This is a genomic window from Actinomadura sp. NBRC 104425, assembly GCF_030269545.1.
GTDB classification, from domain to species: Bacteria; Actinomycetota; Actinomycetes; order Streptosporangiales; family Streptosporangiaceae; genus Spirillospora; species Spirillospora keratinilytica.
On sequence record NZ_BSTN01000001.1, the window covers coordinates 540,927 to 598,597 of the forward strand.

The window sequence follows — 57,671 nt, forward strand, 5'->3', positions numbered from 1 at the left end:
CGCGCCCACCCGACCGCTCGTCTTGTGCGCCCCCGGTCCGCACGCCGGGGGCGTTCTGCTTGTCAGGGGTCATCGGGCGGCCCCCTTGCCGTCGTCGACCTGTTCCCGAAGCTCCTGGTCGAATCTCTCGACCTCGGCCACGTCGTAGAGCACCTTCCCGCGCACCTTGATGCCGCGCGGCCCGTACCCGATGTGCCGCCAGTAGCGGATCGTGCTCTCGGGGCGCCTGTAGTGGTCTGCTACCTCGGCTGTGGTCATGTACTTCCGGAGCATGTGGGACCTCCGTTGATGGGGGTGTCGGTCCGTTGGCCCGAGTAGTACCACCGTTGACGGGGGTAGCGCAAGCGGGCTACCGTCGCCACCGTGGATGAGCGTTGGACAGTGACGAGCGACGTTGACCAGGGCGCCGGGTACATCTCGTTCGGCCCTCTGGGAGACAAGCTCCCCTCGGCCTTCACAGCGACCGTCGACTACGCGGAACGACCGGTCACCATGACCGTGCACGTCACCTTTGATGGGAGACGGGCGCGCGTCGACAAGCTGATCATCGAAAGCAAGAACGGTCGCGAGGTCACGCCACGCGATGTCGCGGGCCTCCAGCTCGGCGAAGTGGTCCGGGACGCTACCCGGGCACGGATCACGCCCGGCGCGGGGCTGGCCGTCGACCGGCGGCCCGACCGCCGGCCAACGCCTGACGAGCTGCAGCTCGTGGCAGGCGTCTATTGGGCTCACTACGTGATGTGGGGCGATCCGCGCCGCGCTGTGATGGCCATTTGGGACATTCCGCGCGCGACCGCGAACCGCTGGCTACGGCGGTGCCGTGAGCTGTACGACATGCCCGAGGTGGACTGATGGGGCGCCCTCCTCTGCCCGTGGGCACGGCTGGAAAGATCCGCTTTCAGAAGCTGGGGCCGCGTCGCATTCGAGCTCGAGTGAACTACCGAGATCACGACGGCGAGGTGCGGGAGATCACCCGATACGGCCCCACTCGAGCGGCGGCCGAACGCAGGTTGAAGGAGGCGATCCGCGACCGGAGCGGGCCGCCGACCGGCGGCGAGATCACGGCGGACACGAGATTGCGCGACGCGGCGCGACTGTGGTTGGCCGAGGTGGAGGAGTCGGACACCCTGACTCCCCAGACTCGGGAGATCTACGAGCGTGCGCTCGCGCGCATCTTGAAGGCGCTCGGTGGCCTGCTGCTGCGGGAGATCGGCGTACCGGAGGTGGACCGGTTCATCAAGGCCGTGCGCAAGAACCACGGCCCGTCTGCGGCGAAGACGGTTAAGAGCGTGCTGTCGCTGCTGCTTGGGATGGCGGTCCGGCACGGCGCCATGCCGACAAACCCGGTGCGTGACGCGGCGAAGATTTCGACGGGACGTCGCTCCCGGCCGCAGGCGCTGACGCGCGCGGATGAGGCCGCGATGCTGGCGAAGGTCGCGGCGGATGAGCGCGCGCAAGAGCTGGACGTCGCGGACCTGGTGGCCTTCCTGGACGGAACGGGCATGCGGATCGGTGAGGCGCTCGCCGTGCGCGCCGAGGTGGTCGACCTAGATGCCGGGGTCGTGGAGGTGTGCGCGACGGTCGCGCGCTTGAAGGGGAAGGGCACGGTGCTGCAGCTCCATCCCAAGACGGCGGCCGGGTGGCGGGTGATCGCCTTGCCCGATCATGTCGTCGAGCTGTGCCGCCGCCGGATGGCGATGTCGTGGCCGCACGGCGACCGGGAGATCACCGTCATCACGGCGGGCGGTGAGGAGGTCCGGCGCCCGGCCGGGGACGTCGGCCTGTTGTTCCCTGGTCTGTTCGGTGGTGTGCGGAACCCGAGCAACGCGAACCGGGACATCAAGGCGGTGCTGACGGGCATCGACGGCGAGCGGTTCGGGTGGGTCACGTCGCACACGTTCCGGCGGACGGTCGCAACCCGGCTCGACGAGGCCGGCCTGAGCGCCCGGGCGATCGCCGATCACCTCGGCCACGCCAAGCCGAGCATGACTCAGGACGTGTACATGGGGCGCAACGTGGCGGCCGCGCAGGCGGCCGAGATCCTCGGCAACCGGGAGGCGTAATGTGGGCTTAAAGTGGGCGCACAGCAAAGAAGCCGCCGATCAGAACGCGTCTGACCAGCGGCTTCCATGGCAGTGGAGGTGGCGGGAATCGAACCCGCGTCCTTCGGTGATGAGGCAGGGCTTCTCCGGGCGCAGCCTGCTAGGCGCTTTTCTCAGCCCCGGCGCTCTCGCAGGCGAGTCGCCGACGGGCTCAGTCGCTGTTGGGTGTCCCTACACACCCCGCGACCGGGTGCGCAGGTTGAGTCTCCTCATGATGCCGGATCCCGGGTCGGAGACGCTCCCGGGCCGACAGAGTTCGGCCTCGCTCAGGCGGCGAGGGCGAACTCGGACTGCTTCTGGTTGGCAGTTATTGGTTTGCGGTCACTGGGATTTACGAGGTCACGACCGCAACCCTCGGCCCGCTTCCCCTGCTTCGACCGACCGAAGTCGAAACCGGTCACCCCCATGTTCAGTTGTCAACCGGGACGGCGGACGCCCCGTCGACTGACGGTACAAGGATAACGCGCCTCGTGCCAAGGGAATTCCCCGCAGACAGGGTGATGCCCCGGTGGGCGACGTATCGCGCCCACCGGGGCTGACCGGCAGGGTCGGGCCGGTCCGGACGGCAGAGCCTCCCCCGAGACGAGGCTCTGGTCTCATCACGGCGACTGAGTCCGCAACCCCCCAAGCGGTGTCTCAGTCACCTGTTAAGACGACCAGAAGCCCGCGGATGGTTGCGACTCCCGGGTAAAGAGCTAACAAAGCCGCAACGGGCGTCCAAGAGGCCGTAACGGCGGCGGTCAGCGGGCCGCCCCGGTGGACGACGTCGCCGGGATGCCGCCCCGGAAGAACGTCGAGGCCAGCTGGGCCGCGTTGTAGCGGCCCTCCACCGCGATGGCCACGGCCGTGTCGGCGCGGGAGCCCACGAACCACGACACGACCTTCTCCTTGCCGTTCTCGGTGTAGGTGGCCGTCGCGTACACGCCCGACACCTTGCCGCCGCTGGACACGTCGGCGTCCCGCGCGGTGCCCTGGTACACCGACCGGCGGACCAGGTCCTTCAGGTCGGACGTGGCCACCGACGGCAGCGCCTGGGCCGGGTACCGCGACGAGGGGTCCTGCGGGGAACGCAGCAGGTACGGGGGCCGCCAACTGCCCGTCTCCACGGCGCCCGCGACCAAGGCCATGGCCAGGGGGCTGACGCGCACCCCGCCCTGCCCGATCGCGACGGCGGCCTTCTCGGCGTCGTTGCGGGGCGTCGGCACCGTCCCGGTGAACGCGAGCACGGTCAGGCCCCAGTCCTTGCCCAGACCGAACCGCTTGGCCTCGGCCATCAGCGTCGCGGTGTCCAGCCGGGTGCTGAGCTGGGCGATGGTGGTGGCGCAGGAGTAGGCGAAGTTGAGCTGCAGGCTCCGCTTGCCGCCGGCCCGGCCGCCGGGGTTGCTGAACGTCTGGCCGCCCACGGTGGCGGTCGCCGGGCACTCGGTCTGGGTGTTCTTGGTCAGGCCGCGCTGCAGCAGCGCCTCCGCCGAGACGATCCCGAACGTCAGCCCGGGCGGGTACTGGCCCTCCATGGCCAGGTTGCGGCCGCCGGCCAGCTTGTTGTTGGCCACCGCCAGCACCTCGCCCGTGCTGGGGCGCAGGGCCACCATGGACGCCGCCGCGGGCACCCTGGCCAGCGTCTGGTCCGCGCTCCTCTGATACCTGGAGTCCAAGGTGGTGCGGACGGGCTGCGGCTCCTGCCCGACCCACGAACGCAGCTCCTGGACGTTGCGGCCGGACGGATCCTGCGCGACCACCCGGACCGTCGGGGTGCCGGCCAGCCACCGCTGCAGCAGCAGCTGTATGCCGCTCACGCCGATCGTGTCGCCCGGCTGGTAAGGGGCGCCCACCTGCTGCAGCCGGTCGGCGGTGGCGGGGCCGAGCTCGCCGACCAGCTCGGGCGCGGCGCTGGACTGGATCGGCGCCCAGATGGTCTGGACGCTCAGCCCGGAGTTCTGCGGCATCCGCTGGGCGATCGCCACCCCCAGCGGGTGCCGCAGCGTCAGCAGCGGCAGGAACCGCTCCGGCGGCGCCGAGTTGACCCGGCCGACCAGCCGCTCGGTGTCCAGCTTCCGGCCGCCGTCGATCTTGGTGACCTTGGTGAGCTGCTCCAGCGTCTTCTCCGGGTCGCGCAGCTGCCCGGGGTAGACGCCGACGATGTCGGTCCTGACGTTGCGCAGCATGCGCTTGTCGTCGGAGTCGTAGATCGGCGCGCGCGGCGACACCTCGGTCAGCACGGCCAGCCGCATGCCCTCCCGCAGCCGCGGATGGATGATGGACGGGTCCCAGATGACCTTCCAGTCGCCGTCCACCCGGCGCAGCCGCATCCGGCTCTCGTAGGTCCACGGCTGGCCGTTCTCGCCCAGGTCGATCTTCACGGCGAACCGGGCGACCGCGTTGTCGCCGTTCTTGGTGATGGCCTTGGCGGGCGTGCCGCCCGACTGCGTGGGCAGGCCGAGCCCGAGCCGCAGGGACGCCGCGTCCAGCTGGCGGCGCAGCTGGCCGAGCTGGGTGGCCACCGCATTCTTGTCGGCGCCGGTGGTCAGGCGCGCCGCGGCCTTGTAGTTGCCGACCTCCCAGGCGATCAAAAAGTCCCGCACGGTCGGCATCGCGGACGGCTCGGCGAAGCAGCCCGACGTCACGGACGCGACCAGCAGGCCGCATCCCGCCACCGACACCACCCGGCGCGGCGTGGACGAGCCGGGACGCCGCCGCCGGCCCCAGCCTCCGCCACCGTGCCGTTCGAACCCGTCTGACGCGCTACTGCTCCGACCCGGGCTGCTCATCGACACCCTTCACCGTCTCCTGAACCGTGCCGCGACCGCCCGCCGCATCTCCCGGTCGGCTTCGCGCTTGGCGATGGCCTGCCGCTTGTCGTAGGTCTTCTTACCACGGGCCAGGCCGATCTCGACCTTGGCCCTGCCGTCCTTGAAGTACAGCGACAGCGGGATCAGCGTCCAGCCCGCCTCCTCCGCCTTGCCGGCGATCTTGTCGATCTCGCGCCGGTGCAGCAGCAGCTTGCGCGGGCGGCGGGGGGCGTGGTTGGTCCAGGTGCCCTGCAGGTACTCGGGGATGTGCACGTTCTCCAGCCACACCTCCCCGTTCTTGACGTGGGCGTAGCCGTCGGCGAGCGAGGCACGGCCGGCGCGCAGCGCCTTAACCTCCGTGCCCATCAGCACCAGGCCCGCCTCCCACGTGTCGTCGATGTGGTAGTCGTAGCGGGCGCGCTTGTTCTGCGCGATGAGCTTGCGCCCTGTCTCGCGTGACACGTGATCAGCCTCGGTCCTTGTCCAGCACGTCGCCCGAGCGCGGCTCGGGCATTGCGGCGAGCAGCCCGCGCAGCACCTCCTGGGCGCGCCGCTCCGCCTCCTTGGGGGGACGGTCCGCGGAGACCGCCACGTCCGGGTCGATCCCCACGCCGTCGAGGTTACGGCCGCTGGGCGTCCGGTAGCGACCGACCGTAAGTTCGATCGCAGATCCGTCGGCCAGCCGAATGGGTTCCTGCACCGACCCTTTCCCGTAAGTACGGGATCCTACGATCACCGCGCGGTCGCGGTCGCGCAGCGACCCCGCGACCACCTCGGCGGCGCTGGCGGTGCCGGCGTCGACCAGCACGACCAGCGGAATCTCGGCGTCGCCGGGGCGGGTGACGTCGCGCCGCTCGGTGATCATGCCGCGCTCGCCGCGCCGCTCGTAGGTGACCACCGGCCCGCCGGGCAGGAACGCCGAGGCCGTCTCCACCGCCTCGTCCAGCAGCCCGCCGGGGTTGCCGCGCAGGTCCAGCAGCACGCCGCCGCGGGGCCGGCCGGACGCGCCGGTCAGCGCGCCGCGCACCGCGCGGCCCACGCCGCGGGTGAACGCGCCGATGCGGATCATCCGGGCCCGGTCGGCCAGGTCGGCGACGGTGACGTCGCTTCCGGCGACGGGGCTGCGCACCAGGTGGAACCGCCGCTGCTCGCCGTCGCGGTCGACGCTCAGCTCGACGCCGGTGCCCTGCCGGCCGCGCAGCGCCGCGGCGACGCGGCCCGCGTCCCAGCCGGCGACGTCGGCGTCGCCCACCTTGGTGATCACGTCGCCGACCCGTACGCCCGCCCGCTCGGCCGCCGACCCGGGCTGGACGCTGGCCACCCGGACGCGCCGGTCGCCGGACCCGTCCGGCGCGGACGTGCTGCGCACGCCCCCGCCGCCTGTGCCCAGCCAGAGTCCGACACCGCTGTAACGGCCGTTCATGCGTCCCTGGAAGTCGTCGAACTCGCTGGCCGAGTAGTAGCGGGCCCACTTGTCGCCGAGGGTGCGCAGCATGCCGTCGATGGCCGCGCGGTCCAGCGCGCCGCGGTCGACCGGCTGCGCCGCCGCCCGGCCGATCCGCGTCGCCGCCTCCTCCAGCAGCGACGTCCCGGCCGATCCGCGCGCCCGCCGCTCGGCGGGGGGCCCGCCGCCGGTGATCATTCCGGCGGCATACGCGCACACCACCGCGACCACGACGGCCGACACGCGCAGCCCGCGACCGGTCAACCGGAACATGCGGTCAGTTTATGCATCGCGCCTCCGGCGGAAGGCTCCGACGGTCGGTGGGGCGGCGTGGCGGACGGCGGGACCGGCCGGGGCGCGGCCCCCGCCTGCACCGTCAGATCTTCAGGTAGCGGCGCAGAGTGAGGAACGAGGCGATCGCGCACAGCAGCACGCCGAAGCAGATCGACACGATGGTGACGGCCACCACCGTCCCCCAGCCGAGGTTGCTGGCGAACTGCATCTGGCTCGCCACCCGGTCGACCAGCATGAACTTGCTGAGCACCAGCAGCCCCGCGGCGAACAGCCCGCCGATCAGACCGGCGATCGCGCCCTCCAGGATGAACGGCATCTGGATGTAGGTGTTGGACGCGCCGACCAGCCGCATGATGCCGGTCTCCCGCCTGCGGTTGAACGCCGACAGCCGCACCGTGTTGCCCACCAGCAGCACCGCCGCGATCACCTGGATCAGCGCGATCACCAGCGCGGCCCACTGCAGGCCGCCGAGGATGCGGAAGAAGCGGTCCAGGATCTGCTTCTCGTTGATCACCTGGTCGACGCCGGGGCGGGCGAGCATGGCCTGCGCCACCGTCTGGTGCTTCTCCGGGTCCTTCAGCCGGACTCGGAACGAGTCGGGAATGTCACCCTCGCGGGTGCTCTGCACGAACCCCGGGGTGGTGGAGAAGCGCTCCTTGAACCGCTGCCAGGCCTGCGCCTTGCTCTCGTACTCGACCTTGGCGACCTCCGGCAGCTTCTCCAGGTCCGCCTTGATCTGCTGCTTCTGCTGCTCGGTGGCGTCCTGCTTGTTGCACTGCGGGTTGGAGCTGGTCTTGGCGCACAGGAAGATCGACACCTCGATCTTGTCGTACCAGTAGCTCTTGGACGACTCGACCTGCGCCCGCACCAAAAGGCCGGTACCGAAGAGCGCCATGGCGATGGCGACGGTGATGACCAGGGAGACCGTCATCGTGAGGTTCCGGCGGAGACCGATCCAGATCTCCTGGAGAACGAACTGTACGCGCATGCCTCGCTGTCCTTGATCGCCTGTGCCCCGCCGGGAGCGTGCGTCCGGTCAGGCTCTGTCAGTCTCTTCGGTCGGTCCGGGTGGGTCGGTGTCGTCGGTCGGAAGCGGGCCGCTTCCACGCGACGGAAGGTACGCCCGGGGCCCGCGCCAGGTTCACCCCGCGCCGACCCGTCAGTACGCCTGGCCGTACACGCCCCGCGACTGGTCGCGGACGACCCGGCCGTCCTCCAGCTCCACGACGCGCTTGCGGAAGGCGTCCACGATGGCGGCGTCATGGGTGGCCATGACGACGGTGGTGCCGGTGCGGTTGATACGGTCCAGCACCTTCATGATGCCGATCGAGGTGGCCGGGTCGATGTTCCCGGTCGGCTCGTCGGCCAGCAGGATCATCGGCCGGTTCACGAACGCCCGGGCGATGGCCACCCGCTGCTGCTCGCCGCCCGACAGCTCGTGCGGCATCCGGTGCGCCTTGCCCTCCAGGCCGACCAGGTCGACGACCTCGGGCACCACCTTCTGGATGAAGCGCCGCGGCTTGCCGATGACCTCCAGCGCGAACGCCACGTTCTCGAAGACGTTCTTGTTGGGCAGCAGCCGGAAGTCCTGGAACACGCAGCCGATGCGGCGGCGCAGGTGCGGCACCTTCCAGTTGCTGAGCCGGTTGAGGTCCTTGCCGGCCACGTGCACGTGCCCCTGGGTGGGACGCTCCTCCTTGAGGATGAGGCGCAGGAAGGTCGACTTGCCGGAACCCGAGGGACCCACCAGGAAGAGGAACTCCCCCTTCTCGATGGCGACGTTCACATGCTGCAGTGCGGGCCTGTTCTGGCTCTTGTAGACCTTGGTGACGTTATCGAAGTGGATCACGGCGGTTCAGCACCATTCCTGCGAGGGACCCGCGCGGTCACGAACGGGAGGAATCGCGTCTTCCATCTTGTCGCCGCACGAAGCGGACTGTAGTTTGTCGGTAGCGGTTCGTGAGCGGAGGCATCCGGCCCCCGCGGCCCACCGACCCGGCGGGGCCATGGAGCCGCAGCGTGCACTCCGCGCCCTCGGGTCACCGGCCGATGCCGGTCGAGCGTGCCGCCCTCCGGCCCGTTCGTCAACCCGCCTGGGGCGAGATGATACTCCGCTTGGGGCGAGCCATGGTCGCATGCCGGAGGCATGCTCCCCGGCGCGCTTCGTCTTTCTCCCAGGGGGGCGACCCCCTGGAACCCCCGTTGGACCTTCAGTAGCGAGCAGCAGCGGCCCATCCGCCACAGCGTTCGGAGACAGGCCGACAGAAGCACGAACCGTCGGGTCCGTCACACCCCGGCCACCAGCCCGCAGCCCAACCGCCACCGCACGTGGAGACAGCCACGGACGCACGCCGGAAGCATGCTCCACGGCCCTCTCCACCACACTCCCAGAGGGACGACCCCCCAGGACCCCCGTCACTGCACTCGGGGCCAGCCACGGTCGCACGCTGGAAGCGCGCTCCCCGACTCGCTCCGCCTCTCCCCCAGGGAGACAACCCCCGGGAACCCCCATCACGCCCCCACCGACGACCCCCGACAGCCGTTCGGAGGAGCGCAACGGACGCATGCCATCGCCACGCTCTCTCTTTTCGAAAGAGCACCCTGTCGGGACGTCCGTCCCGGCAGCGCCGGCCTGCAACGGCCGAACGGCCGTGCTGCTAGGCGAGAGTGACGATTGCATGCCGTCGGTGTGGTTCCCGGCACACTCTCCCTTTTCTCCGGCAGAGCGCCCCCTCGGGGCTTCCGTCACACCTCCGCGGACGGACGGCAGCGGCCCAACGGCCACGACGCTGGATGGCGGCCATGGACGCGTGCTGGAGGCATGCTCCGTCGCTTCCCCGAAAGCTTCCCGGGCGCGGGTCACAGCAGCGGCGCTGGACTGCGGCGGCTGAACGGTCGCTGCGCTCGGGGAAGGCCACGGCCGCATGCCGTCAGCGCGCTCTCCCGCTTCTCCGGGGAAGCGACCGGTTGGGGACTTCGTCACACCTTCGGCGTCGGACGGCAGAAGATCGGCTGCCGTGGTGGTCGGGGGGTGTGACGGCTGGAGCCCGGGGCGCTTTTCTCTTACGGAGCGAGTGGGTGGGAGGTCTGCCGCGCCTTGGGCGGTGCCATGCGGCGTCGGTGCGGGGGCTCTGAGCGAGGCCGTCGAGGTGTAGTCGTAGGCCATCGGCACACTCCCACCTCGTTCCGGCAGTTCCTCTGTCATGGGGACCGCAGGCCCCTTGGAGCCCCTGGAGGGCGGAGCCGGCCGGTGTCCGGGGGTCGGGGTTTCCGGGCGGCCCGGCTCCTTCGGTGAAGGGGCTTCCCGGTCCGACCGTCCGGACCGATCGGCCCCCGTGCAGTGTAGGGGCGGAGATCGATCGCCTCGACCGGTCCACGCCCCGGCACGCTAAGGGACTTTACAGTCGGGATAGGCTGAATGCTGGCGAACGAGTGCTTTGGTTCTCAAGCGACAGGTACGCATTCCAGCGAGAGAGGCAGCCGAATGAGCTGCGAACATCTGATTTGCGCCCGCTGCTCGGGTCCGGTGGTCGAAGGCCGCTGCCCGACCTGCCGGAACGCCCGCGCCGAGATGCACCGCCACGGCGGCCCCTTCTCCCCCACGGTGATCCTGGCGGTCCTGGTCCTTCTGTTCTTCCTGGCGCTGGCTCTGCAGCGGATGTACTGAGCCCCCCGCTGCCCGCCGGGCCGTGCGAAACTTTCACAGCCCATGTGACCGGGCGGCGGGGCGTGGCGATCGCCACAGGCAGCGGTCAGGAGGTGCGCGACGGCCGGGTGCCGGCCTTGGTGATGGTGCCCGCCTGAGCGATGATGTCGGCCTTGGCCTTGCCCTTCTTGCTGCGGGGCGGGTCGGTGACGGCGAACTGGAAGACCTCGGACGTGGTGATGTCGCTGCCCTCGTCCGTGCCGTCGAGCAGGTGGGCGGCCTCGGGCGGCACCGGCGGCTTGGCGCCCTTCTCTGCGTCGTCGGCGGTCAGCTGGCCGTTGCGGGCCAGGGAGTAGAGGACGAGCCCGCCGTCGTCCGCGGTGCGCAGGGGGAAGATCGGGAACGACGTGGCCACCGTCACGAGCTGGAGGGTCAGGTCCTTTTCCTTGGCCTTGCGCACGGCCTTGCGCACCTGCGTGTAGTAGCCGGTGGTGTACCTGCCCGTCCGCATGACCTTGCGGGCCACGCTGTCGGAGCCCTCGGAGGCGAGGGTCGCCTGGATGCCCGGAACCTCGCGCGGGCGGATCAGTATCGTGTCGTCGGTGGTGCTCAGCGCGGTGGCGTAGCCGTCGTCGTCCACCGCGATCTTGGGCAGCTTGGTCTTGGGCAGCAGCTCGGTGGTCAGGCTGAGGCGCCAACGGTCGCCGGGGCTGCGGCGGATGAACGCCATGAGCGCGGTGCGGGTGCTCTTCGGCTTGCCCTGGACGGTGCGCGGCACGGCCGCCACGAACCAGTGCGGGTAGATGTCGGTCTTGAGCTTGGGGACGATCAGTTGCGGCTCGCCGTACTGGTAGCGGTTCACCGGGTCGCCGTCGTAGGCGGCCTTGCGGAACTCGGCGGCGGTCAGCTGGGACTGCCCGTCGGACGTCCAGGTGAGGGCCAGCCGTTCGTCGCCGGCGGCGCGAGCGACGTCGTCGTTGGTGACGAAGGCGCGGAACTCGCGTTCGGCGACCTGGTGGGTCAGCGGCTCCGGCTCGGACGTGGTGGCGGTGACCAGCACGGTGGGCCGGGCCTCGGGCTCGCTGCCCGCGCAGCCAGCCGCCGCCAGCGTCACGGCCGCGGCGACCGAGGCGGCGCGAAACGACCGCCACATCGCTTTCGCCGCCACGCCTGCCCCCGGCTGTTCCGAGCGGTCCGTTCCGCTGATCCGATCCGCCATGCTGATCCGTGATTCTGCCATCCACAGCCTATTGATCGAACGCGTTGATCGAATCCCCTGCTCGGACGGGCGCAGCCGCCCGGGGCACTGCCGCGACGGCGATAAGCTCTCAGTGTGGCAGCCATCGACCCGCAAGAGCGGCTCAAGGAGCTCGACTCGACGCTGACCGGCATCGAGCAGGTCCTCGACCTGGACGGTATGCGGCGCGACATCGCCGAGCTGCGCGAGCAGTCCGCCGACCCCGAGCTGTGGAACGACCAGGAGCGCGCGCAGAAGGTGACGCGGCGGCTGTCGTACCTGGAGAGCGAGCTCGGCCGGGTCGAGGGGCTGCGGCAGCGGCTGGACGACGTGGCCACGCTGTACGAGCTGGCCGCCGAGATGGACGACGCCGACACCCGCCGCGAGGCCGACGACGAGGTGGCCGCGCTCGGCAAGGAGATCCAGCAGCTCGAAGTGCGCACCCTGATGTCGGGCGAGTACGACGAGCGCGAGGCGCTGATCACCATCAACGCCCAGGCGGGCGGGGTGGACGCGGCCGACTGGGCGCAGCAGCTGCAGCGCATGTACCTGCGCTGGGCCGAGCGGCACGGCTACCCGACGGAGATCTACGAGACCTCCTACGCCGAAGAGGCCGGGATCAAGTCGACGACGTTCACGGTCAAGGCCCCCTACGCCTACGGCACGCTGCGCGGCGAGCACGGCACGCACCGGCTGGTGCGCATCTCCCCGTTCGACAACCAGGGGCGGCGGCAGACCTCGTTCGCGGGGCTGGACGTGGTGCCGGTGGTGGAGCAGAGCGACCACATCGAGATCGACGAGAACGACCTGCGCATCGACGTGTACCGGTCGTCCGGGCCCGGCGGCCAGGGCGTCAACACCACCGACTCGGCGGTGCGGATCACCCACCTCCCCACCGGCATCGTGGTGTCCTGCCAGAACGAGCGCAGCCAGCTGCAGAACAAGGCCACCGCGATGAGCGTGCTGCAGGCCAAGCTGCTGGAGCGCAAGCGGCAGGAGGAGGCGGAGAAGATCTCCTCGCTGCGCGGCGAGACCACCACCAGCTGGGGCACGCAGATCCGCAACTACGTGCTGCACCCGTACCAGATCGTCAAGGATCTGCGCACCGGCGTGGAGGCGGGCAACCCGGCCGCGGTGCTGGACGGCGAGATCGACGAGTTCATCGAGGCCGAGATCCGCTGGCTGCGGCAGCGCGAGGCGGAGGCCCAGGGCGCCGCCGAGTAGCCACCGGCGTTCAGACGGTTTTCCAATCCGCTGCGTGACCTTGCGGTCACTCTGCGATGATGGCGGGCGGTTCTGCACTCGTCCTCTTGGGGGCCCGCCATGCGCGTCCGCGCAGCCGTCGTTCTGCCCGTCCCGGTCCTGCTGCTCGCCGCCGCGTGCGGCGGGGGCGGCGGGTCGAAACCCGCTCCGGCGCTGAGCAAGGCCGAGGCGCAGCGCGTGCTGGCACGGTACGCCGACGCCGCCAACAAGGCGGGGCAGCGGCTGGACGGCGACGCGCTCGCCGCCGTCGAGACCGATCCGCAGCTCGCCATGGACCGCGCCGCGTTCCGGCTGAGCCGCGCCGCCCGCCGTCCGTTCACGCCGGTGCGGTTCGTCAAGTCCGTGTTCTACATCCCGCGGCTGAACGGGTATCCGCGGTGGTTCGCCGCCGACACGGTGACCTCCGCGACGCCGCCCGGCGCCGCACAGCCCCGCACCACCCGGCACGCGCTGGTGTTCACGCAGGCCGCGGCGGGGGCGCCGTGGCTGCTGGCCGCGTCCCCGCACCCGGGCGGCGACGAGATGTCCCGGGTGCGGCTCGACGGCGACGGATACGCCCAGGCGGTGGCGCCGGGCGCGTCCGGGCTGGCGGTCAGCCCGTCCCGGATCGGCGCGGCGCATGCGGCGCTGCTGAGCGGCGGGCCGCAGGCGCCGGGCGCGGGGGTGCTGGCGCCGGGCCCGCAGACCACGCAGTCCTACAACGCGCTGCGGCAGGCCCAGCTGGGGCTGCGCAGGAACGGGGTGCGGCTGCACACCCGGTTCGCCCCCGACTCCTCGCCCGTGTACGCGCTGCGCACCAAGGACGGGGGCGCGCTGGTGTGGTACGTGCTGCGCCAGCAGGAGCGCTACCGGGCGGCGCGGCTCGGCAAGCTCGCCGTCACCGGCGACCTGACCGGCCTGGCCCCCGCCAAGGCGGCCCGCACCCGGCTGGACGCCACCGTCCTGGTGCAGTACCTGGCCACCGTGCCGGCCTCCGGGCACGCCGCCGTCGGCGGCATGTACCGCAAGGCCGTCGCGGCGAAGGCCTCCTGATCACCGCCGGGTGCCGGTGCGGGTCCCCTCGTACCGACCGCTGCCGTGGAGACGCACCGGCGCCCGACGGTCACTTCGCCCGTGTTCCGGCGCTCACGCCTCCGTCGACGGCAGCGCGCTGGCCGTGACCAGCGTGCGGATGGCGCCCAGCGCGACCGACAGGGTGGCCAGGTCGAAGCTGTCGCTCTCCCAGATCTCCGAGAGGGTCTGCTGGGCGCGGCGCACCGCGACGCTGTTCTTCTCCGACCAGTGCGCCAGGCGCTGCTCGGGCGGGGTGCCCGACTCGCTGGTGATCAGCACGTCGCGGGTCAGCGCGGCGTGCGCGGCGTACAGGTCGTCGCGCAGCGCGGAGCGGGCCATCGACCGCCACCGGTCGTCGCGCGGCAGCGCGATGATGCGTTCACGCAGCCGGGACAGCTGCAGCCGGTCGGCGACGTCGAAGTAGACCTCGGCGACCTCCTCCACGGGACGCCCGGTGTCGTGTGCGATCTCGACCAGGTCGAAGGTGGAGAAGGCGGGCACCATCATGGCGGTCGCCTCGGCCACCTCGTCGGGCACGCCGCGTTCGGCGAAGCCGTCGCGGCGCTGCTCGAACGCCACCAGGTCCAGGCCGACCAGCACCTTGGGCAGCAGCGCGCCCAGGGTGCGGGCGCCGTCGGCGAAGAAGTCGATGGTCTCGCGGATGTCGAACGGCGGCCGCCGGTTGTGCAGCAGCCAGCGGGCGCCGCGCTCGGTGAGCTTGCGCGCCTCCAGCCGCATCCTGATCTGCGTGGACTCGTCGACCTGGTGGGTCAGCCCCTCCACGGTCCGCCAGAACCGCGGCATGTCGAACACCTCGCGCGACACCAGGTAGGCGCGGGCGATGTCGGACGGGGAGGCCCCGGTCTCCTCGTTCACCCGGAACATGAACGTGGTGCCGGAGTTGTTGACCAGGTCGTTCACCACCGCGGTGGTGATGATCTCGCGGCGCAGCGGGTGCCGGTCCATGTAGGGGCGGAACCGCTCGCGCAGCGGGGTCGGGAAGTAGTCGACCAGCCAGGACTCCAGGTACGGGTCGTCGGGCAGGTCGGAGGAGTTCAGCTCGGCGTCCAGCGACAGCTTGGCGTAGGCCAGCAGGACGGCGAACTCCGGGCCGGTCAGGCCGTGCCCGGCCTGGCGGCGTTCGGCCAGCGCCTTGTCGTCGGGCAGGAACTCCAGGCGCCGCTTGAGCCGGCCGTCACGCTCCAGCTTGCGCATGTACCGGGTGTGGACGTGCAGCATGGACCGGGCCTGCGCCCGGGCCGCGGCCAGCACCACGTTCTGCGCGTAGTTGTCGCGCAGCACCAGCTCGGCGACCTCGTCGGTCATCTCGTACAGCAGCTGGTCGCGCTGCTTGCCGGTCAGCTCGCCGTCGCGCACCGCCTGGTCGAGCAGGATCTTGATGTTGACCTCGTGGTCGGAGGTGTCCACCCCGGCGGAGTTGTCGATGAAGTCGGTGTTGACCAGGCCGCCGCGGCGGGCGAACTCGATCCGGCCGAGCTGGGTGACGCCCAGGTTGCCGCCCTCGCCGATCACCTTGCAGCGCAGCTCTGAGGCGTCGGCCCGCACCGGGTCGTTGGCCTTGTCGCCGACGTCGGCGTTGTTCTCGGTGGACGCCTTGACGTAGGTGCCGATGCCGCCGTTCCACAGCAGGTCCACCGGCGCGCACAGCACGGCGTGGATCAGCTCGTAGGGGGTCAGCGCGGTGACGCCCGGGTCGAGGCCGAGCGCCTCGCGCACCTCCGGGGTGATCTTGATGGACTTGGCGGTGCGCGGGTACACGCCGCCGCCGCGGGAGATCACCGAGGTGTCGTAGTCCGCCCACGAGCTGCGCGGCAGCTTGAACAGCCGCTCGCGTTCGGCGTAGGAGCGCTCGGGGTCGGGGTCCGGGTCGAGGAAGATGTGCCGGTGGTCGAACGCGGCGACCAGCTTGATGTGCCGGCTGAGCAGCATGCCGTTGCCGAACACGTCGCCGGACATGTCGCCGATGCCCACGACGGTGAAGGGCTCGTTCTGCACGTCCTTGCCGAGCGAGCGGAAGTGGTACTTCACCGACTCCCAGGCGCCGCGGGCGGTGATGCCCATCGCCTTGTGGTCGTAGCCGACCGAGCCGCCGGAGGCGAACGCGTCGCCGAGCCAGAAGCCGTAGGAGGCGGCGACCTCGTTGGCGATGTCGGAGAACGTGGCGGTGCCCTTGTCGGCGGCCACGACCAGGTACGGGTCGTCGCCGTCGTGCCGCACCACGTCGGGCGGCGGGACGACCTTGCCGTCGACGAGGTTGTCGGTGATGTCCAGCAGCCCGGAGATGAAGTCGCGGTAGCAGGCGATGCCCGCGTTCATGAACGCCTCGCGGTCGGAGGCGGGCGGCAGCTGCTTGCCGACGAAGCCGCCCTTGGCCCCGGCCGGGACGATCACGGTGTTCTTCACCGCCTGCGCCTTGACCAGCCCGAGGATCTCGGTGCGGAAGTCCTCGCGGCGGTCCGACCAGCGCAGCCCGCCGCGCGCCACCGACCCGAACCGCAGGTGCACGCCCTCCACCGTGGGCGAGTACACGAAGATCTCGTAGGTGGGGCGGGGCTGCGGCAGGTCCGGGATGCGCGAGGGGTCGAACTTGATCGACAGGTACGGCTTGCGCTGGAAGTGGTTGGTGCGCAAGGTGGCCTCGAACATCGCCAGGTAGGCGCGCAGGATGCGGTCCTCGTCGAGGCTGGCGACCTCGTCCAGCAGGCCGCACAGCTCCTCGTGGATCGCCTCGCTGCGCTCGTCCTCCCCGCCGGCCAGCGCCGGGTCCAGGCGGCTCTCCCAGTACCGCACCAGCAGCCGGGTGATCTGCGCGTTGCGCAGCAGCACCTGCTCGATGTAGCGCTTGGAGAACGTGGTGCCGATCTGCCGCAGGTACAGGGCGTAGGCGCGCATCACCATCGCCTGCCGCCAGTTCAGGCCGACGTGCAGGACCAGCGCGTTGAACCCGTCGTTTTCGATGTCACCGCGCCACAGGGCGGCGAAGGCGTCCTGGAACAGGTCCTTGATGTCCTCCTCGGGCACCCCCTCCGGCGGGTCGTAGCGCAGCCCGAGGTCGTAGATCCAGGCGCGGGGCCGGTCGGCCGGGCGGATCTCGTACGGCCGCTCGTCGATCACCTCGACGCCCATGTTGTGCAGCAGCGGCAGCACCCGCGACAGCGAGATCGGCGGGCCCTGCCGGTAGAGCTTCAGGCGCCGCTCACCGGGCTCGGCGCCGTACGGCTCGTACAGGTTGATGGAGGTCTGGCCGTCCTCGGTGAGCTCCTCCAGGCGGCGCAGGTCGGCCACGGCGGTGCGGGCCGGGAAGTCGGCCTTGTAGCCCTCGGGGAAGGCGTCGCCGTAGCGGCGGGCCAGCACGCCGGAGCGCTCCTCGCCGCACTGCTCGACGATGGCGTCGGCCAGGTCGTCGGCCCACGAGCGGGTGGCGGCGGCCAGCCGGGCCTCCAGCTCCTCGACGTCCACGTCGGGCAGCGGGCGGCCGCGCTCGCCCCGCACCACCACGTGCAACCGGGCCAGGACGGACTCGGTGACGTTGGCGCTGTAGTCGACCGAGACGCCGTCGAAGGCGTTCTTGAGGATCTCCTGGATGCGCAGCCGCACCCGGGTGGTGTACCGGTCGCGCGGCAGGTACACCATGCAGGACATGTAGCGGCCGTAGGCGTCCTTGCGCAGGAACAGCTTCAGGTGGCGGCGTTCGCGCAGCCGCAGCACGCCGAGCGCGATCGACAGCAGGTCGTCGACGGAGATCTGGAACAGCTCGTCGCGCGGGTAGGTCTCCAGGATCTCGATCAGGTCCTGGCCGTCGTAGCTGTCGGGGGTGAACTCGGCGCGTTCCAAAACCTCGGCGAGCTTGCGCTTCAGGACGGGCACATGCGCGATCGAGGCGCTGTAGGCCACATGCGTGAACAGGCCGAGGAAGCGGCGCTCGCCGATCACCTCGCCGTCCGGCCCGAACTTCTTGACGCCGATGTAGTCCAGGTACAGGGGCCGGTGGACGGTGGACCGCGAGTTGGCCTTGGTCAGCACCAGCAGTTGCTTCTCGGTGGCGCGTTCGCGCACCTCGGGCGGCAGCGCGGCGAAGCTGTCGGACTCCTGCTTGTCGGCGCGCAGGATGCCGAGGCCGGTGCCGGGCTCCGGGCGCAGCGCCGTGCCGTCGCCGGTGAGCGTGTAGTCGCGGTAGCCGAGGAAGGTGAAGTGGCCGTCGGCCAGCCAGTCGAGCAGTTCGACGCCCTCGTCCAGCTCCTTGTCGGGCAGCGGCGGCGGGTCGTAGCGCAGGCTGGTGGCGATCTCGCCGGCCCGGGCGCGCATCTTCGGCTCGTCCTCGAAGGCGACCCGCACGTCGTTCAGCACGCGCAGCAGGTCTTTTTCCAGCTGCTCCAGGACGGCGCGGTCGCTGGTGCGGTCCACCTCGATGTGGATCCACGACTCGTCCAGGTCGGTGGCGTTGCCGAGCTTGGGGCGGAACGCCTTGAGGTGCCCGGCCACGTCGCGGTCGACGCCCAGCAGCGGGTGGACGATCAGGTGGGTGGTCAGCTGGTGCCGGTTGAGCTCCATCGTGACCGAGTCGACCAGGAACGGCATGTCGTCGGTGACCACCTGCACGACGGTGTGGCCGGGGTCCCAGCCGTACTCCTCCACGGTGGGGGTGAACACCCGCACCTTGGCCCGCCCCTGCGGCCGCTCCTCGCCGAGCAGCCGGTGCGCCATGGCGGGGCCGAAGATATCGACCAGATCGCGGTCCAACAGGTCCTCGGGTGCCACATGGCGGTAGTAGAGGCGCAGGTATTCGACCGCGTCGTCGAGGTCGATCCCCTTGCTCCCCGGGCCCTGCGCCCAGGTCTGCGCCGCGCGCCGCAGCACATCGTCCTTCGCTTGATCGAGCTTGCCGCCCATCGACTCTCCCCATCGAGACTCTTCCCCCGGGCGGGGGGCGTGGGAGGGCGTCCCCCCACGAGCAATGTCGCCACCTCGTTGTGGCGCTGCTCACTGCGTCAGCGTAACCAGGAAAAGCCGCAAAGCCGACCCGAGCGCCCGGGACACGGCCGTGGCCTTCCCCACGTCTTCCCGCTGTCTTCGATGTCCTGTGGCCGCGTCTTCACCGCGCTTTCGCGTGCCGGTCCGGCCGCCCGCGGGCGGCCGGACGATCAGCTGTCGCCGCCGGAGCTGCTGCCGTCGCCGCCGCCCGAACCGCCCGAGCCGCCCGAGCCGGGGCCGGACGGGTTGCTCGGGGTGCCCGATCCGGGCTCGCCGGTGCCCGGCTCACCGGTTCCGGGCTCGTCGGTGCCCGGGTCGCCGGTTCCGGGCTCGTCGGTCGACGGGCTGGAGGGCTCGTCGTCGTCCGGGGCGTCGGTGGTCGGGGTGGTGGAGGGCGTGCCGGACGGCCAGTCGGACATGTCGCCGGTCGGCGTCCCGGAGCCGGTGGGCGAGGACGACGGCTCCTCCTCCGACGTGGTCTCCTCCGACGTGGGCGTGCTCGTCGGGCGGTCGGTGTCGTCCACGGCGGAGGGCATGACGCCGGCGGGCGTGGGGCCCTGGTTGCGGTCGCCGACGGTCTTGCCGGTCTTGTCGCTGCCGCTGAACGCCAGCACCGCCGAGGTGATCACGATGGCGATGATCGCGGCGGCGGCCCCGGCCAGCGCGGCCAGCCTGCGGCGGTCGTGCAGCACGGCCGACAGGGCCGGCAGGGCGGGCCGGTTGGACGCGCGGTCGGGCGGCAGCGTGTTCTGCGCGGCCCACTCGGCGGGGGTCGGCAGCCGCTCGGGCTCCTTGGCGCGGTCGCCGGCCCGCTCGGCGGCGGCCGCGCCGACCGCCTGGGTCTGCTCGGATGCCGGGTCGCGGTCGCCCGCGCGGTCGGCGGCGTCGTCGGCGGCGCCGTCCAAGGAGCCGTCCGCGCGGTCGCCTCCGGGAGCGGTGCCCGCATCGCCGGTGTCGCCGGTGTCGCCGTCGCCGAGTTCGGCGGCCAGCACGCTGCCCGCCGCGAGGATGGCGGTCTCCTCATCGTGCCGGTCGGGCACGGAGGGGTCGTCCACCTCGGTCGCCTCGGCCGGGCGGGGCAGGACGGCCGTACCCGCGCCGCCGTCCTGGTGCCCCAGCAGCCGCATCAGCACCTGGCGGGCGTTGGGCCGGTTGGCCGGGTCCTTGTCCAGGCACTCGGCGACCAGGTCGCGCAGCGGCCCGGTCAGCTCCCCGAGGTCCGGCTCCTCGTGCAGGATCCGGTTGATCACCGCCGGGATGGTGTCCTGGCCGAACGGCGGCTCGCCGGTGGCCGCGAACGTCAGCGTGGCGCCCCAGCAGAACACGTCGGCGGGCGTGCCGACCTCCTCGCCCTTGAGCATCTCGGGCGCCATGTACGAGGGGGTGCCGATGACCTTGCTGGTCAGCGTGGTGGAGCCGCTGATCGCGCGGGCCACCCCGAAGTCGATCACGCGCGGGCCGTCCGGGCCGATCAGCACGTTGTGCGGCTTGAAGTCGCGGTGCACCACCTCGGCCTGGTGGATGGCGGCCAGGGCGGTGGCGGTGCTGACCGCCAGCCGGTCCAGCGCCGCGCCCGACAGCGGGCCCTTCTCGTTGACGTGCTGGTTGAGCGACGGGCCGCGCACGTACTCGCTGACGATGTACGGCCGGTCGCCGTCGGCGTCGGCGTCGATCACCTGGGCGGTGCAGAACGGGGCCACCCGCTTGGCCACCTCGACCTCGCGCAGGAAGCGGGCCCGGGCCTTGTCGTCGGAGGTCAGCTCGGCGTGCAGCAGCTTGATCGCCACCTGCCGGCCGTCCGGCGACTCGCCCAGGAAAACACTGCCCTGGCCGCCCTCGCCCACCCGGCCGATCAGGTCGTAGGACCCCAGCCGCACCGGGTCGCCGGACCGCAGGGCACCAACCTCCATGCGCGGAACCGCCCTCTCTGTGTGTCGCGCTGTCCGCCCGTCGCGTACGTCGCGGGGAAGCCGGCGGGCGCCGGTGATCGCGCCGGCCGCGGACGGGCCTCGGGTGAATCGTAGGGAATGAATAAGTCGGCCTTCGACCAGTGGGACGCTCCGAACCGTCGGGGAGTTCACTCGGACCCGGCACTTCGCCGCGATCCGACCACCTGCTCACCGCGTTCGGGGGCGGCCCCCTACCCTAGCCCGCTCGGCGCCGCCGCATAAGGCACACAACCGAAAACACTGGCATTTCTCCAGGTCGGAGGCCGCTTTCTCAGTGAATTCAGGAGTGTGAAGTCGGCGTGCCGGGTAGACAGCGGCTTGACGATCTTCGCAAGGAGGTACACCGGCATGTCACTTCCGTTAAGAACCGCGTGCTGCGCCACGACGATCGCCCTGGCCCTCACCCCGGGCGCCGCCGTCGCGCAGCCGGTGGAGCAGCGGGAACGTCCCGAGAAGATCCAAAGCGACGGGAGCCAGGCGCTGTGGCGCAGGCCCTCCGCGCACAACCGCCGGGCCAGGCCCTTCGGCAGGGCGGGCAGCATGCACAGCCGCGGGGAGCGGGCCGGGATGCTGGCCGCGCTGCAGCGCTCGGTGCGGCTGCGCCGGGCGCAGATGCTGGCCAGGTGGCAGCGCCGCGCCGACCGCGCGGTGAGCTACGCGCTGCGCCAGCAGGGGCGCCCCTACGTGTGGGGCGGCACCGGCCGCCGGGGCTTCGACTGCTCCGGGCTGGTGCAGCGGGCGTGGCGGCGCGCGGGGGTGCGCATCCCGCGGGTGGCCGCGTCGCAGTACCACAACATCAATCCGAAGATCCGGCGCCGCGACCTGCTCCCCGGCGACCTGGTCTTCTTCAACCGGCTGAACCACGTCGGCATGTACGTGGGCAACGGCCGGTTCGTTCACTCGCCGCGCCCCGGCCGCCGCGTGACGGTCGAGCGGCTGCGCGGCCACTACCGCTCCCGCTACGTCGGCGCCGTGCGCCCGGCGTGGCGGCGGCTGCCGCCGGTGCCCACGCGGCTCTACTGAGCCGTCCGCACCCGGCTCGGCGCACGCCGCCGGGCCCGCCGCCGATCGGCGGACGGGCCACCGCCGGACGGGGACGCGGGGGCCGTTCCCGTCGCGATCACCTCACCCGGATCGCGTCCCAGCCACGGACGCGGTCCGGGACTGACGAACTAGCGGCCGCGGGCGGGCGGTTCAGGACGCCTTCTCCGGGGTGAAGTGCCGCAGGACGTCGGGGTTGGCCAGGGAGTCGGGGTTGGCGGCCTTCTCCACCGGCGTCCCCAGCAGGATCTTGCGGACGGGGACCTCCAGCTTCTTGCCCGACAGCGTGCGCGGGATGCCGGGGACCTGGTGGATCTCGTCCGGGACGTGCCGCGGCGACAGCGCCGAGCGCAGCGCGGTGCGCAGCCGGGCCACCAGGTCGTCGTCGAGAACGGCGCCGGGCGCGGTCTGCACGTACAGGATCAGCCGGCCCTCCTGCCCGAGCCGGCCGGTGTCGATGACCAGGCTGTCGGCGATCTCGTCGAACGACTCGACCACGCGGTAGAAGTCGGCGGTGCCCATGCGCACCCCGCCCCGGTTGAGCGTCGAGTCGGACCGGCCGTAGATCACGCAGCCGCCGTCCGGGAGGATCTTGATCCAGTCGCCGTGCCGCCACACGCCCGGGTACATGCCGAAGTACGACTCGCGGTAGCGCTCGCCGCCCTCGTCGTTCCAGAAGAACACCGGCATGGACGGCATCGGCTCGGTGATGACCAGCTCGCCGACCTCGTCCACCACCGGCCGGCCGTCGTCGGCGTACGCCTCGACCTTGGCGCCCAGGCCGCGGCACTGGATCACCCCGGCGCGCAGCGGCAGCACGGGCGACGGCCCGACGAAGCCGGTGCACAGGTCGGTGCCGCCGGAGAACGAGCCGAGCAGCAGGTCCTTGCCGACCGCGTCGTACACCCAGGTGAAGCCCTCGGGCGGCAGCGGCGACCCGGTGGAGCCGATGCCGCGGATGCGCGACAGGTCCAGCTCCTCGCCGGGGCGGCGGCCCTCCTTCGCCGAGGCCATGATGTACGGGGCGCCGACGCCGAAGTAGGTGACGCCGCTGTCGGCCGCCATCCGCCACAGGTCGGCGGGCGCGCCGTCGTACATCACGATCGTGGCGCCGACCAGCAGGCCGCCGACGAGGTAGTTCCACATCATCCAGCCCGTGGTGGTGTACCAGAAGAACACGTCGCCCGGGCCGAGGTCCTGGTGGAACGACAGCGCCTTGAGGTGCTCCAGGACGATGCCGCCGTGCCCGTGCACGATCGGCTTGGGCAGCCCCGTGGTTCCCGAGGAGTACACCACCCACAGCGGGTGGTCGAACGGCACGTCCTCGAACGCCAGGTCGTGGCCGCTACGGGGCAGGTCGGTGTAGCGGACGCCGGCGCGCAGGCCATCGGCGGTGACGGCGGGGTCCAGGTACGGGACGAGCACGGTGGCGCGCAGCGACGGCAGCGCGGCCTCGATCTCGCGGACGACGTCGCGCCGGTCGAAGTGCTTGCCGTTGTAGGCGTAGCCGTCCACGGCGATGAGCACCTTCGGCTCGATCTGCGCGAACCGGTCGACCACGGAGGAGGACCCGAAATCCGGGGAGCAGGACGACCAGATCGCGCCGAGCGAGGCGGCGGCCAGGAAGCAGATCAGCGCCTCGGGGATGTTGGGCAGGTAGGCGGCCACCCGGTCGCCGCGGCCGACGCCCAGCTCGGCCAGCCCGGCGCGCACCTCGGCCACGTGCCGGGCCAGTTCGCGGTAGGTGAGCAGCCGGTGCCCGCCCGCCTCGGAGCGGAACACCACGGCGGTGTCGTCGGGGGCCTGCTCGGCGCGGCGCAGCGCGTTGGCGGCGTAGTTGACGGTCACGCCGGGGAACCAGCGCAGCCCGTCCACCGGCATGGGCCCGCCGGACCGCACCGGCCCGTCGCCGCGCTCGCCGACCACGTCGAAGTACTCCCAGATCGACGACCAGAAGGCGTCCACCTCGGTGACCGACCAACGCCACAGGTCGGCGTAGTCCTCGGTGGCCACGCCGCGCTCGCGCAGCCACTCGCGGTAGCGCGTCACCCGGGCGCCGGCGACGACCTCCGCGGACGGCTCCCACAGCGGCGCCCCTTCGGGGGGCAAGCCGTCGGACGCTTCGTCGCCTGCCATCGCACCGGCCTCCTCTTCTCCGGGGGTGTCGGGGCGGCCCCCACCTGGTGTTTCGCGCGCGGGCATACGGTACGCGCTGACGTTCCCAGCATCGAACCCGCCGCCCCGGCTTCGCAAGCCCGTCGATCTTACGCCCGGGGCCGACGCCGTCCCCCGGGGCCTACCCATTTCCCGAGGTCGGCACCTATGCGGGCGGCGCACCCGGCACCTTCTACAGCACGGTCAGCCCTGGGTGAGCCGGGTGACGGCGGAGACGACGGCGTCGGTGTCGGCCAGCGTCGGCAGGACGACGTCGGCGCCCGCCGAACGCAGCTCGGCCTCGGTGGCGCTGCCGGTGGCGACCGCGATGATCGGCGAACCGGCGATGTGGGCGGCCTGCACGTCGCGCGGCGAGTCGGCCACGTACACGGTGGCGGACTCGCCGAAGGTCACGCCGCGCGCCTCCCCGGCGCGGCGCCGCACCAGCTCCAGCAAGGCGGCCTTGCTGTAGACGCCGGTCTCGTAACCGCCCGCGTCCAGGTCCAGGTGCCCGGCCAGGCCCAGCTCGGTGACCTTGAGCCGGGCCACGGGCTCGATCGACCCGGTCAGCACCGACTGGACCGTGCCGGGCACGCGGGCCAGCGCGTCCAGCGCCTCGGCCGCCCCGGCCAGCACCCGCCCGTTGCCGCGCAGGCCGGCGCGGCGGGCGGCGAACGCGGCGGCCAGCGCGTCCATGAACGTGGGCAGGTGGTCGTCGGTGGTGACGATGTCGTTGAACGCCAGCGTCTCGAAGATGATCTCCGATTCGGTGCGGCCCGGCATGGGGGCCAGCCGCACCAGGGGCCGCCCGGTGGTCCGCTGGAACGCCTCGGCGTAGCACTCCCGGGCGACCCTGCCGACGTCCACGAGCGTGTGGTCGATGTTCCACAGGACCAGACGGTTCATGCCGGGTATCGTCTGGCCTGCCGCGCGCTTGCGCAACCGCACGGCGGCCGGGCCGAAAAGCGCCGGGGTCAGCCCATGTGCGGGTAGCGGTAGTCGGTCGGCGGGACGAACGTCTCCTTGATCGACCGGGCGTTGACCCAGCGGATCAGGTTGAAGACCGATCCGGCCTTGTCGTTGGTGCCGCTGGCGCGGGCGCCGCCGAACGGCTGCTGGCCCACCACCGCGCCGGTCGGCTTGTCGTTGATGTAGAAGTTGCCCGCCGCGAAGCGCAGCACCTCGGTGGCCGCGGCGATGGCGGCCCGGTCCCGCGCGACGACCGCGCCGGTCAGGCCGTACTCGGCGACGCCCTCCAGCTGCCGCAGCATCGCGTCGTAGTCGCCGTCGTCGTAGACGTGCACGCCGAGGATGGGGCCGAAGTACTCCTTGGTGAAGATCTCGTCCTCGGGGTCGGACGACTCCAGCACGGTGGGGCGGACGAACCAGCCCTGGGAGTCGTCCAGCTCGCCGCCGACGAGGATCTTCGCGGTGTCGATGCCGCGGGCGCGTTCGATCGCCGCCCGGTGCTTGGCGAACGCCCGGCCGTCGATGACCGCGCCCATGAACGCCGACAGGTCCTCGGCCACGTTGCCCATGGTGAGCGCGGCGACCTCGTCGCAGAAGTCGTCGCGCATGCGCTCCCACAGCGACCGGGGGATGTAGGCGCGGGAGGCCGCCGAGCACTTCTGCCCCTGGTATTCGAAGGCGCCGCGGATCAGCACGGTCTTCAGCACGTCGATGTCGGCGGACGGGTGGGCCACCACGAAGTCCTTGCCGCCGGTCTCGCCGACCAGCCGCGGGTAGCCCTTGTAGCCCGCGATGTTCTCGCCGACCGTCCGCCACAGGTGCTGGAACGTGCGGGTGGAGCCGGTGAAGTGGATGCCGGCCAGCTCGGGGTGGGTGAGCGCGACGTTGGACACCGCCTGCCCGTCGCCCGTCACCAGGTTGATCACGCCCGGGGGCAGCCCGGCCTCCTCCAGCAGCCGCATGGTGTGGTGCGCGGCCAGCTGCTGGGTGGGCGACGGCTTCCAGATCACCACGTTGCCCATCAGGGCGGGCGCGGTCGGCAGGTTCCCGGCGATGGCGGTGAAGTTGAACGGGGTGATGGCCACCACGAAGCCCTCCAGCGGCCGGTACTCCATCCGGTTCCACACGCCGGGCGAGGACTCGGGCTGCTGGGTGTACAGCCGGCGGGCGTAGGCGACGTTGAACCGCCAGAAGTCGATCAGCTCGCAGGCCGAGTCGATCTCGGCCTGCTGCACCGACTTGGACTGGCCGAGGATGGTGGCGGCGTTCAGCGTGGCGCGCCACGGGCCGGACGCCAGCTCGGCCGCCCGCAGCAGGATGGCGGCGCGGTCGTCGAACGGCATCGCGCGCCAGGCGGGCGCGGCCGCGCGGGCGGCGTCGATCGCCGCGCGCACGTCGTCGTCGGTGGCGTTGCCCATTCGGCCGAGCACGTGCGCGCGGTCGTGCGGCTCGACCACGTCGATGGGCTCGCCGCCGCCCAGCCTGCGCTCGCCCCCGATCGTCATGGTCAGCTCGGTCTCCGCGTCGCCGAGCTCTTTGATCTTGGCTTCCAGCGCGGCGCGCTCGGGGCTGCCCGGCGGGTACGGCTTGACCGGCTCGTTCACCGGCTCCGGCACGTTGGTGACGGCGTCCATCTGGCGCTCCCCAAAAGTCCGACATCATCGTCGTACAGCGGCATAGTCACACAAATAGGGAGACTTGCGTCATATGTCGCTTCCTGCCTTCAACGACACGAGACCTACCCGTTACCGCCGTCCGCGACGCGGTCGGCGGGCGGGCGAAACGGGGCCGACGGGCCGGTGACCGCAGGACGGGGGTCAGGGCAGCAGGTCGCCGAGTTCCTGGGTGGCGTACCAGAGCAGTTCGTGGCCTTCAGCGCCGTCAACGGTGAAGCGAGCGTCCTCGTCGCCGGCCGCGGCGGCGTCCAGGGCGGCCGCGGCGGCGCCCACGTCGGCGGCCGCGTCCTCGGCGTCCACATGGCCCGAGGCGATCCTGCGCCAGGCGATCGGCGCGGTGACCAGCACGCGGGCGCGGGAGCCCTCGTCCCCGACGGCGGCGTCGCCGCGCGGGCGCTCCACCGACTGCTCGGGCACCTCGGCCGCCAGCACCACCCGGCGCCGGGGCGCGCCGGGATCGTCGGCGAGCAGCCGCAGGGACGCGCGTGCGGCGGCGGTCATCGCCGCGTACTCCAGCTCCTCCTGGTCGCCCCCCGCGTACCACTCCCGCAGCGCGGGGGTGACCGCGTAGGCGGTCAGCGGGGCGGGCCCGATCTCCCGCGCCTCGTGGACGCGGGCCAGGCCGGACAGGGTGGCGGGCACATAGACGCGCATGACGGTCAGCCAGTCTGCCAGATCCGCCCTGATCAGTCAGACCGCCGGGCCGCCGGAGCCGGCCGGGCTCAGCGCAGCACGCCCAGATCGCGCAGGGCCCCGAGGGTCTCGGCGGCCTCGCGGTGGTGGATGGCGAGCATGCCGACGGCCTCGGCCGCGCGCACGTTTCAGCGCAGCACGCCCAGATCGCGCAGGGCCCCGAGGGTCTCGGCGGCCTCGCGGTGGTGGATGGCGAGCATGCCGACGGCCTCGGCCGCGCGCACGTTGTGGTCGATGTCGTCGATGAACACGCACTCGGCGGGGGTGAGGCCGAGCAGGTCGACGGCGTGCCGGAAGATCCGCTCGTCCGGCTTGCGCATGCCCACCTCGCAGGAGATGACCACCGCGTCGAACAGCTCGGCGAACAGGTCGCGCGGGTATTCGTTGCCCCACGAGTTGGACAGCAGGGCGGTGCGCACGCCCGCCGCGCGGACGTCCCGCAGCGCCTCGTACATCGCCTCCACCGGGGTGAACGCGGCGAACATGCGGGAGATCAGGCCCTCGTGGGGCACCGGGTCGCCGTCCACGGTCAGCAGCTCGGCGGCCAGCATCCGCTCGAACTCGGCCGGGTCCAGCGTGCCGTCCTCCAGCCCGTGGACGGGGTTGCGGCCGTCGCCGTCATAGGCCTGCCGGATCCATTCGCCCATCACCGACAGGTAGCGGTCCGCGTCGATGCGGTCAGCGGCCAGCCACGCCCGGATCGCCTCGCCGAGAGGGGAGGTCAGCACGCCGCCCCAGTCGGTGATCACAGCTTTGACGGTCGTCACGCCGCCGATCGTAAGTGATGACCGATTCTGGGCGAAGGCCCGGTCTGTGGGGGACCATTGCGGAATGCTGACCGCCTATCTCGGACTCTGCCTGCTGATCACTCTGACTCCGGGCCTGGACACGGCCGTGGTCACCCGCAGCGTCCTGCTGCGCGGCACCCGCGCCGGGATGCTGACCGCGGCCGGATGCGCGCTCGGCCTGCTGGTGCACGCCACCGCCGTCGCGCTCGGCCTGGCCACGCTGCTGGCCCGCAGCGCCGTCGCGTTCGAGGCGGTGAAACTGACCGGGGCCGCGCTGCTGGCCTTCCTCGGCCTGCGCGCGCTGTGGGACGCCCGCCGCCACCGCGGATCCGCCGACGAGCAGCCGCCCGCCGAGCCGGCCGGGCGGCCCGGCCGCGGGGAACGCTGGGCGTTCGCGGCCGGGCTGCTCACCAACCTCACCAATCCCAAGGCGACCCTGTTCTTCCTGGCCGCGCTGCCGCAGTTCCTGCCGGACGACCCGGCGCGGGCGCTGCCGGTCGCGCTGGGCCTGGCCGCCATCGCCGTCGTCTTCAGCATGGCCGGGCTCGGCCTGTGGGCGCTCGGCCTGGGACGCGTGCGCCGGATCGCGATGGCGCCGCGTTTCCGCCGGATCCAGGAGCGGGTGCTGGGCGTCACGCTGATCGGGCTGGGCGTCCGCGTCGCGACCGAATAGACCCTGAACCGAATAGATGCCGAATAGACCCTGCCGAATGAACCCCGCCGGATGAACCCCGCCGGATGAACCGCGCCGGATGAACCCCGCCGAATGAACTGTCGCCGCGCGACGCCGACCGCACGGCCGCCGGCCCGTGCGGCGCGGCGTGCGCGGAACCGCTCCGGCCCCCCATGCCGTGCCCGCCGGACGCGGCCATGCGGCCGCACGGCGGCGGCACCGGAGCGAACGGCCGCGGGTGTCACGCCGTCGTCTGTTCCCGCGGTCGCGCCGTCACGCGGACCGCAGCCGCTGCAGCGCCTCGCGCACTCCCCCGTCGGCCTCCTCCAGCACCGCCGTCGCGCGCGCGGCGGGCACCTCGCCGAGCAGCGAGACCAGCGCCACGCGGGTGTCACCGCCCGCCTCGGCGAGCGCTTTCTCGCAGGTGCGGGCGTCCATGCCGGTGGCCTCGATGAGGATGCGCACCAGCCGGGCGCGCAGCTTGCCGTTGAGCGCGTTGACGCTGACCATCAGGTTGGAGTAGGTGCGGCCCAGCCTGACCATCAGCGTGGTGGAGAAGGAGTTGAGCACCAGCTTGGTGGCGGTGCCCGCCTTCATCCGGGTGGACCCGCTGATCACCTCCGGTCCGGTGGCCAGGGCTATGTGGATCTCCACCTCGTCGCCGTAGGGCGTGCGCGGGTTGCAGCTGATCAGCGCGGTGCGCGCCCCGGCGGCCGTGGCCGCGCGCAGCGCGCCCACCACGTAGGGGGTGCGGCCGCTGGCCGCGATGCCGATCGCCACGTCGCCCGCGGCCACCTCGGCGGCGTCCCGGGCGCCCTGCTCGTCGTCGTCCTCGACATGGGACACCGCCTGCGCCAGCGCCCCGGGGCCGCCGGCGTGGTGCGCCACCACCCGGCCCCAGATGCCGAACGTGGGCGGCAGCTCGGCGGCGTCGAGCGCGGCCAGCCGCCCCGACGTCCCGGCGCCGAAGTAGTGCACCCGGCCGCCGGCGCGCAGCGACTCGACCGCCACGTCCACCAGCCGGGCGATCTCGGGCAGGACGGCCGCCACGACCACGGGGACCGTGGCGTCCTCGGTGTTGATCAGCCTGAGCACCTCAAGGGTGGGCAGGGTGTCGACGTCGAGGGTCCGCGGGTTGCGGCCCTCGGTGGGCAGATCGCAGTCGATCACCGACGCCTCCGGTCGGGTCGTACGGTCCGGCCGCGGACCGCCTCGTACGTGGCCTCCAGGGCCTTGCGGGTGGTGCCGTAGGTTCGCTGCGCCACGCCGACGAACACGCAGTCGACCACGGTCAGCTGCGCCAGCCGGCTGGCGGTCGCCCCCGAGCGGAACGTGGTCTCACGCGCCGCCGTCGTGAGCACCAGATCCGCCACCTCGGTGATGGGGGACTTGGGGAAGTTGGTCAGGGCCACGGTGGTCGCCCCCCTGTTCTTGGCGACCTCCAGCGCGTCGATGGTCTCCACCGTCGCGCCGGAGTGGGAGATGCCGATCGCCACGTCGCCCGGCTTCAGCACCGCGGCGCTGGTGAGCATGATGTGGGCGTCGGCCCAGGCGTAGCAGACGCGGCCGATGCGGTGCAGTTTCTGCTGGAAGTCCTTGGCGACGAAGGCGCTGGCGCCGACCCCGTAGACGTCCACCCGGTCGGCGGCGACGATCGCGTCGACGACCTGCTCGAGCATCTTGATGTCGAGCTGCGCCGCGGTCTCCTCCACGGCCCTGGCGTCGGCGAAGGTCACCTTCTCCACGATCTGCTCAAGGGAGTCGTCGGGACTGATGTCGCTGCCGATGACCCGTCCTCCGGTGGCGCTCTGCGCCCGGCCCGCCTCCGTCGCCAGGGTCAGTCGGAGCTCTGGATACCCATGAAACCCGATCGCCCGGCAGAACCTGATGACAGTGGTCTCGGAGGTGCCACAGGTCTGGGCGAGTTCGGTGATGGTGGAGTTGGCGACGCCTTCCGGGTCGTCGATCACGCGCTGCGCGACACGCCGCTCCGCGGGAGGCAGGGAGGGCAGCAGGGAGCGCACCCGCACGACGGTGCTGAGCGGTGTCGCCTCCTTCCGCGTCTCCTGTGGTGCCGCGTCGGTACGGGTTGCGCCGGCGGTTCCGGCACCCCCCGCCTCTGGGCTGGTGGGTTTCCTCATGGAAGAAATTTTCTTACTGGACAGATGTCACGTCAACGGTAGAAAGGGCTACCGTCGGCATGTGTTGACCCATTTGGCCGGTCCATACGTGATCGGTATTGACGCGGGTGGCACGAAAACCCGCTGTGTCGTTCTCACGCTCGGGGGAGCAATCGCCGGAGTGGGAATGGGCCCTGGGGCCAACCCCAACTCCGGGGGCGACACCGCGGGGGCGCTCACCACGGCCCTGCAGGAGGCACTGGGCACCGTGGACCGTTCTTTGATCCTCTCCGGCGTTTTCGGGATCGCCGGCGCTGGATCGGCGGGCCGTCCCGCCGCCGTCACGGCGGCGCGGCGGGCATGGCAGGCGGTCGGGCTGCGCGGAGCGCCCGCCGTCGTGACGGACATCGCGGTGGCGTTCGCCGCCGGGACCGACGCGTCCAAGGGCATCGTGGTGTTCTCCGGCACCGGCGCCGGCGCCGCGGTGATCAGCGACGGCGCGATCGTGCAGCGCGCCGACGGCTACGGCTGGCTGGTCGGCGACGAGGGCTCGGCGGTGTGGCTGGGCAAGGAGGCGGTCCGGGCGGCGCTGGCCGCCTTCGACGGCCGCGGCTCCCCCACCCTGCTGACCGAATCGGTGCCCCGGGCGCTGCTCGGGGCGGCGGTGGTCGCCGAGCTGAGCGCGGCCGCCCCGCGGCGGGCGCCGCGGCGGCGGACGCTGGCCCTGGCCGGCGCGCCGTCCTCCGGTGCGCCGGGGCACGGCCGCCGGTCGGGCACCGCGGTGCTGGACGACACCGCGTTCGGCCGGCCGCCCGGCGGGGCCGAACCGCCGGACCCGGACCGGGCGGGACCCGCCAGCGCGCCGCCCGAGTGCGCGCCGAACCCGCAGCTCGCCCAGGCCATCATCAAGGAGGTCTACGGCCGCCCGGTCGCGGCCCTCGGCCGGCTCGGGCCGGTCGTCGCCGCGGCGGCGGACGCGGGCGACCCGGTGGCCCGGCGCATCACCCGGGAGGCCGCCGAATGGCTGCTGCGCGATGTGGACGCGGTGCGCCCGGCCCTGCCGGACCCGTGCGCGCCGGTCGTGATGCACGGATCGGTGCTGCGCAACGGTCCCGTCGCCGACGCCGTGCGGGCCGGGCTGCGCGCCCGCTTCGCGGCCGACCCGCGCAGCGCGGGTGACGCTGCCGTCGGGGCGGCCGGGCTGGCCCTGCGCCGCCTCGGCTTCCCGCTGCCGCCGCCGCAACCCGGCTGATCCGCCGGCCGTCCCGTCCGTCCGACAGCCGTTCCCCGTCCCGCCGAACTCTTCCGCTCCTCTTGCGGACCGCGGGAGCCCATGAGCCCCGCGAGCACCCGAGTGCCACACAATCCCGCGTCATCTGCGCCACTTCGCGCTGAGACCGGCGAAGCGCCCGCCGGCTGAGCGATCCGCTCCGGCCGCGACGCGCCACCTGATGAATCCCGAAACGAGCGCGCCGCGCCGGTTCTATCCGGCCGATCGCCGCGCCGAGCGCTCTCCCCCGACGCCACGCGCAACGCGACCACGGCCATGCCCTGGCCCGACGCTGCCCTGAAAGCGGGCTGCAGACGCGCCGAAGGCCGCGTGGACGCGACCTGACCGCCGCCGCGCATACCCTCGAAGCGCCGGCGCGGCCGGGCGGCGGCGTCCGGCGCGGGCCGGACGGCAACGGCAGCAGAAAAGATCGTTGACCGGCGGCGGGTCGACACGGCCCCGGACGCGGGTTACGGTCGCCAGGATCGATCACGAAGCGGAATCGACAGACCACGTCGGGGGGCCTGGTCCAGTGCGTGCTTCACGTTCACTCGCACTCGTCACGGCGGTCGCGACGGCGCTCGGCGCGTCGCTGGCCGGCTGCGGTGGCGGCGACTCCGAAGACAAGGACGAACCGGCCGCGACCAAGACCGCGGGGGCGGGCCGGTCTTCCGGGGCCGCCGCGTCCCAGGCCCCGCGCCAGACCGCGGGCGCCTGGATCCCCCAGTACGTCGCCTCGATGGGCGTCCGCGAGAAGGTGGGGCAGCTGTTCGTCCCCGCCTTCCCCGACGCCGCCACCGCCAAGACGATGATCAAGCAGTACCACGTCGGCGGCCTGATCTTCTTCCCCGCCAACCTGCGCTCGCCGCGCGCGACCGCCGAGCTGGCCAACTCGCTGCAGGAGACCTCCAAGGTCCCGCTGCTGCTCGCCGTGGACGAGGAGCAGGGCAAGGTGTCGCGCGCGTCGTTCCTCACCCGCTTCCCCGGCAACATGGCGCTCGGCGCGACCGGCCGCCCGGCCGACGCGCAGGCCGCGGCCCGGGTCACCGGGTCCGAGCTGCGCGCGGTGGGCATCAACCAGAACTTCGCGCCGGTCGCCGACGTCAACGTCAACCCGGCCAACCCGGTGATCGGCGTGCGGTCGTTCGGCGCCGATCCCGCACTGGTGTCGCGGATGCTGGGCGCGGCGGTCGCGGGCTACCAGTCGGCGGGCGTCGCCGCCACGGCCAAGCACTTCCCCGGGCACGGCGACACCGCCACCGACAGCCACACCGGCCTGCCCGTGATCAGGCACACGCGCGCGCAGTGGGAGCGGCTGGACGCGCCGCCGTTCCGCGCCGCGGTGTCGGCCGGGGCGGACGCCGTCATGTCGGCGCACATCGTGGTGCCGGGCCTGGACCGGTCCGGCGACCCGGCCACGCTGTCGCGCACGGTGCTGACCGGGCTGCTGCGCGGCTCCCTCGGCTTCCGCGGCGTCATCGTCACCGACTCGCTGCAGATGCAGGGCGCCAAGGTGCGGTACTCGCCGGGCGTCACCGCCGTGCGCGCGGTCAACGCCGGCGCCGACCAGCTGCTCATGCCGCCCAGCCTGCCGACGGCCTACAACGCGGTGCTGGCCGCCGTGCGCAGCGGGCAGATCTCCCGCAAGCGGCTGGACGAGGCCGTCACCCGCATCCTGCGGATGAAGGAGCAGCGCGGGCTGTTCCAGCACGCCGACACCGACGCGGCGCGCGCGGACGCCTCGGTCCGCACGGCGGCCAACCGGGCCGTGGCGCGGCAGGTCGCCGAACACTCGGTCACGCTCGTCCGCAACGACCGGGGGCTGCTGCCGCTGAAGGGCAAGACCGTTCACGTCACCGGCCCCAGGAGCGCCGCGCTGGCCGCGGCGCTGCGCCGCCAGGGCGTGCAGGTGGCTGCCACGCCGCAGGCCGCCGACGTCGCGGTGCTGACCACCGTCGACGCCGGGGCCGCCACCGCCGCCCGGGTGCGGGCGCTGCGTCCCAAGCCGGTCGTGGTGGCCGCGCTGGGACGCCCCTACGACCTGGACTCCGCCCAGCAGGCGTCCGCCACGCTGGCCACCTACTCGTCGGCGACGGTGTCGGTGCAGGCGCTCGCCGAAGTGCTGACGGGCGCGATCAACCCGTCCGGCAAGCTGCCGGTGAAGGCGGGAGGCAAGCCCATCGGCCACGGCCTGTCCTACCGCCCCGCCTGACCCGGCCTGCGGCGACAGGGAAACGCCGGCCCGCCACCGCTGGTGACGGGCCGGCGTTTTCGCCGAAAGCCCGCTACAGGCCGAGCTCGGCCAGGCCGGGGAGCAGGGCGCGCGCAGACTCGCGGGCGAGCTGCGCCGTGCGCGCCCGGCGCGCCGCGTCCGCGGCCCGGCGGCACTGGTCGAGGGTGTGCCGGGCCAGCGCGGCGCGGACGAGCGGCAGCGACGGCGCGCCCATCGACAGCGACGTCACCCCCAGCCCGACCAGCACGCACGCCAGCGCCGGATCGCCCCCGGCCTCGCCGCAGACCCCGCACGGCCGGCCGGCGTCGGCGGCGGCCTGCGCGGCGACCGCGACCAGGTCGAGCACGGCGGGCTGCCACGGGTCCTGCAGGTGCGCCAGCCCGCCGAGCTGGCGGTCGGCGGCACAGGCGTACTGGGTGAGGTCGTTGGTGCCGATGCTGAAGAACTCCACCTCGGCGGCCAGGTCGCGGGCGCGCAGCGCCGCCGCCGGCACCTCGATCATCACCCCCGGGTGGTCGATTCCGGCGTCCCGGCACGCCTGGGCGAAGAACGCCGCCTCCTCGGCGTCGGTCACCATCGGCGCCATCACCTCGAGCCGGGCGGTGCTCCCGGCGGCGGCGCGGGCCAGGGCGCCGAGCTGCTCGGCCAGCACGTCCGGATGGCCGCGCAGCATGCGCAGGCCCCGCTCGCCGAGCGCCGGGTTCGGCTCCTCGCCGGGCGGCGGCAGGAACGCCAGCGGCTTGTCGGCCCCGGCGTCCAGGGTGCGCACCACCACCTTGCCCTTGGGGAACGCCTCCAGGACCTTGCGGTAGGCGTCCTCCTGCTCGGCGGCCGACGGCGGCGCGGCCCGGTCGAGGAACAGGAACTCGGTGCGGTAGAGCCCGACGCCCTCGGCGCCGTTGGCGACGGCGGCCGCCACGTCCTGCGGGCCGCCGACGTTGGCCAGCAGCGGCACGGCATGCCCGTCCTTGGTGGCACCCGGCCCGGTCGCCGATTCGAGGATCGCGGCGCGCGCCGCCACGGCGTCGCGGGCGGCCCGCACCTGTTCGTCGGACGGGTCGATGCGGACCGTTCCGGCGGCGCCGTCCACCAGCACCCGCGTGCCCTCGGCGATCTCGGTGCAGCCCGGGCACGCCACCACGGCCGGGACGCCCATGGTGCGGGCCAGGATCGCGGTGTGGCTGGTCGGGCCGCCCTCCAGGGTCACGAACGCCACGACCATGGCCGGATCGAGCACGGCCGTGTCGGCGGGCGCCAGATCCCGCGCCACCAGCACGAACGGCTCGTCGGACTCCGGCACGCCCGGCATGGGGACGCCCAGCAGCCGGGCGACGGCGCGGTCGCGGATGTCGTCCAGGTCGGCGACCCGCGCGGCCAGGTACTCCCCGGCCCCGGCGAGCAGCTCGCGGTAGGTGCCGAACGCCTCGAACACCGCGCGCGCCGCCGCCGTTCCGTCACCGATCTTGGCGGCGACGGCGTCGGCCAGGCCCGGGTCGCGGGCCATCAGCGCCTGCGCGTTCAGCACGTCGCGGCCGTCGGTGTTGCCGACATCGGCCGCGCGGGCGGCCCGCGCCTCCAGGTCCGCGGCGACCGCTTCGAGGGCGGCCAGGGCGGCCGCGCGCTCGGCCTCGGCGTCGCCGCCGTGCCGCGCCCCGGCGGGCGGCTCGGGCACGGCGCCCGCGACCACCCGCACCGGGCCGGCGCCGACACCGGGGCTGACGCCCGCGCCGCGCAGCATGCGGGCCGCGGGCGCCTCCTGATCAGGCACTTTCCGGCTCCGGCTGCTTGAGCAGGGCCTCCAGCTTGTCGAGCAGCTCCTCGGCGCCCTCGCCCTCGGCGCGGATGACGACCTCCTCGCCGTGCCGGGCGTCCAGGCCCAGCACCGCCAGGATGCTCTTGGCGTTCACCGGCTCGCCGCCCGGCTTGGCCACGGTCACGTCGAAATCGGCCTTGGCCGCGATCTGCACGAACAGCGCGGCCGGGCGCGCGTGCAGCCCCACCTTCGCCTCGATCTTGACGTTGCGCTGGCTCACAGCTACTCCTCATCCTCGCCGCGCCCGGGTGGTTCCCGGCGCGGTCGGCCCCCGAACACCCGCAGCACGGGTCCCGGCGAGAGCTCCACTTCCTTCAGGTTCGCCACCAGATGGTCGGCCCCGTCCAGGGCCCGCGCCGGCTGGGTGGTCGTCACGCCGACGCACGTCATGCCCGCGGCCTTCACCGCGGCCACCCCCGCCGGGGCGTCCTCGAAGGCCACCGCGTCGGCGGGCGGCACGCCGAGCGTCCCGGCCGCGGCCAGGTAGCCCTCCGGGTCCGGTTTTCCGGCGGTCACGTCCCCGGCGGTCACGGTCGCCGCCGGGAGTTCCAGGATGCCGAGGCCGTCCAGCAGGGCCTCGGCGTAGGGGCGCTGCGCGGAGGTCACCACCGCCACCGGCACGCCCGCCCCGTGCAGCGCCCGCACCAGCTCGACCGCGCCCGGCACCGGCGCCACCGGCGGCATGTCCGGTGCGGCGCCGTACGACACCACCTGCGCGAACAGCTCGTCGACGGCGCGGCCGGGGAACAGGTGCGCCAGCTCGGCCAGCACCTCGACGCCGCGCCGCCCCGCGAACGAGGCGATCAGCGCCTCGTCGTGCGGGACGCCGTGCGTCTGGAACAGCCGCCGCCACATGGCGCGGTTGCGCGGCTCGGTGTCGACCAGGGTGCCGTCAAGGTCGAACACCGCGGCCCGCAGCGGAAGCTCCGCCGGGCTGCCGCGGCGTCCCCCGGCACCGGGCGGCTCGTGCTCGCTCAGCGCCATGTGTACAGCTCGGCCCCCTTTTCGACGGCTCCGGACTCCTTGACGTCGGACAGCGCGTCGGCGGGGGCGTCCAGCGCCACCACCGCGCACACCGGCGACCGGCCGCCCGCCTCGATCGCGGCGGGGTTCCAGCCCACCACCGGCTGCCCCGCCTCGACCGCGTCGCCCTCGGCGGCCAGCAGCTCGAAGCCCTCGCCCTTGAGCTGGACGGTGTCCACGCCCAGGTGCACCAGCACGCCGTGGCCCTCGTCGTCGACCACGACGAAGGCGTGCGGGTGCAGCTTGACGATCGTGCCGGTCACCGGGGCGATGGCCTGGCCGGGCGCGCGCTCGGGATCGACCGCGGTGCCCGGGCCGACCATGGCCTGCGCGAACACCGGGTCGGGCACTCCGGCCAGGCCGACGACCTGCCCGGCGACCGGTGACAGAACTCGCGTCATCGCGTGGCTCCCCAGGCCCTTCAGTCCAGCAGGTCTTCGATGTCGCTGGCGATGGTGTCGGCGTCCGGCCCGACCACCACCTGCACGACGTTTCCGCTGCGCATCACGCCGAACGCGCCCGCGGCCTTCAGCCCGGCCTCGTTCACCAGATCCGCGTCCGAGACGACGGTGCGCAGCCGGGTGGCGCACGGTTCGATCTCGTCGATGTTGTCGGCGCCGCCCAGCGCGGCGATGATGGCCTCGGCCTTGTCCATCCGCTCGTCCCTTTCCTGATGATCCCGGGGAAACCCGGCGGACCCGGTAAGTCCGCTAGTCGGTCTGGGTGACCTTGTTGAGCCCGCGGGGCACGTCGGGGTCGACGCCGAGCGCCCGCGCCAGCGCCTCCACCAGCAGCTGCCCCGGCACGATAAGCCCCAGCGGCGCGACCCATTCGGGCAGGTCGGGGCCGGGCAGCGCGCGCGAGCACGCGGCGGCCAGCCCGTCCCCGCCGCCGATGCCGTACGCCCGGGCGCCCGCTCCGCGCACCCGCCGGGCCAGCGCCACCGTGCCGGCCAGGGTCGGCCCGGAACCGGCGGCGACCAGCAGGGCGGGCGTGCGGTCGTCCACCACCGCGATCGGGCCGTGCAGCAGGTCGGCGTACGACAGGCCCATGGCGTGCAGATAGCACGCCTCCTTGATCTTCAACGCCAGTTCCAGGGCGGTGCCGAACGCGATGCCGCGGCCGGAGACCACCGCGCCCTGCACCTCGGCCAGCTCCGCGACGATCGCGGGCAGCGCCTCGGCCGCCTCGGTCACGGCGATGAGCCGCGCCACCTCGTCCGGCACCCGGCGCAGGTCGGCCCGGTCGACCTCGGCGCCGAGGCCCAGCGCCAGCACCGCCAGCGCGGCCAGCTGGGTGGTGTAGGTCTTGGTGGCCGGGACGGCGAGCTCGTCCCCGGCCTCGGTGACCAGCGCGACCTCGGCGGTCTCGGCCAGCGGGGACGCGGCGCCGTTGGTGACCGCGACGGTGCGGGCGCCGCAGGACGCCGCCCATTCCAGCGTCTCGACGATCTCCTCGGTCTTGCCGGACTGGCTGATCGCCACGGCCAGCACGCCGGACAGGTCGAGGCGGCTGCGGTAGGCGGTGGCGATGGACGGCGCGGCGAGCGTGGCGAGCCGTCCGGTGTGCGACTCCACCAGGTACCGGCCGTACACCGCGGCGTTGTCGGACGACCCGCGCGCGATGAACAGCACCTGGCGGGTGCCGCGGGCCAGCTGCCCGATGTCGGGCACGCGCGGCAGCAGCGCCTCGACGGTGCGGGCCAGGGCGGCCGGCTGGTCGCCGATCTCGGCCCGCATGCGGCTGGTGGTCATGAACCCCCCTGGAACAGGTTGCCGCCCTGGTGAACGATGTGCCCTGCGACCCAGGTGGCACGCGCCCGGTGGTCGGGGCCGAGCCACACCAGGTCGGCGGCCGCGCCGGGTGCGATGCGGCCGAGGTCGGGGCGGCCGATCAGGTCGGCCGGGACGCGGGTGGCGGCGTCGATCGCGGTGACCGGGTCGACGCCGAGGGCGACGGCGTTGCCGACCGCGGCGTCCAGCCGCAGCGCGGACCCGGCGATCGTGCCGTCGGCGCGCAGCGGCGGCCCCTCGGCGGGCAGCTCGATGGGCTCGCCGCCCAGGTCGTAGGAGCCGGGCGGCATGCCCGCGGCGGACGCGGCGTCAGTGACGAGCACGACCCGCCCGGCGGCGGCCGCGAACACCACGCGGGCCGCGACGTCCGACACGTGGTGCAGGTCGAGGATCAGGCCGGGGTGCAGCCGCGGGTCGGCCAGCGCCTGCGCGGCGACGCCGGGCTGGCGGTGGTGGACGCCGCTCTGGGCGTTGAAGATGTGGGTGACCTTGCGGGCGCCCGCGTCGGCGGCCCGGGCGACCTGCTCGGCGGTCGCGTCGCTGTGCCCGACGCTGACCAGCACTCCGTGCTCGACGAGCGTTCCGATCGCCTCGATGGCGCCGTCTCGTTCGGGCGCGAGGGTGACCAGTTTGACCAGGCCGGTCTCCAGGAGGGCCGCGACCGCTTCGGGCGTGGGGTCGGTGAGCCAGTCGGCGTTGTGGGCGCCCTTGCGCTTGGCCGACAGGAACGGCCCTTCGAGGTGGACGCCCAGCACGCGGGCCCCGTCGGGAAGTGCGGGCAGCAGGTCGCGGGTGCGGCGCAGCGCCGCGGCCTGGGTGGCGACGGGCGCGGTGATGAAGGTGGGCAGGAACGCGGTGACGCCCGTCTCGGGGAGCCGCCGGACGATCTCGTGCCAGCCGGCCTCGTCCGCGTCCGCCAGGTCGTGGCCGAAGTAGCCGTTCACCTGCAGATCGACCAGGCCGGGGGCGAGCGTCCCGGCCGGCAGGTCCACGTCCGGCGGTGCGGGCGGGGCACCCTCGCCGACCTCGGTGACCACGCCGTCCGCCACGCGGACGAATCCCGGGGACAGCAGGCGGGTGGGACCGTCGCCGTCGGGGACGGCGACCACGTTCTTCGCGGCGAGGAGCAGTGCTGCCATGGGGGTCTCTCCGGGCGGAGGTGACGGCGCTCTGGACTGGTCTAGTCCGGACTAGACCAGTCGTCACCATACCCCTAAAAGCGGACAGAGCGAAGATCCCGGGGGCAAGTCTCCTGTGACGGGACCGGACAGCCGCCTCCGGGCGGGCCGGTGCGCCGGACCGTCTCGCCGCAAACCGCCCGGCTACCGCCGATGAGGCGGCTGACCTGCGGTTTCGCAATGTTCCGGCTTAATGGAGCCGTTATCCATCTGTGCATTGACACGACGTTTCCCGATGTGGTCTAGTCCGGCCTAGACCAGTACGTACCTTAGGTATCCGGCCCCGGCCCGAGGACGACGACCACGTGACAACCATCGACCCGCACAGTCCCGTCCCGAAGTACTTCCAGCTCCGGGCGATCCTCCTCGACCTGATCGAGTCGGCGGAGCTGCCGGTGGACGCGCCGATCCCGTCCGAGCGCGAGCTGTGCGTCCGGTACGGACTGTCCCGGATGACCGTCCGGCAGGGCGTCGACCAGCTCGTCTCCGAGGGTCGGCTCTACCGGGTGCCGGGCAAGGGCACCTTCGTCGCCCGCCCCAAGATCGAGATGCCGCTGCGGCTGGTCTCCTTCACCGAGGACATGCTGGCCCGCGGGATGCGGCCGGGCGCGATCGACCTCGACCGGCGCACCATCGCCGCCGACGCCCACCTGGCCCGCCAGTTCGACGTCGAACCCGGCACCGAAATCCACGTCATCGAACGGCTGCGCACCGCCGACGGGCAGCCCATGGCGCTGGAGCGGGCGCACATCCTGGCCTCACTCGCCCCCGACCTGCTCGACCGGCGGCTGGCCGACCGCTCCCTGTACGGCGTCCTGGAGGCGGTCTACGGCGTGGTGTTCGACGCCGGAGACCAGACCATCGACGCCGCCGTGGCCGACGCCACGGAGGCCCGTCACCTGCAGATTCCCCGCGGCAGCGCCGTCCTGCTCCTGCGGCGACGCTCCTACACCGGTGGGGTGTGCGCGGAACTGGGCGTGTCCACCTACCGGGCCGACCGCTACCAGATCCGCACCTCCCTCGGAAACCCGCCATCGCGCACGTAGCACTCCCCCGGCTACAAGGAGGAAAACCCGATGAGTTCCACAACCGCAGTGGGCGGGACCGCGGCACCTCGCCGCGGATCGGCCGCCCTGGCCGTCCTCCAGCGCATCGGCCGCAGCCTGATGCTGCCGATCGCCGTCCTGCCCGCGGCCGGCCTGCTGCTGCGCCTCGGCCAGCCGGACGTGATCGGCACCGACAAGGCGGCGGACCCGTGGATCAGCTTCTCCGGCGCCGACCGCGTCGCGCAGGTGTTCTCCGGCGCCGGGGGCGCGCTGTTCGACTGGATGCCGCTGCTGTTCGCGGTGGGCGTCGCCGTGGGCTTCGCCAAGAAGTCCGACGGCTCGACCGGGCTGGCCGCCGTGGTCGGCTACCTGGTCTTCCACTACGTCAGCATGAACATCTTCTTCGTCCGGTTCGACGACGACCTGAAGGCCAAGATCGGCAAGCAGCTGTTCGACCCGGACAACCCCGGCCAGCCCAACCTGGTGCTGGACCTGGCCGCGCAGAACCCCACCCGGGTGCTCGGCGGCATCGTCATCGGGCTCGTCACCGCCCTGCTCTACCAGCGCTTCTACCGGATCAAACTGCCGACCTGGCTGGCCTTCTTCGGCGGCCGCCGGTTCGTCCCGATCATCACCGCGTTCACCGCGATGATCCTCGGCGTGGTATTCGGCTTCATCTGGCCGGTGCTCGGCAAGTGGCTCACCAGCTTCGGCGAGTGGATGGCCGACAACAGCACGATCGGCGCGGGCGTCTACGGCGTGATCAACCGGCTGCTGCTGCCGCTCGGCCTGCACCACATCCCCAACAACGTCGTCTGGACGCAGATCCCCGAGTGCACCGTGGACGGCAAGACCTACGCCGGCGACCTGAACTGCTACCTCAACGGCGCCGACGGCGCGGGCTGGTCGATGACCGGCTACTTCCCGGTCCTGATGTTCGCGCTGCCCGCCGCCGCCCTGGCCATGTGGCGCGCCGCCCCGCCGCACCGCCGCCCTGCCGTCGGCGGCATCATGTTCTCCGCCGCGCTGACCGCGTTCGTCACCGGCATCACCGAGCCGATCGAGTTCGCGTTCATCTTCGTGGCGCCGGTCCTGTTCGGCCTTCACGCCGTGCTGACCGGCATCTCCATGGCCGTCGCGGACGCGCTCGGCATGAAGCTGGGCTTCAGCTTCTCCGCCGGCGGCATCGACATGCTGATCAACGGCTCCAAGGACAACACCCACAAGCTGATCCCGCTGATCATCATGGGGCTGATCTACGCGGCGATCTACTACCTGCTGTTCAGCGTGCTGATCCGCAAGCTGAACATCCCCACCCCCGGCCGCGAACCGGAGGGCGAGGAGTCGGCCGCCGCCGACCCCGCCGCCTCCCCCGAACTGGCCGGCTCGGGCAAGAAGAGCGGCCGCTCCAAGAAGAGCGGCGCCGCGGAGACGAGCACGTCATAGCGGCCTTCTGACCACTCCTCCCCGCCTCCCCCTCGGCCGCGGCGGCGGGCCCGACGGCCCGCCGCCGCGGCCCTTTGCCAGGAACGCCGCTGCTTCCACCCCGCCGCCGCGAACACCCCTGCTCAGGACGCGGCCGGGCCTGTCCGGATGCGCCGCGCAGCGGGCCGCACGCCGCCGCCGCGTCCGCCGAGGCCATGCCCGCCCCGGGCGCGGTTTCTGACCGCATCCGGCCAGCATGTATCAAACGGCCCGTCCGCGGCTCCTTGTAATCGGCGCCTTCCCCTCGGGGCGCCCCGACACAAGGAGACCACCATGTGCGAGCAGTTCCGGCCCACCGACGGCGCCCTGGCCCTCTGCTGGGCCCACGAGCCCGGCCCGCGTCACGTACGCGCGGTCGCACCCCCGGCCCGCGGCCGCGACCGGGCACCCCTCCACCTGGCCGAACACCCGCCCCAGGAGGAGCTGCGCGGCGCGGCCACCGCCATCGTCCACCTGGTCGCCGAGGTCCTGGCGGGGACGCGCACCCTGCACCACCTGTCCCGCCGCGCCGCCCCGGAGATCTGCCACGTGCTGGCCGCCCACCCGCTCCCCCTCACCTCCGGCTCCCGCACCACGCCGCCGCGCGTGCTGACGACCTGGCTCCAGGAACCCGCCCCGGACGTCGCCGAGACCGGCGCCGTGGTCGTCCTCGCCGGGCACGTCCAAGCCCTGGCCCTCCGCCTCGAACGGCACCGGGGCCGCTGGCGGTGCACCGCCCTGGAGACGACCACCCCGCCCCACCGAGCGGGACGACCCGCTGCACCGGGACCACGACCGACGCGACGCCCACGCGTCACCACCCCGCCCCGCCACCGCAGCGCCTGACCACACCCGCCCAGCGCCCCGGACGGCCCGTCCCCGTCCGGGCCATCCGGGGCGCCCACAACCGGTATCCACCCAGCCGACGCCCCCGACTCGCACACTTCGACGGGAAGTCGCCGAGCGGGCAGCGAAAAGCCACGCTGACGGCGCCGAGTGCGCCCAGCCACCACCCGGCTTGGGACGGCACGACGCCACGCACCACTACGGCGGGCGGGGCGTCCGCCTGGGGAGGTTTCGGGGTGGCCTTGCGGCGCGTGGGAAGTGCCGGGACGCGAAGCGGCCTCCCGGGCGGGTGCCCGGGAGGCCGCTGTCAGGTCGTGCGGGCTACTTCTTGCGCGGGTCGCCGTGGCAGCGCTTGAACTTCTTGCCCGAACCGCACGGGCACGGGTCGTTGCGGCCGACGCCCGCGTACGGGTCCGCGGCCGCCTCGCTGTGGTGCTCCACGCCGCCCTCACCGTCGACGGTGGGCGCGGAGTAGTCCAGCTTCTTGGGACGCTGCGGCTTCTCCAGGCCCTTGGCGCGGATGGCGGGCGCCTCGTGCTCGCCGCCCTCACCCTTGTCGGCCTTCTCGGGCTCCTCGGGCTCTTCGCCCTCCTCGGACGCCGCGGCCTCCTCCTCGGCGTCCTTGGCCGGGGCGGTCTTGGACACCTCGACGGGGGCGGCGCCGACCTTGGACTGCGGCTGCTCCTCGACCTCGACCTCGAGGTTGAACAGGTAGCCGACCGACTCCTCCTTGATGCCGTCGAGCATCGCGTTGAACATGTCGTAGCCCTCCCGCTGGTACTCCACCAGCGGGTCGCGCTGCGCCATGGCCCGCAGCCCGATGCCCTCCTGCAGGTAGTCCATCTCGTACAGGTGCTCGCGCCACTTGCGGTCGAGCACCGACAGCACGACGCGGCGCTCCAGCTCGCGCATGACCTCCGAGCCGAGCTCCTCCTCGCGGGCGTCGTAGGCGGCCTGGGCGTCCTTGCGGACCCGCTCGGCCAGCGTCTCGGCGTCCAGGTTGGAGATGTCGCCGCCGATCTCCTCGACCAGGTCCTCGACGCTGAACGAGATCGGGTACAGCTGCTTGAACGCCTTCCACAGCTTGTCGAGGTCCCACTCCTCGGCGAAACCCTCGGCGGTGGCGCCCGCGACATAGCCCTCGACGACCTCGTCGATCATGTTGCGGACCTGCTCGTGCAGGTCGGCGCCCTCCAGCACCTTGCGGCGCTCGGCGTAGATGACCTGCCGCTGCCGGTTGAGCACCTCGTCGTACTTCAAGACGTTCTTGCGCATCTCGAAGTTCTGCTGCTCGACCTGGCCCTGCGCCGACTTGATCGCATTGGACACGATCTTGGACTCGATCGGCACGTCGTCCGGGATGTTCAGGCGCGTCATGATCGCCTCGACCCGGGCCGAGTTGAACAGCCGCATCAGGTCGTCCTCCAGCGACAGGTAGAACCGGGACTCGCCCGGGTCGCCCTGCCGGCCGGACCGGCCGCGCAGCTGGTTGTCGATGCGCCGCGACTCGTGCCGCTCGGTGCCCAGCACGTACAGGCCGCCGAGCTCGACGACCTCCTCGTGCTCGCCCTTGACGGCTTCCTTGGCCTTCTCCAGCGCCTCCGGCCAGGCCGCCTCGTACTCCTCGGGCGTCTCCAGCGGCGACAGGCCGCGCTGGTGCAGCTCCAGGTCGGCGCGGAAGTCGGGGTTGCCGCCGAGCATGATGTCGGTGCCGCGACCGGCCATGTTGGTGGCCACGGTGACCGCGCCCTTGCGGCCCGCCTCGGCGACGATGGCCGACTCCTGCTCGTGGTGCTTGGCGTTCAGCACCTGGTGCGGGATGCCGCGCCGCTTGAGCATCTTGCTCAGCCGCTCGGACTTCTCCACCGAGGTGGTGCCGACCAGCACCGGCTGGCCCTTCTCGTGCCGCTCGGCGATGTCCTCGACGACCGCCTCGAACTTGGCCTGCTCGGTCTTGTAGACCACGTCCGGGGCGTCCTTGCGGATCATCGGCTTGTTGGTCGGGATCGGCACGACCCCGATCTTGTAGGTCTTGTTGAACTCGGCCGCCTCGGTCATGGCGGTACCGGTCATCCCGGACAGCTTCTTGTACAGCCGGAAGTAGTTCTGCAGCGTGATCGTGGCGAGGGTCTGGTTCTCGTCCTTGATCGGCACGCCCTCCTTGGCCTCGATGGCCTGGTGCATGCCCTCGTTGTAGCGGCGGCCGTGCAGGATGCGGCCGGTGAACTCGTCCACGATCAGGACCTCGCCGTTCATCACGACGTAGTCCTTGTCGCGCTTGAACAGCTCCTTGGCCTTCAGCGCGTTGTTGAGGAAGCTGACCAGCGGCGTGTTGACCGAGTCGTAGAGGTTGTCGATGCCGAGCCAGTCCTCGACCTTCTCCACGCCGGACTCGGTGATGCCGACCGTGCGCTTCTTCTCGTTGACCTCGTAGTCGCCCGGGCCGTACTTGTCCACCTCGCCGGGGATCGGCTCGGCGCGCTTCAGCCGCGGCACGATCTTGGCGAACTCCACATACCACTTGGAGTTCTGCTCGGCCGGACCCGAAATGATCAGCGGGGTCCGGGCCTCGTCGATCAGGATCGAGTCGACCTCGTCCACGATCGCGAAGTTGTGGCCGCGCTGGACGCACTCGTCCAGGCTCCAGGCCATGTTGTCGCGCAGGTAGTCGAAGCCGAACTCGTTGTTGGTGCCGTAGGTGATGTCGGCGTTGTAGGCGGCGCGCCGCTCCTCGGGCGTCATCTGCGGGAGGATGACGCCGACCTCCAGGCCGAGGAACTGGTGCACGCGGCCCATCCACTCGGCGTCGCGCTTGGCCAAGTAGTCGTTGACGGTGACGATGTGCACCCCGTCGCCGGACAGCGCGTTCAGATACGCCGGCAGCACCGCGGTGAGGGTCTTGCCCTCACCGGTCTTCATCTCGGCGATGTTGCCCAGGTGCAGCGCGGCGCCGCCCATGATCTGCACGTCGAAGTGACGCTGGCCGAGCACGCGGCGGGCCGCCTCCCGCGCGGTGGCGAACGCCTCCGGCAGCAGGTCGTCCAGGGTCTCGCCGTCGGCGAGGCGCTCCCGGTACTTGTCGGTGAGCTCGCGCAGCTCGGCGTCGCTCATCTCGAGGAAGTCCTCCTCGATGGAGTTGACCTGATCCGCGAGCTTCTTGAGCTTGCGCAGGGTTTTGCCTTCGCCCGCACGAAGAATCTTGTCGATGACCGGTGGCACTCTCAAGGCTCCTTGCAGATCGTGGGTCACCGCCGACCGGCGGAACGCACACCGCACGTACGATGCCATCGTAGGCGAGTCTCAGGATGGTCTAGGTCACTCCTTGACGCAATCCAGCGCGCACTCCGTTTGACCTTTCCGTCCCGAGGAAGGTGTCTCCGCATACCCGAGGGGAGGCGTTCGATGACGGAAGAACTGCCACACGAGGGACACGGCTCGCACGCGGGGCGGCCCGGCTCGTGGGTCGCCGTCGGCATCATGATCACCGGGTTCGTGGTCGGCGGAATCGCCCTGTGCATGGGCCCGGCCTGGGGCGCCTTCTGGGTCGGGGCGGGCATCGTGGTGGTCGGCTTCATCGTCGGCGGGATGGTGCACATCTTCTCCGACGTGGTGGTGGACGCGCCCCGGGTCATTCCGGAGATCGTCGACTACTCCGTCTTCGGCACCCGCACCGACAAGCGCCGCGGCGGGTCGGCGGGGGAGACCATCGACAAGCCCATCCGCACCGACACCCAGCACACCCCCCACGGCTGACCCCGCGCGATTTCTTTACCCGCCCGCCTACTCCGCCAAGCGGGCGTTGACATTGGAGAGAAGGTCGGTTGGGGTCATGCGCTCGACGCGTACGGTGTCGCAGCCGACCCACTCCGCGGCCTTGCGCAGCGCCGCGCACAGGGCGGCCACGGACGACTCCGCACGGGCGGCCGTCCGGGTCGCCCACGGCTCCAGGGAAGCCTGGCGGACCACCAGGGTCGCGCCTTCGCGGGCCGGATCGACGCGCCCGATGAGCCGTCCCCCGGCCAGCACGGGCATGGTGAAGTAGCCGTGGACCCGCTTGGCCCTGGGCACGTAGGCCTCCAACCTGTGGTCGAAACCGAACACGCGGGACGTGCGGGCCCGGTCCCAGACCAGTGAGTCGAACGGGGACAGCAGCGTCGTGGCATGCCGTCCGCGCGCCGGGGCGGAGAGCGCCCCGGGATCGGCCCAGGCCCCGTTCCGCCATCCCGCCACCCGCACCGGCACCAGTCCGGCCGCCTCGACCACCGCGTCGACCTGCTCGGCCTTGATCCGGAAGTAGTCGGCCAGGTCCGCGCGGGTCGCCACGCCCAGAGCCCGCCCGGCTTGCGCGACCAGCCGGGTCAGGCACGTCTCGTCGTCCGGATCCTCGGCCAGCAGGTCGGCGGGGACGGCGCGTTCGGCCAGGTCGTACACCCGCCGCCAGCCGACCCGGCGCACGCACACGACTTCGCCGATGTCCAGCAGCCACTCGATGGCGATCTTGTGGTCGCTCCACTGCCACCAGTCGGCGCCCGACTTGGCGCCGCCCAGTTCCTTCGTGGTGAGCGGCCCGTCGACGCGCAACCGCTTGAGCACGTCGTCGCACACGCCCTCGGGCACCTTGTGCCACCGCCACCCCCGGCGGCGGAACTCGCGCCGCCTGAAGGCGAAGTACGGCCACTCCGACATGGGCAGCACGGACGCCGCATGCGCCCAGTACTCGAAGCCGGCGCCGCCGCCCCAGTACGCCTTCTCGACCGCCGCCCTCCCGACCGGCCCGAGACGCGCGTAGGGCACCAGTTCGTGGGAGCGCGCGAGCACGGAGATGGTGTCCAGTTGCACGGCGCCCAACCGTCGCAGGACCCCCGGCACGCCGCCCCGTCTGCCGTCCGTCCCGAGCAGCCCCTGCGCCCGAAGCTGCAGCCGCCGCGCCTCGTCCGCACTCAGTTCGATGACCGTCACCCGCCCGATGCTAGCCTCCAACACCACCAAAATGAGATAGCCGGTGCCGCCTCACGAACGAACACCGCACACCCATCCCTGAGCAGGATCACCCCCCTCATCCCGCGGCCCTCAGCCCACCGCCCCCACACCGCCCACCGCCCGCCGGCCGGCCAACACGACCGCAAGCGCACACGAACACAGACAAGCCGATACACCCCAGCCCCATACCGACACCGCCCAGGCAATGGTTGCTGTCGCCCGCTCGTCGGTCACGGACACACTGCAGTCGGTCGAATCTCGGCGGGCGGCAGCCGGGGGCGTCCGCCACCTGTCGCCGCCCCGGGGCATCACCGCCGTCTGCCAACGCGCCGACCAGCGGGACGCCCGTCTCTCGTCGGGGATGCGGCCGAGCGTTTTGACGTCGATGTGGACCAGGTCACCGGGACGGGAGCGTCGTAGCGGCGGACTTGTTCGCCGGTGGTCCGGTCGCATGCCGCAGGCGGCAGGCCGTGCCGCACCAGGATGCGGTGCGCGGTCGAGGGTGCGATGCCGGTGCGGGCGGCCAGCCGGACTGGATCGATGCGATGCGTCCGCCGCAGAGCGATCACCTGCGCCTCGACACCCGGCGGCGTCCGGTGGGGGCTGCGATGCGGCCGGCCGGGTGCGATCGTGCATGCCGGCCTCGCCGAGTTGCCGGTATCGGTTCGCCCAGCGGGCGGCGGTGGTGTGACTGACGCCGAAGCGTTCCGCGGCCCGGCGCAGCGGCCGACTCTCCTCGACGACACACCGGGCCAGACGCAGCCTGCCGGTCGGGGGGCAGCGGGGCGTTACGGTGGGACGCGAGGGCCTCCTGCAGTTCGGTGTAGATGTCGCATTCCACACCGGAACCAAGGCCCTCTTGCCGTTCAAGAACCGCCCAGGGCGTGTCGCCCTGCTCACAGGCCAGATGCACCTTGGTCGACAGCCCGCCGCCAGAGCGGCCCAAACGTGATCGTCCGGCTCGGCGGCCGTGCCGCCGGGCGGCTCGCGCTGCAGGTCGCCCCGCCGCCGGGCCCCGGCAGCGTGCTGGTGGGCGGCCGCCGGCGGCGAGAGGTGGTCTACGGGGTGTCAGGGCGCGGCAAGTCGGGGTCGAGTGGGGTGGAGCCCTGGGGTTTCCTCCATGGAAGTCGGCGGGCATAGGGCGATCGGGGCACGCCTGAACTCGGGTACATGATCTGTTTTCGGCGGCACGCGTGCTCGGCCTGCCCGTCGTCGTCTGCTCCCCGGGGATGGGGCGAGGAGGGCGGGGTCAGGTGATTTCCAGGAGTTTCTCCCGTACGGCGTAGACGACCGCTTCCATGCGGGAGTGCAGCTGCAGCTTCTCCAGGATGTTGCGGACGTGATTTTTGACGGTGTTCTCCGAGATGAACAGCTCGCGGGCGATCTCACGGTTGCCGAGGCCGCGGGCGACCAGCCGCAGGACCTCCATCTCGCGGTCGGTGAGGCGGGGGGCGGGCACCTGCTGCTGCCGCTCCTCGCTGCGCTTGGCCAGCGCCGCGAACTCCGTGATCAGCTTGGAGGCCATGGACGGGCTGATCAGCGACTGGCCGCCGTGCACCGCGCGCACCGCCTGGGGGACCTCGTCGATGGAGATCTCCTTGAGCAGGTAGCCGGTGGCGCCGGCCTTGATCGCCTCGAAGAGGTCCTCCTCCTCGTCGCTGATGGTCAGCATCACGATCTTCGCGCTGGGCGCCGCGTCCTTGATCGCCGTGCAGGCCTCGATGCCGCTGCGGCGGGGCATGCGGATGTCCATCAGGACCACGTCGGGCAGCAGGTCGCCGGCCATCTCGACCGCCTCGTAACCGTCCCCGCCCTCGCCGATGACCTCGATATCGGGCTCGTCCTGCAGCACCATCTCCAAGCCGCGCCGGAACAACGCGTGGTCGTCCACGATGAGCACGCGGATGGGGTCGGCGGGGCCCTGCGCGTCGCCCCTGCCGCCCGCGGCCTGGCGGGGCACCGCGGCGGCGCCGCGAGCCTCGGGATTCTCGCTCACCTGAGTCGCGGCGTGCAGGAGAACGCCGCTTCCCCCCTTCACTGTCAGTGATCTGGTCTTGCGGAGGGTTCCGCGGGGCGTCGGCCCGGGCGATGCGGCGCGGGGCGCGAGCCACGCGCAGCGGGCACGCGCGGCGCGCCTGCCCTTCGCCCCGGACCACCGCGTCCGCGGCTTGCTGAGTTACGCCTTTCTAGATCATGACATGCCCCGGCCGGTGACGTGCCGCATGTGCCGCATCACTCTTCGACAAGGCGGATGACCCCGTAGTTGTAGCCGCGCCGCCGGTAGACCACGGACGGGTGGCCGGTGGCCTTGTCGCGGAAGAGGAAGAAGTCGTGACCCACCAGCTCCATTTCGAACAGGGCCTGCTCGATGCCCATCGGCTCGGCACGGTGGAACTTCTCGCGCACGACGAGCGGGCCTTCGCCTTCCATGGGGATCGGGACGAGGTTCTCGTGCGATTCGGACGGCTCCTCCCGGCGCGTCTCGGGCTCGGCGGCCGTCGCGGTGGCGGCAGCCGGTTCGGCGAGCGGCGCGCCCGCCGGAGGTTCGGGCAGCGGCTCCATCGTGGCGAGCTTGGCGGGGGCGCGGCTGCCGTGGTGCACCTTGCGCCGGTCGTTCCGCCGGCGCAGCCGGTTCTCCAGCTTGTCCATGGCCGCGTCGAGGGCCCCGTACCGGTCCTCGGCGGCGGCCTCGGCGCGGATCACGGGCCCCCGGGACCGGATCGTGATCTCGACCCGCTCACGATGGTCCGCCAGGCGCGGGTTGCGCTCCTGGGAGACCTCCACGTCCACCCGGATGACCTTCTGGTTCAGTCGCTCGATCTTCGACAACTTGCCGTCGACATGCCGTCGGAACCTGTCGTCGACATCGGTGTGACGGCCCCTGACGATGATCTCCACGCGGGACCCCCCTTCTCCCGGAGTTGCCGGACTCGCGTTGTCGGGGTCGCACCCGCCCGGCCGACCTGGTCTTCGTCCCCACATCCGCCTGCTGAGGGTCTCGCGGCGCTCTCGCCACTACTCCCCTTCTCCCTGCTCGGAGGGTGTCGGACCCCCCGACGGGGCAGGACTTACCCCTAAGGCGCACCGTGATCGGTCGACGAGAAGTCGCCTTACGTGGGCCGTTTCGCCTGCGCCTGGCATCGGCTAGCCGGACCGGCGGGCGTGCTCGCGACGAGCACCGCAGTCCGACGCAACCACGGACCCGGGCGGGTGCCATGTCAGGAACGCTAACCCCTTTACGCCGCGAATGTCAGGGGGGTGGCGGCAGGAAATACTCACGGTGCGTCATCGCTGGACCTCCTTCCGGCGTACGCGGACGCCCGCGGGGAGCGTTCACGACCCGTGCTCCGCCGATCCCGCGGGGCCTCCTCCTCGATCTGCGCGAGCAGGTCATGCCGACCTGGCGGAACGGTGAGACTTCAAAGACCACTCCCGTCCTACGACTCGGCGTGACCTGATCGGTCCGGACGGTCCGGCCGCCGGCGGCGAACCGGACACATCTCTGGTTACGCTCGGCAACTACCAACCGGTTCAACCCCCATCGCGAAGAATCTCACCCACTCCGTCCCACAAACCGCCGGACACGCCGTCGCGCCAGAGCGTGCTCATCGTCCGCCCGGGTTCCTCCGCCGTCGGCGGTGACGCCGCTCGCCCCGGCCAGGCGCAGGCAAGCCAGGCCGCGGGTCCGGGCTTCCCCTGCGCTGACCCTGCCCGGAGGTTCTGCCGCCCGGTGTGGGCGTCATGGGGAATGCTCGGGAGAGGCGGTCAGCGCGGGAGGCGACGGGCCACCCGGCTGGGGTGGCCTGCCGTTGGGGTGAGGGCGCTTGCCTCGGGCCGGGCACAAGGTGGTCAGGTCGCGGGCGGGGTGCCACCTGACCGCGTGTGGAACGGCGCCGTTCGGGCGGGCGCTGCGCGTTGGCCCGGCCAGAGGGCGCCGCTGTCTTGGCTGTGTTCGCCTTCCGCTGTGGATGATCTCTGAGTTCGGGTTGGGTGGGGCCGGGTCGTCTGTCGCGCGCTGCGGGTTTGCGGCATCGCTGCCGCTGCTGGCGCATGTGGCGATCAGCGGGTTGGGCGGGACCACCTGCCGCGATGCGGTCGGCCGGCCTGCGCCGCAAGGTGTCGAACGCGCTTCAACCGGCACCAGCAATGGCGTGGTATCGCCATTCGCCACGGCAACCTCGCTTGTCACCTCCGGGGCGGGATCACCGTGATCAGCGCGCTGCTGCGGATTCACCATGATGCGTCCGACACGGCCTGGTGGGGCCTCATAGGGGGTTGCCGGAAGGCGGGGTCACGGCTGGGTCCGGCGGGGGGTGGCGGCCAGGGTGGCGATGGCTGCGACGGTGGCGCCCGCTTCGGTGAGGGCGCGGGCGGCCTCGGCCAGGGTGGCGCCGGTGGTGACGACATCGTCCACCAGGACGACCCGGTGGCCGGGGAGCGGACGTTTGGGTTCGAGGGCGCCCTGGAGGTTGGCGGCGCGTTCGGCGGCGGTGAGCCCGGCCTGGTCGGCCACTTTGCGGCGGTGGCGCAGGGCGTCCAGGCGGACGAGCCCCGGGGTGTGCAGTGCGCGGACGGCCGCGTCGGTCATGCGGCGGGTCGGGTCGTGCCCGCGCCGCCGGACGGCCGACCGCGACGACGGCACGGGGACGACGGCCGTGGGGGGATCCCTCGGGCCGCCCGGCTCGGACAGGGCGGCCTGGACGGCGCGGGCCAGTGCGGCGCCCAGGGGGCGGGCGAGCGCCGTCCTGCCGTGTTCCTTGTGGGCGACCAGCATCGAGCGGACGGGCCCCTCATAGGCCGCGACCGCCCACGGGCACGGCAGGCCGGGCGGCAGTGCCGTCGGCCGCGTCACGCGGCGGGCGGGGGTGCCCAGCCAGGCCGCGCAGCGCCCGCACAGCAGGCCGACGGCGACGCCGCAGCCGGCGCACGGTTCCGTCAGGACGAGGTTGAGCAGGTCGTCGAGGAAGCGCATGACTCGACGATGCCGGGCGGGCCGCCGGCTTCAACAGGGGGCGCCGAGATTGTGGATAACTCTTCGGCGAAAGTGATCTTGAGGCGGAATCACTGGGCGTAGGTGGGGTCGCTGCCGGGGATGGCGCAGACCCATTCGCTGAACTGGTCGCGGTAGGAGCGCTGGCGGCAGACGCGCGTCTCGTGGGAGGAGCGGGTGCCGACGAGCACCGGGGACTTGGGGGCGGCGGCGATCGTCTGGGGCAGGCCCAGGGCGCCGACCCCGAGGGAGCTGATGGCGCCGCCGCTCACCGGGACGAGGTAGGGCAGCGGCTGGGAGTCGGACTTGGCGCGCCCGAGGACGGCCAGGGTGTTGTAGTCGCGCCAGGACAGGTCGATGGCGTCCTGCAGTTCAGAGCTGACCGGCAGGAAGGAGCCGCCCTCGATGCCGCCGTCGGAGCGGCGGACGATGCGCCCTATGTGGAGCTGGGCGCGGCGGTCCATCTTCACGATGGCGGCCACGCGGACGCCGTCGCGCGCCACGCGCAGGGCCAGGACCTGGCGGCCGCCCAAGCCCCAGTGGGCCGCGCGCACGGGGGCGCGGCCGCGTTGCCGTATCCACAGCGTGGAGCGGTCCTTGGTGGTCTCGACCGTCCAGAGCACGCCGTTGCGGTCGAAGGACGGGGCGGTGAAGCGGGCGTCCGGGTCGCTGCGGGTGAGCAGGGGCCGGATGTCGGTGGACCCGGCGACCAGGGTCCCGGCCAGCACCTGGCCGCCGTCGGGGCTGAGCCCCGCGACCTCCTGGTAGTCGGGGGTGACGGCGGGGCGGACGAGCTGCCCGGCCGCCCCGGTGACGATGGGCTGCGGCAGGTCCCCGGAGAGCTGGCTCAAATGGCCCGCGGCGCCGATGAGGTAGGCGCTCTGCGGGTCGGAGCGTTCCTCGGACGACTCGCCGTCGGGTGCGTTGGCCGCCCACGCGCGGACGGACTGGGTGGCGCCGACACCCTCGGGCGTGACCGTCTCACCCTCGATCTGCAGCTTGAACTGCTTGACCTCCGACAGCTGCCGCAGCGTCCACGCGAGCTGGGCGGACATGCGTTCGGGGCTGCCGGAGCGGGCCTGCCGGGTCAGGTCGACGGTCGCGACGTCCTTGCTGATCGTGATCGCTCCGCGCAGCCGCGTGCCGGACGGGAAGGCGCTGCGGACGGCGGGCGCCAGCCACGAGGTGGGGCCGACGAGCAGGGCCTGGACGAGCCGGGTGGGCAGGTCCTTGCGGTTGGCCAGCGGCAGGAAGATGGAGTTGGGCACGAGGGTGCGCCCGTCCGGCCCGAAGAAGTACAGGTTGACGGTGCGGAAGGCGCGGTCCACGTCGGCCTTGGTGAGCAGCAGCCCGCCGCGCACCTCGGTGGGCAGCTCGGTGATGCGCCACAGCCCCTGCTGGTTCTTGCCGAGCTGGAAGGTGACCTCGACGTGCTTGGGGTCGGCGGTGTACTGGCCGTCCGGGCCGATGGTGCCGAGCTGGTCGCCCTCCAGCCGGACGGTGGCCTGCGCGGCGCTCTCCTTGACGACGATGGGCTGGTCGCGGTTCTGGAAGACGGTGACGGCGGGGCGCAGGCCGGGCCGCCAGCCGGTGGCCGGGGAGACGTACTCGCGCGCCACCTTCTGGTCGTCGTCGAAGCTCGCCGAGGCGGCCAGAAACCCCGACACGATCTCCGCCGGGCCCCATTCGGCGCGGGGCCGCACCGGGACGAGCCGCACGTACGGGTCGTCGACCTGGTCGGACCGGTCGACCGGCCGACCGGACACGACCCGCCCCCCGGTGGGCACGGAGGCGCAGCCGGCGGCCATCAGCAGCGACAGCGCGGCGGCCAGCGCGCGCAGCGGCGGCCTCACCCGGAGCAACCCTCGGGGCCGCGCGCTCACTCCCCCGCCTCCAGTTCGGCGTAGACGGCCCGGCTGTCGCGCACTCCCGGCGGGACGAGGGGCAGCGGGGAGCCGCGCAGCTCGGCGCCCGCCACGCGCGGCAGCGACAGCCGGAACTGCGAGCCCTTGCCGGGTTCGCCCCACGCCTGCAGCCAGCCGCCGTGCAGCTGGGCGTCCTCCCGCGAGATCGACAGGCCGAGCCCGGTGCCGCCGGTGGTGCGGGCGCGGGCGGGGTCGGCCCGCCAGAAGCGGTCGAACACCATCTGGCTCTCGCCCGGTTTGAGCCCCACGCCGTGGTCGCGCACCGCCACCGCGACAGCGTCGCGGTCGGCGGCGCAGGACACGATGATGTCCTCACCCTCGCCGTGCTCGACGGCGTTGACGAGCAGGTTGCGCAGGATGCGTTCGACGCGGCGGCGGTCCACCTCGGCCATGCACGGCTCGCCGGGCAGCTGCAGGACGACCTTGCTGCCCTTGCGTTCGGCCAGGTGCTGCACGTCGCCGACGGCGCGCAATACCACGTCGCGCATGTCGAGCGACTCGGCGTCCAGGGTGGCGGCGCCCGCGTCGTGGCGGCTGATCTCCAGCAGGTCGGCCAGCAGCGCCTCGAACCGCTCCAGCTGGCTCTGCAGCAGCTCGGCGGAGCGTCCCACGGCCGGGTCGGAGAACGTGTCGCGGTACTCGTAGAGCATGTCGGCGGCGATGCGGATGGTGGTCAGCGGGGTGCGCAGCTCGTGCGAGACGTCCGAGACGAACTGCCGCTGCACCTGCGACAGGTGCTCCAGCTCGCCGATCTTCTCCTGCAGGTTGGCGGCCATCTCGTTGAACGAGGTGGCCAGGCGCGCCAGGTCGTCCTCGCCGCGCACCCGCATGCGCTCTTCGAGCCGTCCGGCGGCCAGCCGCTGCGCGCCCTGCGCGGCGAGCCGCACCGGGATGACGACCTGCCGCGTGACGAGCGAGGCGATGGCGGCCAGCAGCAGCATCAGCACCGCGCCAACGGCCAGCAGCGCCCAGGTCACCCGGGTGAGGGTGCGCTCCTCCTGGGTGAGCGGGAACAGGTAGTACAGCTCGAACTGGCCGGTCTTGCCGCCGACGATGAGACCGGGTTCGCGGTCGCGGCCGATGTAGGACAGCCGGCCGAAGGTGTAGTCGCGCGCCCCGGCCGGGCCGCGGCGCAGCTCCTCGCGCAGCCGCTGGGGGACGCTCTCCTGGCGCAGCTCGTTGGTGGCGTAGCCGTCGTAGTAGGGGTTCTTGGCGTCGCGGATGTAGATCTCGTACAGCCCGGACGGCCCGCTGCGGGCCTTGAGGGCGTTGACGACGCGCTCCAGCCGTCCGTCGTCGTCGGCGGCGGGGCCGCCCAGGTCGCGCTGCACCATGCTGAGGCCCTCGTCGAGCTGGAGCATGGCCGCTTTGATCTTGCCCTCCATCAGGGCGGCCGAAATCTGCTGCTGCAGGAACGCCCCGAGGATCGCCACCACGGCCGCCGAGATCAGCAGCGTGGAGGTGACCACCCGGATCTGGATGGAGCGGCGCCAGCGGGTGTAGGCCCGTCCGACCGCGCGGCGCAGGACCCGCCGGGACGCGCGCAGCCCGCGCCGTACGACTCGCCTGGCCGCGTGCATCACCGCAGCACACCCCCGGAGAGGAGCACACCCCCGGCGGGACACCGCGCCGCCTGCGGGGCGTGCGTCATCGCGGCGTGGCGACGGTTGCGGGCCCGGGGGGGCACCGGGGCGTCGGGCGTCACGGGGGGAGCGTTCATGGGGTCGCCGTCGTCACGCGGACCGCTTCAGGCGGGCCCGGCCTTGTAGCCGACGCCGCGCACCGTCACAACGATCTCCGGCCGCTCCGGGTCCTTCTCGATCTTTGCGCGCAGCCGCTGGACGTGCACGTTGACCAGGCGGGTGTCGGCCGCGTGCCGGTAGCCCCACACCTGCTCCAGCAGCACCTCGCGGGTGAAGACCTGGCGCGGCTTGCGGGCCAGCGCGACCAGCAGGTCGAACTCCAGGGGGGTGAGCGGGATGGTGCGGTCGCCGCGTTTGACCGAGTGCCCCGCCACGTCGATGGTGATGTCGCCGATCTGCAGCGTCTCGGGGGCGGGCTCGTCGGTGCGGCGCAGCCGGGCGCGCACCCGCGCGACCAGCTCCTTGGGCTTGAACGGCTTGACGATGTAGTCGTCGGCGCCGGACTCCAGGCCGAGCACCACGTCGACGGTGTCGCTCTTGGCCGTCAGCATGACGATCGGGACGCCGGACTCGGCGCGGATCTG

45 protein-coding genes, 1 other RNA gene and 1 pseudogene (2 of these 47 cut by a window edge) are annotated in these 57,671 nt (G+C 72.4%); 13 read left to right on the forward strand and 34 right to left on the reverse strand.

Going from position 1 to position 57,671, the window contains the following annotated elements; genetic code table 11:
- Positions 1–73, reverse strand: partial view of a hypothetical protein gene (locus QSK22_RS02505; protein WP_285492250.1) — the 5' end (the start) only. Its footprint begins 323 nt before the window's first position; only the first 73 of its 396 coding nucleotides appear in the window; the start codon lies at positions 71–73; its stop codon lies off the left edge, out of view.
- The gene (locus QSK22_RS02510; protein WP_285492251.1) at positions 70–273 is read right to left on the reverse strand and encodes a helix-turn-helix transcriptional regulator; all 204 of its coding nucleotides are present in this window, start codon (positions 271–273) and stop codon (positions 70–72) included. The genes QSK22_RS02505 and QSK22_RS02510 overlap by 4 nt, the downstream gene beginning before the upstream one ends.
- Before the next feature lie 90 nt (positions 274–363).
- Between QSK22_RS02510 and QSK22_RS02515 the strand changes: the two genes are divergently transcribed.
- Both QSK22_RS02515 and QSK22_RS02520 read left to right on the forward strand, forming a co-directional pair.
- Complete coding sequence (locus QSK22_RS02515) at positions 364–852, forward strand: hypothetical protein (protein WP_285492252.1); 489 nt, start codon at positions 364–366, stop codon at positions 850–852.
- A gap of 107 nt (positions 853–959) precedes the next feature.
- Entirely contained in the window at positions 960–2,063 is a 1,104-nt protein-coding gene (locus QSK22_RS02520; protein WP_285492253.1) for a tyrosine-type recombinase/integrase, read from the forward strand.
- A 70-nt stretch (positions 2,064–2,133) separates the two neighbouring features.
- Here QSK22_RS02520 and ssrA read toward each other — a convergent pair.
- From ssrA to ftsE, 6 genes are all read right to left on the reverse strand, one after another.
- Positions 2,134–2,507, reverse strand: a transfer-messenger RNA (tmRNA) gene (gene ssrA / locus QSK22_RS02525).
- Between the two features lie 335 nt (positions 2,508–2,842).
- On the reverse strand, positions 2,843–4,870 hold the full coding sequence (locus tag QSK22_RS02530) for a penicillin-binding transpeptidase domain-containing protein (protein WP_285492255.1): 2,028 nt from the start codon (positions 4,868–4,870) through the stop codon (positions 2,843–2,845).
- 9 nt (positions 4,871–4,879) lie between these two features.
- A complete protein-coding gene (gene smpB / locus QSK22_RS02535) occupies positions 4,880–5,353 on the reverse strand; it encodes an SsrA-binding protein SmpB (protein WP_285492257.1) in 474 nt (157 codons plus the stop codon).
- Between the two features lie 4 nt (positions 5,354–5,357).
- On the reverse strand, positions 5,358–6,608 hold the full coding sequence (locus QSK22_RS02540) for a S41 family peptidase (RefSeq protein ID WP_285492258.1): 1,251 nt from the start codon (positions 6,606–6,608) through the stop codon (positions 5,358–5,360).
- A gap of 103 nt (positions 6,609–6,711) precedes the next feature.
- Complete coding sequence (ftsX, locus tag QSK22_RS02545; protein ID WP_285492259.1) at positions 6,712–7,617, reverse strand: permease-like cell division protein FtsX; 906 nt, start codon at positions 7,615–7,617, stop codon at positions 6,712–6,714.
- A gap of 171 nt (positions 7,618–7,788) precedes the next feature.
- Positions 7,789–8,478: a cell division ATP-binding protein FtsE gene (gene ftsE / locus QSK22_RS02550; protein WP_285492260.1), complete on the reverse strand. Its 690-nt coding sequence runs from the start codon at positions 8,476–8,478 to the stop codon at positions 7,789–7,791.
- Positions 8,479–10,113: 1,635 nt separating this feature from the next.
- Between ftsE and QSK22_RS02555 the strand changes: the two genes are divergently transcribed.
- Entirely contained in the window at positions 10,114–10,296 is a 183-nt protein-coding gene (locus QSK22_RS02555; RefSeq protein ID WP_285492261.1) for a hypothetical protein, read from the forward strand.
- A gap of 85 nt (positions 10,297–10,381) precedes the next feature.
- Here the strand turns inward: QSK22_RS02555 and QSK22_RS02560 are convergent, their stop codons facing one another.
- Complete coding sequence (locus tag QSK22_RS02560; protein ID WP_285492262.1) at positions 10,382–11,443, reverse strand: DUF8094 domain-containing protein; 1,062 nt, start codon at positions 11,441–11,443, stop codon at positions 10,382–10,384.
- Between the two features lie 165 nt (positions 11,444–11,608).
- Between QSK22_RS02560 and prfB the strand changes: the two genes are divergently transcribed.
- The gene (gene prfB, locus QSK22_RS02565; RefSeq protein ID WP_285492263.1) at positions 11,609–12,736 is read left to right on the forward strand and encodes a peptide chain release factor 2; all 1,128 of its coding nucleotides are present in this window, start codon (positions 11,609–11,611) and stop codon (positions 12,734–12,736) included.
- Positions 12,737–12,835: 99 nt separating this feature from the next.
- Positions 12,836–13,807 carry a DUF8094 domain-containing protein gene (locus QSK22_RS02570; RefSeq protein WP_285492264.1) on the forward strand — a complete coding sequence of 324 codons (972 nt, stop codon included), beginning with the start codon at positions 12,836–12,838 and terminating at the stop codon, positions 13,805–13,807.
- Between the two features lie 93 nt (positions 13,808–13,900).
- On the opposite strand, the gene QSK22_RS02575 is transcribed toward QSK22_RS02570, so the two are convergent.
- Complete coding sequence (locus QSK22_RS02575) at positions 13,901–18,739, reverse strand: NAD-glutamate dehydrogenase (protein ID WP_285492265.1); 4,839 nt, start codon at positions 18,737–18,739, stop codon at positions 13,901–13,903.
- Positions 18,740–18,990: 251 nt separating this feature from the next.
- Entirely contained in the window at positions 18,991–20,730 is a 1,740-nt protein-coding gene (locus QSK22_RS02580; RefSeq protein WP_285492266.1) for a serine/threonine protein kinase, read from the reverse strand.
- A gap of 387 nt (positions 20,731–21,117) precedes the next feature.
- On the opposite strand from QSK22_RS02580, the gene QSK22_RS02585 reads away from it, so the two are divergent.
- Positions 21,118–21,792, forward strand: coding sequence for a C40 family peptidase (locus QSK22_RS02585; RefSeq protein ID WP_285492267.1), 675 nt, complete (start codon positions 21,118–21,120; stop codon positions 21,790–21,792).
- Positions 21,793–21,963: 171 nt separating this feature from the next.
- Here the strand turns inward: QSK22_RS02585 and QSK22_RS02590 are convergent, their stop codons facing one another.
- From QSK22_RS02590 to QSK22_RS02610, 5 genes are all read right to left on the reverse strand, one after another.
- Positions 21,964–23,946, reverse strand: coding sequence for an acetoacetate--CoA ligase (locus QSK22_RS02590; RefSeq protein WP_285492268.1), 1,983 nt, complete (start codon positions 23,944–23,946; stop codon positions 21,964–21,966).
- Between the two features lie 222 nt (positions 23,947–24,168).
- Positions 24,169–24,870 (reverse strand): HAD family hydrolase, encoded by a 702-nt coding sequence (locus QSK22_RS02595; protein ID WP_285492269.1) that lies wholly within the window; start codon positions 24,868–24,870, stop codon positions 24,169–24,171.
- Positions 24,871–24,938: 68 nt separating this feature from the next.
- Positions 24,939–26,567, reverse strand: a complete 1,629-nt coding sequence (gene pruA, locus QSK22_RS02600) for an L-glutamate gamma-semialdehyde dehydrogenase (protein WP_285492270.1) — start codon at positions 26,565–26,567, stop codon at positions 24,939–24,941.
- 183 nt (positions 26,568–26,750) lie between these two features.
- A complete protein-coding gene (locus QSK22_RS02605; protein ID WP_285492271.1) occupies positions 26,751–27,263 on the reverse strand; it encodes a DUF6912 family protein in 513 nt (170 codons plus the stop codon).
- A 167-nt stretch (positions 27,264–27,430) separates the two neighbouring features.
- On the reverse strand, positions 27,431–28,069 hold the full coding sequence (locus QSK22_RS02610; protein WP_285492272.1) for an HAD family hydrolase: 639 nt from the start codon (positions 28,067–28,069) through the stop codon (positions 27,431–27,433).
- 64 nt (positions 28,070–28,133) lie between these two features.
- On the opposite strand from QSK22_RS02610, the gene QSK22_RS02615 reads away from it, so the two are divergent.
- Positions 28,134–28,763 (forward strand): LysE family translocator, encoded by a 630-nt coding sequence (locus QSK22_RS02615; RefSeq protein ID WP_285492273.1) that lies wholly within the window; start codon positions 28,134–28,136, stop codon positions 28,761–28,763.
- 273 nt (positions 28,764–29,036) lie between these two features.
- On the opposite strand, the gene QSK22_RS02620 is transcribed toward QSK22_RS02615, so the two are convergent.
- Entirely contained in the window at positions 29,037–29,933 is an 897-nt protein-coding gene (locus QSK22_RS02620) for an N-acetylmuramic acid 6-phosphate etherase (protein ID WP_285492274.1), read from the reverse strand.
- On the reverse strand, positions 29,930–30,904 hold the full coding sequence (locus QSK22_RS02625) for a MurR/RpiR family transcriptional regulator (RefSeq protein ID WP_285492275.1): 975 nt from the start codon (positions 30,902–30,904) through the stop codon (positions 29,930–29,932). Before QSK22_RS02625 ends, QSK22_RS02620 begins: the two co-directional genes overlap by 4 nt.
- Positions 30,905–30,992: 88 nt before the next feature.
- On the opposite strand from QSK22_RS02625, the gene QSK22_RS02630 reads away from it, so the two are divergent.
- The gene (locus QSK22_RS02630; protein ID WP_285492276.1) at positions 30,993–32,135 is read left to right on the forward strand and encodes an N-acetylglucosamine kinase; all 1,143 of its coding nucleotides are present in this window, start codon (positions 30,993–30,995) and stop codon (positions 32,133–32,135) included.
- A gap of 550 nt (positions 32,136–32,685) precedes the next feature.
- Positions 32,686–34,365, forward strand: coding sequence for a glycoside hydrolase family 3 protein (locus tag QSK22_RS02635; RefSeq protein WP_285492277.1), 1,680 nt, complete (start codon positions 32,686–32,688; stop codon positions 34,363–34,365).
- Between the two features lie 73 nt (positions 34,366–34,438).
- On the opposite strand, the gene ptsP is transcribed toward QSK22_RS02635, so the two are convergent.
- From ptsP to nagA, 7 genes are read right to left on the reverse strand one after another with little or no spacing between them, the layout of a single operon-like run.
- Positions 34,439–36,124 carry a phosphoenolpyruvate--protein phosphotransferase gene (ptsP, locus tag QSK22_RS02640; protein WP_285492390.1) on the reverse strand — a complete coding sequence of 562 codons (1,686 nt, stop codon included), beginning with the start codon at positions 36,122–36,124 and terminating at the stop codon, positions 34,439–34,441.
- A gap of 22 nt (positions 36,125–36,146) precedes the next feature.
- Positions 36,147–36,419, reverse strand: a complete 273-nt coding sequence (locus QSK22_RS02645; RefSeq protein ID WP_285492278.1) for an HPr family phosphocarrier protein — start codon at positions 36,417–36,419, stop codon at positions 36,147–36,149.
- A 2-nt stretch (positions 36,420–36,421) separates the two neighbouring features.
- Entirely contained in the window at positions 36,422–37,183 is a 762-nt protein-coding gene (locus tag QSK22_RS02650) for an HAD family hydrolase (RefSeq protein WP_285492279.1), read from the reverse strand.
- Positions 37,174–37,623 (reverse strand): PTS sugar transporter subunit IIA, encoded by a 450-nt coding sequence (locus tag QSK22_RS02655; protein ID WP_285492280.1) that lies wholly within the window; start codon positions 37,621–37,623, stop codon positions 37,174–37,176. The genes QSK22_RS02650 and QSK22_RS02655 overlap by 10 nt, the downstream gene beginning before the upstream one ends.
- 20 nt (positions 37,624–37,643) lie before the next feature.
- Complete coding sequence (locus QSK22_RS02660) at positions 37,644–37,877, reverse strand: PTS sugar transporter subunit IIB (protein ID WP_285492281.1); 234 nt, start codon at positions 37,875–37,877, stop codon at positions 37,644–37,646.
- 55 nt (positions 37,878–37,932) lie between these two features.
- Positions 37,933–38,976 (reverse strand): SIS domain-containing protein, encoded by a 1,044-nt coding sequence (locus tag QSK22_RS02665; protein WP_285492282.1) that lies wholly within the window; start codon positions 38,974–38,976, stop codon positions 37,933–37,935.
- Positions 38,973–40,154: an N-acetylglucosamine-6-phosphate deacetylase gene (gene nagA / locus QSK22_RS02670; protein WP_285492283.1), complete on the reverse strand. Its 1,182-nt coding sequence runs from the start codon at positions 40,152–40,154 to the stop codon at positions 38,973–38,975. Before nagA ends, QSK22_RS02665 begins: the two co-directional genes overlap by 4 nt.
- 344 nt (positions 40,155–40,498) lie before the next feature.
- Between nagA and QSK22_RS02675 the strand changes: the two genes are divergently transcribed.
- From QSK22_RS02675 to QSK22_RS02685, 3 genes are all read left to right on the forward strand, one after another.
- Positions 40,499–41,239, forward strand: a complete 741-nt coding sequence (locus QSK22_RS02675) for a GntR family transcriptional regulator (protein ID WP_285492284.1) — start codon at positions 40,499–40,501, stop codon at positions 41,237–41,239.
- Positions 41,240–41,269: 30 nt separating this feature from the next.
- Positions 41,270–42,685: a PTS transporter subunit EIIC gene (locus QSK22_RS02680; protein ID WP_285492285.1), complete on the forward strand. Its 1,416-nt coding sequence runs from the start codon at positions 41,270–41,272 to the stop codon at positions 42,683–42,685.
- Between the two features lie 312 nt (positions 42,686–42,997).
- The gene (locus tag QSK22_RS02685) at positions 42,998–43,549 is read left to right on the forward strand and encodes an Rv3235 family protein (protein WP_285492286.1); all 552 of its coding nucleotides are present in this window, start codon (positions 42,998–43,000) and stop codon (positions 43,547–43,549) included.
- A 321-nt stretch (positions 43,550–43,870) separates the two neighbouring features.
- Here the strand turns inward: QSK22_RS02685 and secA are convergent, their stop codons facing one another.
- On the reverse strand, positions 43,871–46,768 hold the full coding sequence (gene secA / locus QSK22_RS02690) for a preprotein translocase subunit SecA (protein WP_285492391.1): 2,898 nt from the start codon (positions 46,766–46,768) through the stop codon (positions 43,871–43,873).
- Between the two features lie 183 nt (positions 46,769–46,951).
- Here secA and QSK22_RS02695 point away from each other — a divergent pair, with 183 nt between their 5' ends.
- Positions 46,952–47,302 carry an HGxxPAAW family protein gene (locus QSK22_RS02695; RefSeq protein WP_285492287.1) on the forward strand — a complete coding sequence of 117 codons (351 nt, stop codon included), beginning with the start codon at positions 46,952–46,954 and terminating at the stop codon, positions 47,300–47,302.
- A gap of 27 nt (positions 47,303–47,329) precedes the next feature.
- Here the strand turns inward: QSK22_RS02695 and QSK22_RS02700 are convergent, their stop codons facing one another.
- The 8 genes and pseudogenes from QSK22_RS02700 to mtrA all read right to left on the reverse strand — a co-directional run.
- Entirely contained in the window at positions 47,330–48,508 is a 1,179-nt protein-coding gene (locus tag QSK22_RS02700; protein ID WP_285492288.1) for a winged helix-turn-helix domain-containing protein, read from the reverse strand.
- 375 nt (positions 48,509–48,883) lie between these two features.
- Positions 48,884–49,346: pseudogene (locus QSK22_RS02705) on the reverse strand (helix-turn-helix domain-containing protein); the annotation flags it as partial.
- A 432-nt stretch (positions 49,347–49,778) separates the two neighbouring features.
- On the reverse strand, positions 49,779–50,525 hold the full coding sequence (locus QSK22_RS02710) for a response regulator (RefSeq protein WP_502872255.1): 747 nt from the start codon (positions 50,523–50,525) through the stop codon (positions 49,779–49,781).
- A gap of 236 nt (positions 50,526–50,761) precedes the next feature.
- On the reverse strand, positions 50,762–51,427 hold the full coding sequence (gene hpf, locus QSK22_RS02715; RefSeq protein WP_285492289.1) for a ribosome hibernation-promoting factor, HPF/YfiA family: 666 nt from the start codon (positions 51,425–51,427) through the stop codon (positions 50,762–50,764).
- Positions 51,428–52,820: 1,393 nt separating this feature from the next.
- Positions 52,821–53,501, reverse strand: a complete 681-nt coding sequence (locus QSK22_RS02720; RefSeq protein ID WP_285492290.1) for a ComF family protein — start codon at positions 53,499–53,501, stop codon at positions 52,821–52,823.
- Between the two features lie 89 nt (positions 53,502–53,590).
- Positions 53,591–55,372, reverse strand: coding sequence for an LpqB family beta-propeller domain-containing protein (locus QSK22_RS02725; protein ID WP_285492291.1), 1,782 nt, complete (start codon positions 55,370–55,372; stop codon positions 53,591–53,593).
- Positions 55,373–55,398: 26 nt separating this feature from the next.
- Positions 55,399–57,024: an MtrAB system histidine kinase MtrB gene (gene mtrB / locus QSK22_RS02730; protein ID WP_285492292.1), complete on the reverse strand. Its 1,626-nt coding sequence runs from the start codon at positions 57,022–57,024 to the stop codon at positions 55,399–55,401.
- Between the two features lie 167 nt (positions 57,025–57,191).
- A protein-coding gene (gene mtrA / locus QSK22_RS02735; RefSeq protein WP_285492293.1) for an MtrAB system response regulator MtrA crosses the window boundary here: on the reverse strand, positions 57,192–57,671 show its 3' portion. It continues 198 nt past the right edge of the window; 480 of the gene's 678 nt are visible here — the last part of the coding sequence; its start codon lies beyond the right edge, outside the window; the stop codon is at positions 57,192–57,194.

Coding starts and splice junctions, on each gene's coding strand:
- QSK22_RS02625 (WP_285492275.1), bottom strand. CDS start 30,904: ATGAGGAAACCCACCAGCCCAGAGGCGGGGGGTGCCGGAACCGCCGGC.
- QSK22_RS02605 (WP_285492271.1), bottom strand. CDS start 27,263: ATGCGCGTCTATGTGCCCGCCACCCTGTCCGGCCTGGCCCGCGTCCAC.
- QSK22_RS02595 (WP_285492269.1), bottom strand. CDS start 24,870: ATGAACCGTCTGGTCCTGTGGAACATCGACCACACGCTCGTGGACGTC.
- QSK22_RS02680 (WP_285492285.1), top strand. CDS start 41,270: ATGAGTTCCACAACCGCAGTGGGCGGGACCGCGGCACCTCGCCGCGGA.
- QSK22_RS02650 (WP_285492279.1), bottom strand. CDS start 37,183: ATGGCGCTGAGCGAGCACGAGCCGCCCGGTGCCGGGGGACGCCGCGGC.
- QSK22_RS02510 (WP_285492251.1), bottom strand. CDS start 273: ATGCTCCGGAAGTACATGACCACAGCCGAGGTAGCAGACCACTACAGG.
- QSK22_RS02615 (WP_285492273.1), top strand. CDS start 28,134: ATGCTGACCGCCTATCTCGGACTCTGCCTGCTGATCACTCTGACTCCG.
- ptsP (WP_285492390.1), bottom strand. CDS start 36,124: ATGCTGCGCGGCGCGGGCGTCAGCCCCGGTGTCGGCGCCGGCCCGGTG.
- nagA (WP_285492283.1), bottom strand. CDS start 40,154: ATGGCAGCACTGCTCCTCGCCGCGAAGAACGTGGTCGCCGTCCCCGAC.
- QSK22_RS02665 (WP_285492282.1), bottom strand. CDS start 38,976: ATGACCACCAGCCGCATGCGGGCCGAGATCGGCGACCAGCCGGCCGCC.
- QSK22_RS02660 (WP_285492281.1), bottom strand. CDS start 37,877: ATGGACAAGGCCGAGGCCATCATCGCCGCGCTGGGCGGCGCCGACAAC.
- QSK22_RS02655 (WP_285492280.1), bottom strand. CDS start 37,623: ATGACGCGAGTTCTGTCACCGGTCGCCGGGCAGGTCGTCGGCCTGGCC.
- QSK22_RS02555 (WP_285492261.1), top strand. CDS start 10,114: ATGAGCTGCGAACATCTGATTTGCGCCCGCTGCTCGGGTCCGGTGGTC.
- QSK22_RS02580 (WP_285492266.1), bottom strand. CDS start 20,730: ATGGAGGTTGGTGCCCTGCGGTCCGGCGACCCGGTGCGGCTGGGGTCC.
- pruA (WP_285492270.1), bottom strand. CDS start 26,567: ATGGACGCCGTCACCAACGTGCCGGAGCCGGTGAACGAGCCGGTCAAG.
- QSK22_RS02695 (WP_285492287.1), top strand. CDS start 46,952: ATGACGGAAGAACTGCCACACGAGGGACACGGCTCGCACGCGGGGCGG.
- QSK22_RS02585 (WP_285492267.1), top strand. CDS start 21,118: ATGTCACTTCCGTTAAGAACCGCGTGCTGCGCCACGACGATCGCCCTG.
- QSK22_RS02530 (WP_285492255.1), bottom strand. CDS start 4,870: ATGAGCAGCCCGGGTCGGAGCAGTAGCGCGTCAGACGGGTTCGAACGG.
- QSK22_RS02685 (WP_285492286.1), top strand. CDS start 42,998: ATGTGCGAGCAGTTCCGGCCCACCGACGGCGCCCTGGCCCTCTGCTGG.
- QSK22_RS02575 (WP_285492265.1), bottom strand. CDS start 18,739: ATGGGCGGCAAGCTCGATCAAGCGAAGGACGATGTGCTGCGGCGCGCG.
- QSK22_RS02720 (WP_285492290.1), bottom strand. CDS start 53,501: ATGCGCTTCCTCGACGACCTGCTCAACCTCGTCCTGACGGAACCGTGC.
- QSK22_RS02570 (WP_285492264.1), top strand. CDS start 12,836: ATGCGCGTCCGCGCAGCCGTCGTTCTGCCCGTCCCGGTCCTGCTGCTC.
- QSK22_RS02590 (WP_285492268.1), bottom strand. CDS start 23,946: ATGGCAGGCGACGAAGCGTCCGACGGCTTGCCCCCCGAAGGGGCGCCG.
- ftsX (WP_285492259.1), bottom strand. CDS start 7,617: ATGCGCGTACAGTTCGTTCTCCAGGAGATCTGGATCGGTCTCCGCCGG.
- QSK22_RS02540 (WP_285492258.1), bottom strand. CDS start 6,608: ATGTTCCGGTTGACCGGTCGCGGGCTGCGCGTGTCGGCCGTCGTGGTC.
- mtrB (WP_285492292.1), bottom strand. CDS start 57,024: ATGCACGCGGCCAGGCGAGTCGTACGGCGCGGGCTGCGCGCGTCCCGG.